At 63.7% G+C, this 55,573-nt stretch carries 55 protein-coding genes and 2 pseudogenes (2 of these 57 only partly in view); 34 read left to right on the top strand and 23 right to left on the bottom strand.

The window, feature by feature from the left end:
• The 5 genes and pseudogenes from cofH to GGR44_RS08170 all read right to left on the bottom strand — a co-directional run.
• A protein-coding gene (cofH, locus tag GGR44_RS08150; protein ID WP_183955072.1) for a 5-amino-6-(D-ribitylamino)uracil--L-tyrosine 4-hydroxyphenyl transferase CofH crosses the window boundary here: on the bottom strand, positions 1-495 show its 5' portion. It extends 1,845 nt beyond the left edge of the window; the window shows 495 of its 2,340 coding nt (coding positions 1-495); its start codon is at positions 493-495; the stop codon falls past the left edge of the window.
• Positions 492-1,493 carry an LLM class flavin-dependent oxidoreductase gene (locus GGR44_RS08155; protein ID WP_183955073.1) on the bottom strand — a complete coding sequence of 334 codons (1,002 nt, stop codon included), beginning with the start codon at positions 1,491-1,493 and terminating at the stop codon, positions 492-494. Before GGR44_RS08155 ends, cofH begins: the two co-directional genes overlap by 4 nt.
• Positions 1,494-1,598: 105 nt before the next feature.
• The gene (locus GGR44_RS08160) at positions 1,599-3,980 is read right to left on the bottom strand and encodes a TonB-dependent receptor (RefSeq protein ID WP_183955074.1); all 2,382 of its coding nucleotides are present in this window, start codon (positions 3,978-3,980) and stop codon (positions 1,599-1,601) included.
• Between the two features lie 271 nt (positions 3,981-4,251).
• A pseudogene (locus GGR44_RS08165) lies at positions 4,252-4,563 on the bottom strand (3-keto-5-aminohexanoate cleavage protein); the annotation flags it as partial.
• Between the two features lie 112 nt (positions 4,564-4,675).
• Positions 4,676-7,258 carry a winged helix-turn-helix domain-containing protein gene (locus GGR44_RS08170; protein ID WP_246344403.1) on the bottom strand — a complete coding sequence of 861 codons (2,583 nt, stop codon included), beginning with the start codon at positions 7,256-7,258 and terminating at the stop codon, positions 4,676-4,678.
• 319 nt (positions 7,259-7,577) lie between these two features.
• Between GGR44_RS08170 and GGR44_RS08175 the strand changes: the two genes are divergently transcribed.
• The 3 genes from GGR44_RS08175 to GGR44_RS08185 are packed head-to-tail and all read left to right on the top strand — an operon-like array spanning position 7,578 to position 9,903.
• Positions 7,578-8,579 carry a quinone oxidoreductase family protein gene (locus GGR44_RS08175; protein WP_183955075.1) on the top strand — a complete coding sequence of 334 codons (1,002 nt, stop codon included), beginning with the start codon at positions 7,578-7,580 and terminating at the stop codon, positions 8,577-8,579.
• Positions 8,576-9,352, top strand: a complete 777-nt coding sequence (locus tag GGR44_RS08180) for an SDR family oxidoreductase (protein WP_183955076.1) — start codon at positions 8,576-8,578, stop codon at positions 9,350-9,352. Before GGR44_RS08175 ends, GGR44_RS08180 begins: the two co-directional genes overlap by 4 nt.
• A gap of 44 nt (positions 9,353-9,396) precedes the next feature.
• Positions 9,397-9,903, top strand: coding sequence for a nuclear transport factor 2 family protein (locus tag GGR44_RS08185; RefSeq protein WP_183955077.1), 507 nt, complete (start codon positions 9,397-9,399; stop codon positions 9,901-9,903).
• 35 nt (positions 9,904-9,938) lie between these two features.
• Here the strand turns inward: GGR44_RS08185 and GGR44_RS08190 are convergent, their stop codons facing one another.
• Genes GGR44_RS08190 through GGR44_RS08210 form a run of 5 tightly spaced genes read right to left on the bottom strand, consistent with a single transcriptional unit; the run spans position 9,939 to position 16,222 of the window.
• Positions 9,939-10,766, bottom strand: coding sequence for an SDR family oxidoreductase (locus GGR44_RS08190; RefSeq protein WP_183955078.1), 828 nt, complete (start codon positions 10,764-10,766; stop codon positions 9,939-9,941).
• Positions 10,763-11,641, bottom strand: coding sequence for a MaoC family dehydratase (locus tag GGR44_RS08195; protein WP_183955079.1), 879 nt, complete (start codon positions 11,639-11,641; stop codon positions 10,763-10,765). The genes GGR44_RS08190 and GGR44_RS08195 overlap by 4 nt, the downstream gene beginning before the upstream one ends.
• A 23-nt stretch (positions 11,642-11,664) precedes the next feature.
• Entirely contained in the window at positions 11,665-12,822 is a 1,158-nt protein-coding gene (locus tag GGR44_RS08200; protein WP_183955080.1) for an acyl-CoA dehydrogenase family protein, read from the bottom strand.
• Positions 12,819-14,987, bottom strand: coding sequence for a 3-hydroxyacyl-CoA dehydrogenase NAD-binding domain-containing protein (locus tag GGR44_RS08205; RefSeq protein WP_183955081.1), 2,169 nt, complete (start codon positions 14,985-14,987; stop codon positions 12,819-12,821). The genes GGR44_RS08200 and GGR44_RS08205 overlap by 4 nt, the downstream gene beginning before the upstream one ends.
• A 32-nt stretch (positions 14,988-15,019) precedes the next feature.
• Positions 15,020-16,222, bottom strand: a complete 1,203-nt coding sequence (locus GGR44_RS08210) for an acetyl-CoA C-acetyltransferase (protein WP_183955082.1) — start codon at positions 16,220-16,222, stop codon at positions 15,020-15,022.
• 204 nt (positions 16,223-16,426) lie between these two features.
• Here GGR44_RS08210 and GGR44_RS08215 point away from each other — a divergent pair, with 204 nt between their 5' ends.
• Positions 16,427-18,046: a class I adenylate-forming enzyme family protein gene (locus GGR44_RS08215; protein ID WP_221214314.1), complete on the top strand. Its 1,620-nt coding sequence runs from the start codon at positions 16,427-16,429 to the stop codon at positions 18,044-18,046.
• Positions 18,047-18,076: 30 nt separating this feature from the next.
• Entirely contained in the window at positions 18,077-18,859 is a 783-nt protein-coding gene (locus GGR44_RS08220) for an SDR family NAD(P)-dependent oxidoreductase (protein ID WP_183955084.1), read from the top strand.
• A gap of 7 nt (positions 18,860-18,866) precedes the next feature.
• Here GGR44_RS08220 and GGR44_RS08225 read toward each other — a convergent pair whose 3' ends face one another.
• Complete coding sequence (locus GGR44_RS08225; protein WP_246344404.1) at positions 18,867-19,577, bottom strand: GntR family transcriptional regulator; 711 nt, start codon at positions 19,575-19,577, stop codon at positions 18,867-18,869.
• A 128-nt stretch (positions 19,578-19,705) separates the two neighbouring features.
• Here GGR44_RS08225 and GGR44_RS08230 point away from each other — a divergent pair, with 128 nt between their 5' ends.
• From GGR44_RS08230 to GGR44_RS08275, 10 genes are all read left to right on the top strand, one after another.
• Positions 19,706-20,557, top strand: a complete 852-nt coding sequence (locus tag GGR44_RS08230; protein WP_183955085.1) for a fumarylacetoacetate hydrolase family protein — start codon at positions 19,706-19,708, stop codon at positions 20,555-20,557.
• A 52-nt stretch (positions 20,558-20,609) separates the two neighbouring features.
• Positions 20,610-21,566, top strand: a complete 957-nt coding sequence (locus GGR44_RS08235) for a VOC family protein (RefSeq protein WP_183955086.1) — start codon at positions 20,610-20,612, stop codon at positions 21,564-21,566.
• Positions 21,567-21,571: 5 nt separating this feature from the next.
• Positions 21,572-22,312, top strand: a complete 741-nt coding sequence (locus GGR44_RS08240) for an alpha/beta fold hydrolase (protein WP_183955087.1) — start codon at positions 21,572-21,574, stop codon at positions 22,310-22,312.
• On the top strand, positions 22,309-23,085 hold the full coding sequence (locus tag GGR44_RS08245) for an SDR family oxidoreductase (RefSeq protein ID WP_183955088.1): 777 nt from the start codon (positions 22,309-22,311) through the stop codon (positions 23,083-23,085). The genes GGR44_RS08240 and GGR44_RS08245 overlap by 4 nt, the downstream gene beginning before the upstream one ends.
• A 236-nt stretch (positions 23,086-23,321) precedes the next feature.
• Entirely contained in the window at positions 23,322-24,485 is a 1,164-nt protein-coding gene (locus tag GGR44_RS08250; protein ID WP_183955089.1) for an acyl-CoA dehydrogenase family protein, read from the top strand.
• A gap of 9 nt (positions 24,486-24,494) precedes the next feature.
• Positions 24,495-24,953, top strand: a complete 459-nt coding sequence (locus GGR44_RS08255; protein ID WP_183955090.1) for a hypothetical protein — start codon at positions 24,495-24,497, stop codon at positions 24,951-24,953.
• Complete coding sequence (locus GGR44_RS08260) at positions 24,950-25,339, top strand: MaoC family dehydratase (protein ID WP_183955091.1); 390 nt, start codon at positions 24,950-24,952, stop codon at positions 25,337-25,339. Before GGR44_RS08255 ends, GGR44_RS08260 begins: the two co-directional genes overlap by 4 nt.
• 20 nt (positions 25,340-25,359) lie before the next feature.
• Complete coding sequence (locus GGR44_RS08265; RefSeq protein WP_246344405.1) at positions 25,360-25,914, top strand: VOC family protein; 555 nt, start codon at positions 25,360-25,362, stop codon at positions 25,912-25,914.
• A 15-nt stretch (positions 25,915-25,929) separates the two neighbouring features.
• Positions 25,930-26,769 (top strand): alpha/beta fold hydrolase, encoded by an 840-nt coding sequence (locus GGR44_RS08270; protein ID WP_246344406.1) that lies wholly within the window; start codon positions 25,930-25,932, stop codon positions 26,767-26,769.
• Positions 26,766-27,521: an SDR family NAD(P)-dependent oxidoreductase gene (locus GGR44_RS08275; protein ID WP_183955093.1), complete on the top strand. Its 756-nt coding sequence runs from the start codon at positions 26,766-26,768 to the stop codon at positions 27,519-27,521. The genes GGR44_RS08270 and GGR44_RS08275 overlap by 4 nt, the downstream gene beginning before the upstream one ends.
• 66 nt (positions 27,522-27,587) lie before the next feature.
• Here the strand turns inward: GGR44_RS08275 and GGR44_RS08280 are convergent, their stop codons facing one another.
• Together GGR44_RS08280 and GGR44_RS08285 are read right to left on the bottom strand one after the other, a co-directional pair.
• Positions 27,588-27,863: an alpha/beta fold hydrolase gene (locus tag GGR44_RS08280; RefSeq protein WP_246344407.1), complete on the bottom strand. Its 276-nt coding sequence runs from the start codon at positions 27,861-27,863 to the stop codon at positions 27,588-27,590.
• 145 nt (positions 27,864-28,008) lie between these two features.
• The gene (locus GGR44_RS08285; RefSeq protein WP_183955094.1) at positions 28,009-28,533 is read right to left on the bottom strand and encodes an ester cyclase; all 525 of its coding nucleotides are present in this window, start codon (positions 28,531-28,533) and stop codon (positions 28,009-28,011) included.
• Between the two features lie 165 nt (positions 28,534-28,698).
• Between GGR44_RS08285 and GGR44_RS08290 the strand changes: the two genes are divergently transcribed.
• From GGR44_RS08290 to GGR44_RS08310, 5 genes are read left to right on the top strand one after another with little or no spacing between them, the layout of a single operon-like run.
• Positions 28,699-29,154 carry a nuclear transport factor 2 family protein gene (locus GGR44_RS08290; protein WP_183955095.1) on the top strand — a complete coding sequence of 152 codons (456 nt, stop codon included), beginning with the start codon at positions 28,699-28,701 and terminating at the stop codon, positions 29,152-29,154.
• A 40-nt stretch (positions 29,155-29,194) separates the two neighbouring features.
• Positions 29,195-31,531, top strand: a complete 2,337-nt coding sequence (locus tag GGR44_RS08295) for a membrane-bound PQQ-dependent dehydrogenase, glucose/quinate/shikimate family (RefSeq protein ID WP_183955096.1) — start codon at positions 29,195-29,197, stop codon at positions 31,529-31,531.
• A gap of 1 nt (position 31,532) precedes the next feature.
• Positions 31,533-32,117 carry a nuclear transport factor 2 family protein gene (locus tag GGR44_RS08300; RefSeq protein ID WP_343052312.1) on the top strand — a complete coding sequence of 195 codons (585 nt, stop codon included), beginning with the start codon at positions 31,533-31,535 and terminating at the stop codon, positions 32,115-32,117.
• Positions 32,110-33,111: an NADP-dependent oxidoreductase gene (locus GGR44_RS08305; RefSeq protein ID WP_183955097.1), complete on the top strand. Its 1,002-nt coding sequence runs from the start codon at positions 32,110-32,112 to the stop codon at positions 33,109-33,111. The genes GGR44_RS08300 and GGR44_RS08305 overlap by 8 nt, the downstream gene beginning before the upstream one ends.
• Positions 33,112-33,132: 21 nt before the next feature.
• Positions 33,133-33,858: an SDR family NAD(P)-dependent oxidoreductase gene (locus tag GGR44_RS08310; RefSeq protein WP_183955098.1), complete on the top strand. Its 726-nt coding sequence runs from the start codon at positions 33,133-33,135 to the stop codon at positions 33,856-33,858.
• Positions 33,859-33,889: 31 nt separating this feature from the next.
• On the opposite strand, the gene GGR44_RS08315 is transcribed toward GGR44_RS08310, so the two are convergent.
• Positions 33,890-35,038 carry an NADH:flavin oxidoreductase gene (locus tag GGR44_RS08315; RefSeq protein WP_183955099.1) on the bottom strand — a complete coding sequence of 383 codons (1,149 nt, stop codon included), beginning with the start codon at positions 35,036-35,038 and terminating at the stop codon, positions 33,890-33,892.
• Positions 35,039-35,146: 108 nt separating this feature from the next.
• Positions 35,147-35,353 (bottom strand): ferredoxin, encoded by a 207-nt coding sequence (locus GGR44_RS08320; protein ID WP_183955100.1) that lies wholly within the window; start codon positions 35,351-35,353, stop codon positions 35,147-35,149.
• Between the two features lie 99 nt (positions 35,354-35,452).
• On the opposite strand from GGR44_RS08320, the gene GGR44_RS16890 reads away from it, so the two are divergent.
• The 5 genes from GGR44_RS16890 (at position 35,453) to GGR44_RS08340 (ending at position 38,769) form a co-directional block, all read left to right on the top strand.
• Entirely contained in the window at positions 35,453-35,623 is a 171-nt protein-coding gene (locus GGR44_RS16890; protein ID WP_246344408.1) for a hypothetical protein, read from the top strand.
• 33 nt (positions 35,624-35,656) lie between these two features.
• Positions 35,657-35,890: a Rieske 2Fe-2S domain-containing protein gene (locus tag GGR44_RS16895; RefSeq protein WP_246344412.1), complete on the top strand. Its 234-nt coding sequence runs from the start codon at positions 35,657-35,659 to the stop codon at positions 35,888-35,890.
• Complete coding sequence (locus GGR44_RS08330; RefSeq protein WP_246344413.1) at positions 35,806-37,158, top strand: acyl-CoA dehydrogenase family protein; 1,353 nt, start codon at positions 35,806-35,808, stop codon at positions 37,156-37,158. The genes GGR44_RS16895 and GGR44_RS08330 overlap by 85 nt, the downstream gene beginning before the upstream one ends.
• 98 nt (positions 37,159-37,256) lie before the next feature.
• Positions 37,257-38,177: a quinone oxidoreductase family protein gene (locus GGR44_RS08335; RefSeq protein ID WP_183955101.1), complete on the top strand. Its 921-nt coding sequence runs from the start codon at positions 37,257-37,259 to the stop codon at positions 38,175-38,177.
• Positions 38,178-38,217: 40 nt separating this feature from the next.
• A complete protein-coding gene (locus GGR44_RS08340; RefSeq protein WP_246344415.1) occupies positions 38,218-38,769 on the top strand; it encodes a gamma carbonic anhydrase family protein in 552 nt (183 codons plus the stop codon).
• A gap of 152 nt (positions 38,770-38,921) precedes the next feature.
• Here the strand turns inward: GGR44_RS08340 and GGR44_RS16900 are convergent.
• The 6 genes and pseudogenes from GGR44_RS16900 to mutM all read right to left on the bottom strand — a co-directional run.
• Positions 38,922-39,339: pseudogene (locus tag GGR44_RS16900) on the bottom strand (transposase); the annotation flags it as partial.
• 79 nt (positions 39,340-39,418) lie between these two features.
• On the bottom strand, positions 39,419-40,489 hold the full coding sequence (recA, locus tag GGR44_RS08345) for a recombinase RecA (protein WP_183955103.1): 1,071 nt from the start codon (positions 40,487-40,489) through the stop codon (positions 39,419-39,421).
• Between the two features lie 131 nt (positions 40,490-40,620).
• Complete coding sequence (locus GGR44_RS08350) at positions 40,621-41,217, bottom strand: peptidylprolyl isomerase (RefSeq protein ID WP_183955104.1); 597 nt, start codon at positions 41,215-41,217, stop codon at positions 40,621-40,623.
• A 50-nt stretch (positions 41,218-41,267) separates the two neighbouring features.
• Positions 41,268-42,662 carry a chromosomal replication initiator protein DnaA gene (gene dnaA / locus GGR44_RS08355; protein WP_425511311.1) on the bottom strand — a complete coding sequence of 465 codons (1,395 nt, stop codon included), beginning with the start codon at positions 42,660-42,662 and terminating at the stop codon, positions 41,268-41,270.
• A gap of 439 nt (positions 42,663-43,101) precedes the next feature.
• Positions 43,102-43,365, bottom strand: a complete 264-nt coding sequence (gene rpsT, locus GGR44_RS08360) for a 30S ribosomal protein S20 (RefSeq protein ID WP_183955105.1) — start codon at positions 43,363-43,365, stop codon at positions 43,102-43,104.
• A gap of 121 nt (positions 43,366-43,486) precedes the next feature.
• Positions 43,487-44,299, bottom strand: coding sequence for a bifunctional DNA-formamidopyrimidine glycosylase/DNA-(apurinic or apyrimidinic site) lyase (mutM, locus tag GGR44_RS08365; protein WP_183955106.1), 813 nt, complete (start codon positions 44,297-44,299; stop codon positions 43,487-43,489).
• A gap of 82 nt (positions 44,300-44,381) precedes the next feature.
• Here mutM and GGR44_RS08370 point away from each other — a divergent pair, with 82 nt between their 5' ends.
• From GGR44_RS08370 to GGR44_RS08410, 9 genes are all read left to right on the top strand, one after another.
• The gene (locus GGR44_RS08370; RefSeq protein ID WP_183955107.1) at positions 44,382-45,113 is read left to right on the top strand and encodes a class I SAM-dependent methyltransferase; all 732 of its coding nucleotides are present in this window, start codon (positions 44,382-44,384) and stop codon (positions 45,111-45,113) included.
• 7 nt (positions 45,114-45,120) lie between these two features.
• Positions 45,121-46,659, top strand: a complete 1,539-nt coding sequence (ubiB, locus tag GGR44_RS08375; RefSeq protein ID WP_183955108.1) for a 2-polyprenylphenol 6-hydroxylase — start codon at positions 45,121-45,123, stop codon at positions 46,657-46,659.
• A 5-nt stretch (positions 46,660-46,664) separates the two neighbouring features.
• The gene (locus GGR44_RS08380; protein ID WP_183955109.1) at positions 46,665-47,165 is read left to right on the top strand and encodes a hypothetical protein; all 501 of its coding nucleotides are present in this window, start codon (positions 46,665-46,667) and stop codon (positions 47,163-47,165) included.
• The gene (gene coaBC, locus GGR44_RS08385) at positions 47,162-48,406 is read left to right on the top strand and encodes a bifunctional phosphopantothenoylcysteine decarboxylase/phosphopantothenate--cysteine ligase CoaBC (protein WP_183955110.1); all 1,245 of its coding nucleotides are present in this window, start codon (positions 47,162-47,164) and stop codon (positions 48,404-48,406) included. Before GGR44_RS08380 ends, coaBC begins: the two co-directional genes overlap by 4 nt.
• Entirely contained in the window at positions 48,381-48,845 is a 465-nt protein-coding gene (dut, locus tag GGR44_RS08390) for a dUTP diphosphatase (RefSeq protein ID WP_183955111.1), read from the top strand. The genes coaBC and dut overlap by 26 nt, the downstream gene beginning before the upstream one ends.
• On the top strand, positions 48,842-49,609 hold the full coding sequence (locus GGR44_RS08395) for a HesA/MoeB/ThiF family protein (protein ID WP_183955112.1): 768 nt from the start codon (positions 48,842-48,844) through the stop codon (positions 49,607-49,609). The genes dut and GGR44_RS08395 overlap by 4 nt, the downstream gene beginning before the upstream one ends.
• Positions 49,597-49,962, top strand: coding sequence for a DsrE family protein (locus GGR44_RS08400; RefSeq protein ID WP_183955113.1), 366 nt, complete (start codon positions 49,597-49,599; stop codon positions 49,960-49,962). The genes GGR44_RS08395 and GGR44_RS08400 overlap by 13 nt, the downstream gene beginning before the upstream one ends.
• Positions 49,963-50,084: 122 nt before the next feature.
• The gene (locus GGR44_RS08405; RefSeq protein WP_183955114.1) at positions 50,085-52,355 is read left to right on the top strand and encodes a TonB-dependent receptor; all 2,271 of its coding nucleotides are present in this window, start codon (positions 50,085-50,087) and stop codon (positions 52,353-52,355) included.
• Positions 52,356-52,357: 2 nt separating this feature from the next.
• Positions 52,358-53,704, top strand: coding sequence for an alkaline phosphatase family protein (locus GGR44_RS08410; protein WP_183955115.1), 1,347 nt, complete (start codon positions 52,358-52,360; stop codon positions 53,702-53,704).
• On the opposite strand, the gene GGR44_RS08415 is transcribed toward GGR44_RS08410, so the two are convergent.
• Together GGR44_RS08415 and GGR44_RS08420 are read right to left on the bottom strand one after the other, a co-directional pair.
• Positions 53,701-54,552 (bottom strand): D-amino-acid transaminase, encoded by an 852-nt coding sequence (locus GGR44_RS08415; protein ID WP_183955116.1) that lies wholly within the window; start codon positions 54,550-54,552, stop codon positions 53,701-53,703. The two genes, GGR44_RS08410 and GGR44_RS08415, sit on opposite strands and share 4 nt — an antisense overlap.
• Positions 54,553-54,601: 49 nt before the next feature.
• Positions 54,602-55,573: the 3' portion of a helix-turn-helix domain-containing protein gene (locus GGR44_RS08420; protein WP_183955117.1), read on the bottom strand. 438 nt of this gene lie beyond the right edge of the window; 972 of the gene's 1,410 nt are visible here — the last part of the coding sequence; its start codon lies off the right edge, out of view; it ends in the stop codon at positions 54,602-54,604.

Below are 55,573 nucleotides of genomic sequence, written 5' to 3' on the forward strand. Positions count from 1 at the left end.
GGCGGCGTGCGGCCGCAACTGCGCATAATCATCGCCATTCATCAGACCGGGATTGAGGTGCGGCAACAAGCCCGTCTCGCGGAACACCAGTTCGGCCATTTCGGCCAGATAGGACAGGGTCGAATCATGTCCGAGCGCCGCGAGCGCTTCGCGTGCGGCGGCATAGCGGGCTTCGGGCCGGTCGCCGAGCGTGAACAGCGCTTCCCGGCAACCGGCCGCCGCGCCGGCGCGGGCGATGGCCAGAACCTCGTCCCTGCTCAGATAGGCGTCGCCCGCGCGGGCAGGCGTGGTGGCGAAGGTGCAATAGTGGCACACATCGCGGCACAATTTGGTGAGGGGGATGAACACCTTGCGGGAATAGGTCACGCGATGGCCATGCCCGGCCACCGTCATCGCTTCCGCCGCCGCCATCATGTCGCCAAGGGACCGGGATTTCAGCACCGTCGCGATGCCCGCTGCTTCGTCTTCACTCAGGTGCAGTAGATCCAGTATCACATCAAACTCCGCGCTCGGGCAAGCCCGCGAATGGTGTCTAGCGGCGCGGCGTGCCCCGGCAAGGCCGCGATGAATGTGGAGACGCCCATCGCCACCAGGCGCCTTAGCATGTCTACGGCAGCGGCCTCGGGACCCGCCAGCGTATCGAAGTCCGACAGAAATTCGGTCAGCCCCAATTCCTCCATCAGGGCCACATTCCTGCCGCCCACGACCACATGCTCGGTCGGATCATAGCGAGCGTGCAATGCGTCGATCTTGCCGCGAAACTGCGTCGGAACGCGCGCCAGGGTTTCGGGCGTGCGGAAAGCCATGCCGTTGACTACGATGAACGCCTTGAGATCGTCAATAGCCTCGGCCCGTGTGGGACGGATCGAGGCGAAGGAGACGACCCAGATATCGATCGACAGGGGATCGCGGCCCGCCGCCTGCGCCGCGGCCCGGACGGTATCGATCCGGCTCTTGAGCGCGTCCAGATGGCGTTCCCCCGCGAACAATATGACACCGTCGGCCTGCTCGCCCGCCAGCGCCAGCGCCTTGGGGCCGAAGGCGGAATAATAGATCGGTATCGGGCGGGCGAAACGGAGCGGCTTGATCTGCGCCCCGTCCATCTGCGTAGGCCGTCCGGCGAACAGGTCGCGCAGCGCCGCCAGTTCCGCGCGAATTTCTCGTTGCCTGGCGGGCGGACGGCCGATGGCCATGACCGAGCTGCCGCCCGTCGCCAGGCCCAGCGTCACGCGGCCGCCGGAGAGATCGTCAATGGTGCAGAGGGCGGAGGCCGTCACCAGCGGATGCCGCATGAAGGGCGAGGTGACCAGCGGCGCCAGGGTCGCGTTGGGAGCTTCAAGAGCGGCGAGGGTCAACGACACATAGAGTTCGTGCCAACCCGCAGGCGAATCGCCCACGCTGATCAGATCGAAACCGAGATCGGCGGCGAGACGGACTTCTTCCCGAAATCCGTCCAGCCTGTCTCCCCACATGCTGCATATGCCGAGCTTCATGGTCTCTTCCTCTGGGAACCCTCCTACGCTCTGGCAGTTCGCCGCCAACCTGTCCTTGTAGAGGGGAATAAGCGCCGATCACTCGACTTCCCCTCCATCAGGGGTTTAGAATATATATTTGGCGATGACGCCCCAGGTCCGCGGTTCACCGGCATAGACCGAACTGGTCGGGAAGGACGGCAGAAGAACGCTTGAAGCCGAGAAATAGTTCTCTTTGAACAGGTTCTTCACATAAACGCCAAGGTCAAGGCCCGTGCCGCCAATGCCGCGCCAGTCCAGACGCGCGTTGGCCAACTGGTAGCCCGGCAGCTTTTCGCCGTTCTGACCGCCAAAATCGTCAGTCATGAACAGGTCGGCATTGACCACCAAATCGCCGTCAGCCGGGCGGATCGGCAGGGTCCAGCTCAAGCTGGCCGTGCCGGAGAAGATGGGCGAATATTTGTTGATCTGGCCTTCGCCCAGCACGATTGTCGACGGCAATCCACCGGGGATGGTCAGGCTTTCCACCTTCACATTGGTATAAGCCGCATTGAAACCGACGGTAAGGCTGCGCACGGGGCTGATGGACGCCTCCAGCTCGACGCCCCAGATTCGCAGATCGGCGACATTCGCGGCGAGCGACCCGTTCGTCGGCGAATCAGGCGTGCCGTTGGGAACCGTCGTCTGCGTGTTCAGGAACTGAAGCGCGTTCTTATATTTGCTGTAATAGGCGGCCAGATTCAGACGCCCACGCGCGGCCCCGACACGATAGTCATATTTGGAGCCGATCTCGACGTCGGTGATGGTTTCCTCTCCCGTCTTCTGGAAGGGACGAAGGTCCGCGCAGACACCTCCGGTCGCGACGCAGGCCGGATCCGCGCCACCCGTGGTAAAGGGCGTTTCGAACAGGGGCGTGTTCACATTGACGCCGCGATAGCCGCGCCGCGAGACGATATAGAGCAACCAGTCCGGGTTGGCCTTATAGTCGAGACCGATGGTCCAGCTCGGCTCCTCGCCCTTGTTGGACACGGTGCCGACGCCGTCGGCCAGGCCGAGGGCCGCCGTGCCGAGGCATGTGGCTTCGTCAACATAGGTCGCGCCGATCGTGCCGCCGCAAGCCGACACCTTGTCCCAGCTATAGCGCGCGCCGAGATTGAGCTTCAGCTTGTCGGTGAATTCATAACCGATCTGGCCATAGACCGCCCAGTTCTTGTTGCGGACATGCGCCGTCACCGCAGGCGCGGGAACACCGCCCACGGAAAATGCCGTGAATTGCGATCCGCTGGCGCCGTCGGGCTTGTCGTTATTATAGAAGGCGCCGACGATGAAGTTGAACGAGCCGAAATCGCCCAACAACTGGGTTTCATTCGTCAGATATTGCCGATCCAGCACGGACGACGCCGTGAACAGGGTGAACGGCACGGCGGAAGGCGCGGGAGACGGCAGACCCGTGGGGATTTGCAGTTGCGGCAACCCGCCCGTATTAATCAACTGGTAGCTGTAATTCTTCCTGTAGCCGAAAATATTCCGCAGCGTCAGATCGCCGAAGCTGAAGGACGTATCATTCGTGATGGACGTGGTCTTGCGATAGGCCGCGCCGCCATTGATGCCGCCGTCGAACGACCCGCGACGATTGGCTTTCTGCGCTTGCAAAGCGGCCTGCACCTGCGGCTCGACGACGCCCAGACCGAGCGCGGCAAAGGGGAAATTCTCGCGCAGCAAATAGAGACCGCCAGCGAGTTCGTCGCCCTTGAAATATTCATAGATGGTGGTGCTCTTGAGGCCCTCGAACGGCTCGACCAACAGGGAAAGGCGGTAGGCGTCCTGATGGATATTGTCGAATCCAGGACCGCCGTCGAAGGCGATGGTGCGGGGATCCTGACGGCGGACCTGGCCCGCAGCGCGGAAAGCGACCTTATCCTCGATGATGGGGATGTTCACCGCGCCTTCCAGCTCGCGATAATCGAACCGTCCATATGTGCCCTCGACATAGCCTTCAAAGGCATAGCTCGGCTTCTGGCTGCCGATAACGACCGCGCCGCCCAGCGTGTTGCGGCCGAACAGCGTGCCCTGCGGCCCCTTGAGCACCTGAATGCTGCCAATGTCATAAGTTGGGACGTTGGAGCCGACCGACGGCAAGGGCGTGTCGTTGAGATAGATGACGACCCCGGGCGTCACCTCGCCCAGGGGCAACTGGCCGATGCCGCGCAGGGTCAGCGCGACATTATCCTTGCCCCCTTCGGAGGAGAAGGTGAAGCCGGGCGCGACCGTCTTGACGTCGCTGATCGTCTGGACGGTGCTGCGCTCCAGCGCTTCTGACGAGAAAGCGGAGATAGAAACCGAGACGTCCTGCAGCCGCTCTTCCCGGCGACGAGCCGTGACGACTATATCGCCGCCAACCGCATCGTCCGCTTGCGGCGCAGCAGAATCAGCGGGCTGTGCCCATGAGGGTGATACAACCAGCGCAACGCTCGCGACCAATGTCAGTTTAAGGGCGGCCAGTCGCATAAAAATCCTCTCATTCAAGCAGTTTATCGGCATGATCAGCGCAACGCGCAGACGTGATCGCTGGCGACAAATCGCGATGCGTCGTATTTTACCACCTATCGTTCGATAGGATTTGGCCCGATCCAGCATTATTGGTGACGATGTTGCATTTGCGCCGCAGCATGTCAGACGGGCTCTGCGCGCAGGCCGTTCCGGCCTGCTACGGCCAGCGCCCTGAAGTCGATCCAACGCATGTTTTTAAGGCGGCTGAATCCGGCCGGGCTGACCGTTATCAGATATTCGTCCAGTCCGCGCCCTTGAGGTCCGGCATGGCGCGCGCCTCGTCGGGGGTGGCGATTTCGAGACCCATGCCCTCGACGATCTGCCGCGCGGTCGTCACCTGCTCCGCATTGGTCTACGCAAGCCGGCCCGGACCGCCCCACAGCGAATCCTCCAGACCGATGCGGACATTGCCGCCCATCAATGCCGCCATGGCGCCAATGCTCATCTGACGCGCACCAGCCCCCAGCACCGACCATTCATATTGATCGCCAAACAGCCGGTCGGCCGTCCGCTTCATATGCATGATGTCGTCGGGATGGCTGATGATGACCTTGCGTTTTACCACGATGTTTCCCTTTGCTCGCAGAGATTGCGCCGGTCGCAGGTTGCGCGGACGGCGCAATCTATAATTCGATAGGAACCAGCGCGCGCTTTTAGGGCAGGATGCCGAGTTGCCGCGCGCGCAGCACCGCCTGCGGCCGGCGCCGCACGCCCAGCTTGTCGTAGATTTGCTGCATATACCATTTGACCGTGCCTTCGGTCAGGCCCAGACGGTCGCCGATTTCCCGGTTGCGCAGACCTCCGCTCACCATCGTCAGAATGTCGACTTCCCGATTGGCGAGGCGCCCGGTCAGACCGAAATCATCTTCATCCTCGCCTTCGTCCGCCTCGATCTGCGGGGCCCGCCTTAGCATCGACACGAGGCGGACGGCGAAACGATCGGCAGGCGTTTCCAGTTCAGGGCCCTGCGAATAGGCTTCGATGATCAAGGACGCGATGACTTCGCCCTCATCAACGAAGACCCGCACCCAGCCCGCCGGTTCGGCCATCTCCACGGCGGCGCGAACAGCCCTGCGCGCTTCGGACCGGTTGCCCTGAAGCACCGCGATCTCGGCCAGCAGCAATTCGAAGATAACGGCGGAACGGATCGCTCCGACGCGCTTGACGAATTCCAGCCACCGATAGGCGACCTTGCGCGCCCGGCCAAGCCGATGGCGCTGCATCTCGATCCTGAGCCAGGCGATCGCGATATTCTCATTGCGCCGCGTCGGATGCAGGGTGGGAATGGGTTCGCCGTCCAGTTGCGGGTCGCCCGCCAGGAAATGCCGCTCCGCCTCGTCGATCTGCCCGGCCTTGATCAACAGCCGCACCTCTTCGGCCACGATGAAGGAGCGCAGGCGATCAAGCCCACATTCGATCGCTACGACATGAGCATCGTTCAGCGTTGAAAGCGCGCTGGGCAGGTCGCCCCTCGCCGACCGCAGGCGCGCGCTGACCAGATAGCCCGACGCCATCTGATCGGAAAATCCCCATTGCCGCACGACTGGCAGATATTGGTCCGCCAGCTCCGCCGCCTGTTCCAGGTCGCCTGCATCATAGAGCAGTTCGGCCAGCGGCAGCGCGGGCAGTGCGGCCAGACCGGACCCTGCGCCATGGATTTCAACAGCTAACGCGAAGGCCTCTTCCAGAAAACGTCGCGCCAGGGGAATCTTGCCCTGCGCCATCATGGTCGGCGCGACCGACGCCTTCAGGGCGATCGATGCGAAGGCCGAGCCGGGACGCGACAGCGCGCGGCTGGTTTCCGCCTCCAGCTTGAGCATGTCCTGAAAATGATAAAGCTCGCGCCGCGCCGCCATGAGCTGCGCCAGCAAGGTGCAGCTGAGATAGGCGTGGCTGTCGGCCAGTTCGGCGAGCAGCGGCTCGGAATCTGCTTCGACCCTGACCATGTCGTCGCGCGCCGCCGCCAGCATGACCAGGCGATGACGGATCGACAGGTCCAGTTGCTCGATTTCGTGCGCGGGCAAGGACTGCGCCTCGCGTCTGGCTTCACAGATTTGGCGCGCTGCTGAAATCAGCCTTTCAGCCGATGAAAAGGCCAGTTGGCGGATGCGTCTCCAGGCCAGAGCCAGGAGCAGATTCGGGCGTTCGGCCAGGATCGGCCAGGGCAGTTCAGCGCCGAATTCGTCGATGCGGTAGAGATAGCCCGAATAGGTCAGCTCCTCGGCCAGGTGATCCAACTGGTCGGCGAGAAACGCCTTGTCCCCGCTCAGTCGCGCATGTTCGATGGCCAGGGCAAGCTGACCGGCTTCGGCAAAATATTCGCTCGCCCGTTGATGCATGAGGGCGGCGCGATCGGGCGCCCGATCCATCAGTCGGCCCAGCACCATTTCGCGGAACAGCCGGTGATAGGCGTAGCGGCCATGTTCCTGATCAATCGCGTTCAGAAACAGGCCTTCACGAAAGACATGGTCCAGCATCGCGCGCGCATTTTGGTCGCCGGTTACCGCAGCGCAGGCGGATGGCGTCAATTCATCGAGGATCGAGGTATCTATCAGAAAGCGGCGGACGTCGTCCGGCTGCAAATTGACCACTTCATCATGAAAATACTCGGCAAATTCCGGACGCAGGCCAGTCAGCCGGAGCTTGGCCGCGCTGTCGCTGGTGCGGCGATAGAGATCGCAGGCGATAACGATACCGGAAACCCAGCCTTGGGTATCGCCCACAATGTCCTGAAGGTCGCGCGAATCCACCGGCGTGCCGATCGACCGCGTGACCAGTTCCGTCGCTTCCGCCAGGGTGAAGGACAGATCGGCCACGCCTACTTCGACCAGGAATCCGAGCGCACGCATACGCGCCAGCGACAGCCCGACGGTGCCGCGCGCGGCGATGATGATGGTCAATGCGTCGCGCGCGCTCGACGACAACTGCCCCAGAAATTCCATGATCGGCTTCGCCAGGAATTGCGCGTCGTCGACGATGATGACCGGCCGCACGCTGCCCATCGACGCGAGAACCGATAGCCAGCTCGCGTCGGAAGCGTCGCTGTCCAGCGCATCCCAAGGCATACCGGCCGCGACACCCGCCGCCTTTAGCGCCTGTAAAAAGGACCGCTTGCTTTCTATGCCCGCCCTGGCCGCCAGCCAGAGAACAGGGCGCCCCTGCGCCTTAAGCTGATCCGCCCAGAACAGCATCGCCGTTGTTTTCCCGCTTCCCGCAGGCGCGGACACCACAGTCATTCGCGACAACGCCACTTTTTCTGTCAACGCCACCAACGCTGCACGCCGGATCGGCTTATGCGTGGAACGCGGCGGCAAGATGGCTGTGGGCACAACGGTCATGCTCTTCTCTCCCAACGCACTAGGCGCGATTCGCTTTTTATGGGAAATATATTCTGCGTGATGAATCTATAACGCAACCCCCTTTTCCTATCGACAGATAGGTTCCCGATGAGGCGGAAAACTGTCCAGCTTCCTATCCAATCACGCCAATATCGTCGTGCAGCCAGCGTTGTTATACAGGTTGCAGCGCCTAACAGGATTATAGGAAAGGTTGACCATGAAGGCCCTTTATCTCGAACGGACCGACGGCCCTGAATCCGTCGTGGTGGCGGAAGTCGACACGCCAGTGCCCGGTCCGGGAGAGGTCCGCGTCGCGCTGCGGGCGGCTTCCATCAACCATCGCGAACTGTTCATCACCCATGGGCAATATCCCGGCATGACGGTGCCGGTCACGCTGGGCTGCGATGGCGCTGGCGTCGTCGACATGATCGGCGAGGGCGTTGCCGGCGTCGATGAGGGCGATGAAGTCGTGTTGTATCCGGCGCGCAATTGGGGCCCGAACCGCCACGCGCCGGCGGCCGATTTCGGGCTGCTCGGCATGCCCTTTGCCGGCACGATCGCCGAATATATCTGCGTGCCGGTCGACAATCTGGCGCCCAAGCCGGCCTTCATGAGCTTCGAGGAAGCCGGCGCGATGCCGCTGACCGCGCTGACCTCTTGGCGCGCGCTGATGTTCAAGGGGCGGCTGGAAGCGGGGGAGACGCTGCTCATCAGCGGCGTGGGCGGCGGCGTCGCCACGTTCGGCCTGGCCTTTGCCGTGGCCAAGGGCGCCAATGTCTATGTCACCGGCGAAAATCAGGACGTGATTGATCGCGCCGTGGCGATGGGCGCGAAGGGCGGCCTGCTCTATACCGATCCCGACTGGCGCAAGCAGGTCGGCAAGCTGACCGGCGGCATTGATGTGGTTCTGGACGGCGCGCCATCGCCCAGCTTCGCCAATTATGTCCGCGCGATCAATCCGGGCGCGCGCATCGTGATCTACGGGTCGACCGCCGGCAACGAGATCAAGTTCAACGCCACTGACATCTTTTTGAAGAGCGCCAGCATCGTCGGCAGCCAGGTCGGCGATCCGCAGGACTTCAAGGAAATGCTGGCCTTTGCCGGGCAACATGAAATCAAGCCGGTGATCGAGGCCACCTATCCGCTGGCGCTGGCGAAGGAAGCGCTGCTGCATCTGCGCGACCAGCATAAGTTCGGCAAAGTCGTGGTGACGATGTGAGCGACCTGTTCAGCCTGACCGGCAAGAAGGCGCTGGTTACCGGCGGCGCGCAAGGTCTGGGCCGCATGATCGCCGAGGGCCTGCTGCGGGCCGGGGCGACGGTGGCCATCACATCGCGCAAGGCCGACATCTGCGAAGAGGCGGCACGGGAGATGGCGGCGCTGGGATCGTGCATTCCCCTGCCTGCCGACCTGTCGACGCCCGAGGCGGCGGTCGACCTCGTCGCCCGTTATCGCGAAGCGGTCGGCGAATGCCATATATTGATCAACAATGCGGGCAAGACCTGGGGCGGGCCGATCGACAGCTTCCCGGACAAGGCCTGGCCCAGCGTGATGGCGGTGAATGTCCAGACGCCCTTTACCATGGTGCGCGAACTGCTGCCCGAACTCAGCGCATCGGGAACCCCCGGCGATCCGGCCCGGGTTATCAACATCGGCTCGGTCGCGGGGATGAAGACAGAGCGGCTCAGCGCCTACAGCTATGCCGCGAGCAAGGCTGCGGTCCATATGATGACGCGCGATCTGGCCGGCGATTTGGCGGCGCGTAACATCACCGTCAATGCGGTCATTCCCGGATTCTTCCCGACCAAGATGACGGCGCATATGCGGGATGAGGATCAGGTCGATCCTGCCCTGCTGGCGCATATTCCGCTCCAACGTCTGGGTTCGCCGGACGATATTGCAGGCATCGTCATTTTCCTGTGTTCGCGCGCGGGCGCATATGTCACCGGCGCACAGATTCCGGTCGACGGCGGGGTTGTTGGCTGCAGCTGAAATAAGCCCCGCACCCTCGCGGCCGGTAAAGAGAGGTATTCGCCATGATGATCGACCTCGCCATGCTGGCGGACCGCCTCGCGATCGAGGAGTGCCTCTATCGTTACGCTCATCTGGTAGATGGGATGCAGCTTCACCGCATTGCGGAGGAAGTGTTCACGGAGGATGGATCGATCGACTTTGGCAGCGCCCGTTCCGTGGGGCGGGAGGCCATCCATGCCCAGTGCATGGGTTATCAGGGCGCTTTGATGGGCTGTTCGCACAACATTACCAATGTTGTGATCGAGGTGAACGGCGACGACGCGCGCGCCGCCAGCCGCGTCATGGCCTGGCAATGGTTCGATATCCCCGATGCCGATCCGCTGCGCCCCGCAGACCTCCTGGCCGTGGGCGGCTATGAGGACAGGCTGCGACGCACGGCCGAGGGATGGCGCATATATGAGCGGCGGGGGATCAATTTCGGCACCGGTATCGGCGCCGGGTCCGTGCCTGATCCCATGCGTCCCATCTTTCAGGCCATGCAGGGTCGCACGCCTGGCTGGCCAGCCTGACCGGCGGCGGGTTTCCGGGCCCGCCTATCCTGTCGTCAGAGTCTCCAGCCCCCGCCCGCGACAACCACCTCGCCGGTGATATAATCGGCTTCGGGCAGGCAAAACAGATAGACGGCGCCAGCCGCCTCGTCCGGCGTGCCGGCGCGGCCCAAAGGAATGCCCTTTTCCATCGCTTCCAATATTTCGTCGCTGACGCCCGCCTTGATGTCGCGGCCCTTGACGCTGATGGTCGAGCTGCCCGCCTCGCCCGCGGTCATGCGGGTCATGATCGCGCCGAAAGCCACCGCATTGACGGTAACATTATAGCGGCCCCATTCCTTCATCACCGTCTTGGTGAGGCCGACAATGCCCGCCTTGCCAGCCGCATAACCCGACTGACCGGCATTGCCGCCCAGGCCCGCTACCGACGATATGTTGATCACCGTCCGGCGTGTGGCCCGACCATGTTCCGCGATTTCCTTCTTCGCGGCGGCGGCGATCACCGGTTGCGCGGCGCGCAAAATGCGGAATGGCGCCGTAAGATGCACATCGAGCATGGCCATCCATTGTTCGTCGCTCGTCTTTTGAAGCACGGAATCCCAGGCATAGCCCGCATTGTTCACGATGATGTCGATCGTGCCGAAATGCGCGACCGCCGTTGCCACGAACTTCTCGCCGAAATCGGCATCCGTCACATCACCCACGCACACCACGGCGCGGACGCCCAGATTTTCGATTTCCCCTGCGGTCGCCTTCGCCACATCCTCGTCCAGGTCGTTCACCACGACATGGGCGCCGGCGCTGGCCAGCTTCAGCGCAATCGCCTTTCCGATGCCACGTCCGGAGCCGGACACCAGCGCAACCTTGCCATCCAATATCTTCACGTCAACGCGTCCCGTTCTTCCTTGAAACCACCGACGCGGGCCTTGCCGCCATCGATGACGATGCTGTTCCTGTCGGGCACACCAGCCCGAAACCATATGACGTCGCCCCGGCGCCAGATTTCCGTCCGAACCGTTTCGCCCGGCCAGACCGGTGCCGTAAATCGCACGCGCATGTCGGTCAATAAAGTCGGATCGCCACCACAGCACAGATGGGTGAGCGCGCGACCGACCAGCCCCATGGTGGCGAGGCCATGCAGTATCGGCCGATCAAAGCCCGCCGCCTGCGCTGTGCCCTGATCGACATGCAAAGGGTTGCGGTCGCCCGTCAGGCGATAAAGCATTGCCTGATTAATGGCCGTGGGAAGGTCTAGATAAGCATCCGCCGACCCTTCCGGCATGACGACCGGCGCAGGGCCGTCAAGATCCCTTGCGCCCCCGAAACCGCCCGCGCCGCGCAAGACCCACACTTCCTCCATCTCGGCGATGGGCCGGTCCGTCGGCGTCGTGATTACGCGTTTTGCCCGTACGAGGGCAGGCTTGCCTGCACCCTTGTCCGCGAGACCGACAATCTCGATCCGGCCGTTGACCAATTGGCCCAGTTCAAGCGGCCGGAACAGTTTCAGCGTCTGTTCGCCATGCAGAATGCGCGGCCAGTCCCAGCCAAGTTCCGGCGCCATGGGCCAAAAACCGGGCGTTCCCAGGACCAGAGCCATGGTCGGCAGAACGGCCTGATCGCGCTCGAAAATCAAATTCTGCTCGTCTATCGCGCCCAAACCGGCGCCAACCCCCAGCGCATAGAGGATGGCCCCGCGCGGGTCGCAGACATCCTGCGCTTCCGGCACGCGGAAGCCGCGCAATTTTTCGACGTCCAGCATCAAACTGTTCCCCGGTGCAGAAGTCAGGACAGCTTACGCTCGTCCAGGCCCAGTCCGCGACCGATGATTTCGCGCATGATTTCCGAGGTTCCAGCGAAGATGCGGCTGATGCGGGCGTCGGTATACATGCGGCTGATGCGATATTCTTCCATATAGCCCGCACCGCCATGAAGCTGGACGCATTCATCCATCACCCGGCCTTCCAGCTCGCTGGTCAGAAGCTTGGCGGCCGATGCGTCCTCGGCGGTCAGCTCGCCCGCGTTCAGCAGCATCACGCATTGGTCGACATAGGTCTGGAGCGCGTCCAGTTCGGCCCGCATCGACGCCATCTTGAACCGCGTATTCTGGAACGCGCCGATCGGCTTTCCGAACGCCCGGCGTTCCTTCACATAATCGAGCGTGATGTCGAAGGCGGTCTGCGCCGTCGCCAAGAAGCCGATGGCCGCAACCAGCCGCTCCTGCGCCAGGAAGCGCGCCAGATATTTGAAGCCCTGGGTCGGATCGCCCAGCACATTGGCCTTGGGCACCTTGACGTCGTTGAAGAAGAGTTCGGCCGTGTCCTGCGCCTTCAGCCCCATCTTCGCCAGCTTGCGCCCGCGCTCGAAGCCTTCCATGCCGCGTTCCACGACCAGCAGGCCCAGACCGTGGCGGCTATTGGGGTCGGTCCGCGCCGCGACGACGATCAGGTCGCCCAATATGCCGTTGGAGATATAGGTCTTTGCCCCGTTCAACAGCCAGTGGTCGCCCTTGTCCACCGCGCTGGTGCGCATACCCGCCAGATCGCTGCCGGTGGACGGTTCCGTCATCGCGACGGCCAGGATCTTCTCGCCGCTGACGATGCCGGGCATCCAGCGGTCCTTCTGCTCGTCGGTTCCGAGCTTGGCGAAATAGGGGGCGACCAGATCATTATGCAGATTGATGTAGAAGCCTATGTCGCCGTGGCGCATATTCTCTTCGATAATGATCTGTTCGAAGCGGAAGTCGTCGATTCCCGCCCCGCCATATTTTTCGTCAGCCCAGGTGCAAAGCAGGCCCTGTTCGCCAGCTTTGAGATACAGTTCCCGGTCGACCATACCCTGTTCGCGAAACCGTTCGGCGTGGGCGCCCACCTCCGTCGTCATGAACTTGACGACGGAGTCGCGGAACTGCTCATGCTCCTGCTCGAATATCAGGCGCTTCATGCCGGCATTGGCTCCTTGACCGAGGTCTCACTCGCAGCCGCGTAGAAATCTTCTCCCCTGGCGGCCTTGTCGCGCAGCCAGGCCGAAGGCAGGAAGCGGGGACCGTAGCGCTGGGCAAGCCGGTCGGATTCTTCAACGAACGTCTTGATGCCGATCGTATCGATATAGCTGATGGTCCCGCCGGTCCACGTCGGGAATCCCCAGCCATAGATTGCGCCCAGATCGGCGTCCTGGGGAGTTTCGAGCACATTTTCCTCCAGGCAACGGGCGGTTTCCATCGCCTGCGCGTAGAGATAGCGCTTCTTCAACTCCTCGATGTCCCAGCCCTGCTTGACCGGGAAATGATCGGCAAGGCCCTTCCACAGATGCTTCTTGCCGCCTTCGGGATATTCGTAGAAGGCCCCGCCCGCCTTGCGGCTGGAACGGCCAATTTCATCCTTCATGCGACGCATGACGGCAGTGCCGGCCGGCGGCGTATATTTGTCGCCTTCCTCGGCGATCGCCTGATCGACGATCTTGAGCGGCAGGTCGAGGGTCAGTTCGTCCAGCAGCGCCAGCGGCCCGACCGGCATACCCACGGCCTTGGCGGCGTTTTCGATCACCGCGGGGGGCACGCCCTCCGCCAACATCGCCGCGCCTTCGTGGATCAGCATCTGGAATACGCGGCTGGTGTAGAAGCCGCGGCTGTCGTTGACGACGATGGGCGTCTTGCGCAGCTGCGCGATGAAATCGAGGCCCTTGGCCAGCGTTTCCTTGCTGGTCTGCTTGCCCATGATGACTTCGACCAGGCCCATGCGGTCGACCGGCGAAAAGAAGTGCAGGCCGATGAACTGGTCCGGGCTCCGCGACGCCTGGGCAAGCTGCGAGATCGGCAGGGTCGAAGTGTTGGAGGCAAAGATCGCCTCGGCGGGCAGCACGGCTTCAGCCTTCTTCGTGGTTTCGGCCTTGATCGCCGTATCCTCGAACACGGCCTCGACCACCATGTCGCAGCCAGCGAGCAGCGCGAAGTCGTCAGTCGGGGTGATGCGAGCAAGGACGGCGTCAGCCTTTTCCTGCGTCATCTTGCCCTTTTCAACGAGCTTCCCCAGCACCTTTGCCGAATAATCCTTGCCCTTCTGCGCCGTCGGGACGTCGCGGTCGATGAGAACGACTTCGATGCCCGCATTGGCCGATACGAACGCGATGCCCGCGCCCATCATGCCGGCGCCCAGCACGCCAACCTTCCTGGCTTCGAATTTGGGGAAGCCTTCTGGACGACGCGCGCCCTTTTCGGCCGCCTGCTTCGAGATGAAGGTGGTGCGGATGATGTTGCGCGCGACCGGATTGGTCAGCAGCTTGGCGAAATATTTGCCTTCGACCGCCAGCGCCTTGTCGAAAGGCAGTTGCAGCCCATGGAAGACCGAGTTCAGGATGGCGGCGGGTGCGGGCTGATTATAGCCGAGCTTCGCAAGGCCGCCAGTATACATCATGTAGGCGGCCGAGTCCTCGGGGACGGTCATGCCCTTCTTCTGGGGCGGCGTCCAACCCTTGACGTCCCAGGGCTTGACCGGGTCCGGCCCGGTGGCGAGCCAGGCCCGGGCCGCGTCGATCAGCTTGTCCGCCGGAACGACTTCGTCCACGATCTTGAGCTTGAGCGCTTCCTGCGGCCCGACCGACCGGCCCGAGAGCAGCAGGTCGAGCGCGGTCTTCATACCCGCGATGATACCCAGCCGCACCGTGCCGCCCGATCCGGGCAGCAGGCCGACATTGACTTCCGGCAGGCCAACCTGCGCCTTGGCGTCGTCCACCAGAATGCGGCGGTGACAGGCCAGCGCCAGTTCGAACCCGCCGCCCAGCGCCAGGCCGTTGATCGCCGCCACCCACGGCTTGCCCGATTGTTCGATCGCGCGATGCATGTCCGTCGCGCGCTTCGAAAAGGCATAGGCCTGCTGCGGCGTCAGCGTCCCAAAGCCGTTGACCAGCTGCTTGAGGTCAGCGCCGGCCATGAACGTCGCCTTGCCGGATGTCAGGATGACGCCCTTGATGCCGTCGTCTTGGGCAATGTCCCTGGTCGCCGTTTCCATGTCGGCGATGAACGCATCGTTGACGACGTTCATCGAGCCTTCGGCGTCGAGGGTCAGGATCGCAAAGCCGTCCTCGGCCTTTTCCAGTCGCATAGTCTTCATGGGATGTCCCGCTCTAAAGTTCGTGTGCGCGCTCAGACGCGCTCGATGATGGCAGCCGTGCCCAGGCCGTTGGCCGCGCACAGGGTGATGAGGCCGGTTTCCGCGTCGCGCCGCTCCAGCTCGTCCAGCACGGTGCCCACAAGCATTGCGCCGGTCGCACCCAGCGGGTGGCCCATGGCGATCGCGCCGCCATTGACGTTGATCTTGTCGTCGGGGATGTCCAGTTCCTGCTGGAAGCGCATGACGACGCTGGCGAAGGCTTCGTTCAGCTCCCAGAGATCGATGTCCTTCTCGGTCATGCCGCCCGCCTTGATCGCCTTGCGGGACACCGCCGCCGGCGCCGTCAGCATGATCATCGGTTCAGAACCGATATTGGCGTAGGAACGAATGCGACCGCGCGGCTTCAGACCAGCCTTTTCGCCAAATTCCTTCGACCCGACCAGGACAAGGCCGGCGCCGTCGACGATGCCGGAACTGTTGCCGCCGTGGTGAACATAGTTCAATTCTTCGATTTCGGGATATTTGGCCTTGGCCACCGCCTCGAACCCGGCCTTGCCGAACCCTTCGAAGGCGGGCTTCAGCTTGGCGAGGCTCTCAACAGTAGTGCCGGGCCGCATATGCTCGTCATGGTCGAGGAGCACGTCGCCCAGCACATCCCTGATCGGCACGATGGCATTTTTGAAGTAACCATTTTCCCAGGCATGGGCGGCCTTGCGCTGGCTCTCGACGGCGAAACGGTCAACATCCTCGCGCGTAAAGCCGTCGAGCGTCGCGATCAGGTCGGCGCCAATGCCCTGCGGGGCGTAGTGATTGCTGTAGGCGACCGACGGATCGGACGTCCAGGCGCCCGAGTCATATCCCATGACCGTGCGGCTCATCGACTCGACGCCGCCGCCAATGCCGGCCTGGATCATGCCGGCATGAACCTGCGCGGCGATAAGGCTGACAGCGTCCAGCCCGGTCGCGCAGAAGCGATGGATCTGCTGGCCCGCGACCGTCTGGGCATAGCCGGCCTGCAGAACCGCCGCGCGCGCCAGCACGCCGCCCTGTTCGCCGACAGGCTGGGCCATGCCGATGATCACATCGTCGAGCAGCGCCGTGTCGAGATTGTTGCGGCTCTGCAGAGCCTTCAGCAGCTGCGTCGCCATTTCGACAGAGGTGATCTCGTGCAGCGCGCCGTCAGGGCGGCCCTTGCCGCGCGGCGTCCGAACATGATCGTAGACATAGGCTTCCATCGTGAATTCCCGACCGGTGTTACAAAAATCGTCGTTCTCGCTCTTGGTGCTGCCAGGGCAAGCCGCACCTATCCAACGAAAGGCGCAGACCACGGCGCCGGCTGCAATTTGTTCGGCCTCGATAGCTGACCGGCATTTTAGGAGCGGACATCCGTGGTCATACAAGGCGAAGATTGCGCCCCATTCCGTATTTCTGCAACCACTTTGGGCGATCTGCTCCTCAAAGGGTGGGATAAGTCGCCTACAAAGGAAGCGCTGGTATTCCCGGGAGAACGCAAGACCTATAACGATGTCGTACGAAGCGTCATGGAGCGCGCGCGCGGCTTGAAGGCGCTGGGGATAAGGCGCGGCGACCATGTCGGCATCCTGCTGCCATCCAGCATCGAATTTGTCGAAACCCTGTTCGCCAATGCGATGTGCGGCGCCGTGTCAGTGCTGATGAACGCGCGGTACAAGGCGCCTGAAATGGCCTATGTGGCGCAGAATGCCGATCTTGCGGCGATCATCACCAATGATATGGTAAGCGAACATGTCGATTTCGGTCGACGGCTGGTGGAGGCCTTCCCCGACCTGCCCGATGCCGCCGATCCCTCCTCGCTCACGCTGGCGGGCGCGCCCCTCCTCAAGCGGATCGTGATGCTGGGCGGCCGCTCGGTCCCCGGTTTCGTCGATCAGGCTGCCTTCGACGCGGCGGCGCAGAGCGTGGATGACGCGGCGATTCACGCTTCCCGTCTGACCGTCAGGGTTCGCGACACCGCGATGATCCTGTATACGTCAGGGACGTCGGCCAATCCCAAGGGGTGCCTGCTCAGTCACGAGGCGGTCACCCGGGAGGCGTCGAATCTGGCCAACTATCGTTGGTCCTTCCAGCCTGACGAGCGCGCCTGGTCGCCGCTGCCCTTGTTCCATATCGCCGCGATGCTGTGCATGCTGGGCGCGGTGGATGTGGGCGGCACGTTCATCGGTCAGCCGCATTTCGACGCCGGAGAAAGCCTGCGGCAGATCGAGGAGGAACGAGTAACGATGATGTTCCTGCCCTTTGTCACATTCCATCAGGCCATGATCACCCATCCTGACTGGGCCAAGACCGACATGTCGTCGGTGCGCCTGCAAAATAGCTGCTTCGCGTTCATGCCGGAGCGCGTGGGCCAGGCCTATCGGGAAAAAGCCCCGCACATGCTCCAGGTCGGCACCATGGGCATGACCGAGGCGACCGGCATCGTCACCACCGGCGGCTATGCGATGGACCCGGAAATGGGGTTCAAGAAGCTCGGTTTCCCGCTTGCGGGCATAGAGATGAAGATCGTCGATCCTGAAACCGGCGAGGAAAAGGGCGTGAACGAACGCGGCGAGATCCTCATTCGCGGCTACAATCTGTTCGACGGTTATTACAAGGATCCGGAAAAGACGGCGGAAGCGCTGGACTCCGATGGCTGGTATCATAGCGCCGACATCGGCTCTATCGACGAACATGGCCATGTCATGTTCCACGGCCGGTTCAAGGATATGCTGAAAGTGGGCGGGGAAAATGTCGCCGCGGCCGAGGTCGAGGCGGTGCTGGCCACCCATCCGGCGGTTCGCCTGGCGCAGGTCGTCGGGCTGCCGGACGAGCGACTGGCGGAAATTCCGGCCGCCTATATCGAACGCGAAGGCGAAGTCGAGGTCGATGCCGAGGAACTCATCGCCTTCACGCGCCAACGCCTCGCTTCCTTCAAGGTTCCGCGCCATATCCGTTTCATCGACGAATGGCCGATGTCGGCATCAAAGATCCAGAAGTTCAAGCTGCGTGGCGCGCTGATGGACGAACTGGGCCTGAACGACTGAAAACACGGATTAAAGTCTAGGGAGAGTGACATGCGGGTGATCATCACGGGCGCTGCAAGCGGCATCGGCCGGGCCTGCGCCGAACTACTGGCGGCCGGGTCGGTGATTCCAGGTGAACATCGGATGCTGCTCGCGGATCGCGATGCCGCCAATCTGCAGGCGGTGGCCGAAGCGATCGGCCCCGCCGCCGCGATCTGCCTGGTCGATCTGGCCGAACCGGATTGCGGCGACCGGATCGTGGCGTCGGCGCTCGCCCATATGGGCGGGATCGACGCCGTCGTCAGCAATGCCGGCATCATCATGGGCGGCGCGCTGGTCGACCTGCCGATCAGCGATTTTGACCGCATTTTCGCCATCAACACCCGCTCGTCCTGGCTACTGGGCAAGGCGGCCCATCCGCACCTGAAGGAGAGCAAGGGGGCCTTCATCGCGACCGCGTCCATGTCGGCCACCCAGCCCACGCCCGGTCTTGGCTTTTATTCTCCCAGCAAGGCGGCCTTGCTGATGATGATCCGCCAACTCAGCATCGAATGGGGCCCTGACGGCATCCGGTGCAACACAGTGTCGCCCGGCCCCACCTACACGCCAATGACCGCCGCGGGATATGACGACCAGTCGCGGCGCGACCAGCGGGAAGCCAATATTCCGCTACGCAAGCTGGGCGTGGCGGAAGATGTCGCCCAGGCGATCCTGTTCCTGATCGGCCCGCATGCCGGCCATATCAGCGGCGTCGACCTGTTGGTCGATGGCGGAATGAGCAACATGCTGATGCCAGCCAGTGGCGGTGGGACCGGGCAGAAGCGGCAGAATTAAGATGGGATCAAACGGCGCGATCCGAAAGGATGACCAGTTCGGCATAAGGCCCGCCCAGCTCGGTGCGGGTTTCTATCAGCAGCAGCGCCGTCGCCATCAAATGATCGGTCAGCAACGCCACGGCACGGTCGGCGTCCCGCGCCAGCACCGCGTCCACGATCTGCGCATGTTCATCCGTCAGATCCCGGTCGCCATGGGCCAGCGGCACCGTAAGATAGCGGTAGCGTTCCGACTGGGCGTAGAGCCAGTCGCGCATCCTGAGCAGCCAGGGACTGTCGCACGCCGCAACCAGGGCCTGGTGGAACGCCGCGTGGGCGTCGGCATAATCCTCGTTCAGGCGCGCCGCCTCCCGCGGGTCACGGGTCGGCGTCTTGCTCAACCTATGGGCTGCGCTGACGATCGCAGCCTCCCAGTCCAGGCCTCCTCTCTCAATGGCGCGCCGAAGGCATTGGCCTTCAATGTCGCTGCGGACCCGAACCAGATCGGTCAGGTCGCTGATCGATATCGGCGTCACCCGAAAGCCCCGCGCATCGTCCTGCGTCACAAAGCCCTCCGACGTCAGCCGGGACAGGGCCTCGCGGACAGCCCCGAGGCTGAAACCCTGTGTTGCGGTGATGTCCTTGATGTTGATTTTGGCGCCGGGCACCAGCCGACATGTCAGAAGGTCGTCCCGCAATTGCCGATAGGCGCGCTCAGTCAGGCTCAACTTCTTGGTCATCGAGAAAATTATATCAGTTTTGCCGCCCGAGGCAATTGAGCAAGATGTATTTTATATCTTGAAATATATTTCAATAACATCCATTCCATCGACAGCGTGGTTTCGACAGATTCTCAGGAGATTTTCATATGCGGTTGGCCAAGGTAACGAAGGATGGCGCGGTCGGTCTGGCGGTTGACACGGGCGCGGGCGTCAAGGCGCTGTTCGGCGATGCAGCCCTTTATGACCTCGACGCGCTGGTCGCCAGCGGCGGCACCGCCCTGACGGATGCGGGCGCCAAGGTCAGCGCGGAGGGCGAGCCGGTACAGGTTGAGGAACTGACCTTCCTGTCGCCGCTCGTAAAGGCGCCCAAAATCATCTGCCTTGGCCTCAACTACAAGGATCATGCGGCCGAAGGCGGGTTTACAGTGCCCGAATTTCCCACGGTTTTCGGTCGTTTCAACTCGAGCCTCATCGGCCATGGCGCGCCGATCATCAAACCGACCTGTTCCGACCAGCTCGATTATGAAGGAGAGATGGTCGCGGTGGTCGGCAAGGGCGGCAAGGATATCAGCAAGGACGACGCCCTTTCGCATATCGTCGCCTATTCGGTGTTCAACGACGGATCGATCCGCGACTATCAGCTCAAGACCCCGCAGTGGACGGTGGGCAAGAATTTCGACGACACCGGCGCTTTTGGCCCCTGGCTGGTCACGGCTGACGAACTGCCTGCTGGCGGCGCCGGACTCAAGATCGAAACCCGTCTCAACGGGCAGGTGGTGCAAAGCGCGAACACTTCCGACATGGTGTTCGACGTGGCCGACACCGTCGCCCTGCTCTCCACCTGCTTCACGCTTGAGCCGGGCGACGTCCTGGTCATGGGAACGCCGTCCGGTATCGGTCTTGCCCGCAAACCTCCGCTGTTCATGAAGGATGGCGATTTGTGCGAAGTGGAGATCGAGAAGATCGGCCTGTTGGTGAACCCCATCAAGGCAGCGTGATCGAAAGGCCGGGCGCCGCCTTGTCGGCGTCCGGCCAGCGAAGGAGGGAAGGATGAACCAGAGCAGCCCGTCGGGACGCCGCGCCAAATGTTTGGGCGTCCATTCCATCGATCATTTCGCGCTCGAAGTGCCCGATCTGGAAGCCGCGCGCACATTTTACACACTCTTCGGACTTGATGTTCGGGAGAAGGATGGCGCGCTGGAACTCTATACGGTCGGCAACCCGCATCGCTGGGCGGTGCTGAGCAAGGGGGGGGACGCCAAGCGGCTGCGCTATCTGAGCTTCGGCATCTATCCGGACGAAGCGGATGCCTTTGCCGCCCATCTCGACGGCTGCGGCGTCACGCGGATTGCGGCGCCAGAAGGCGCGGAAACCGATGGTATCTGGTTCGCGGGCTTCGATGGCCTGCCGATCAACGTCCGTGTCGCCGACAAGGCCACCCCGTCGGAAAAGAGCCAGTTCACCTTTGTCAGCGCCCCTCCGGGCCAGTCCGGCGCCATTCCCAACAGCAAGGCGCCGAAGGTTCATCCCCGCCGCCTGTCGCATTTCGCGATCTTCACGACCGACGTGAATGCAGCGATCGACTTCTATGAAAAGACGCTTGGGCTGCGCCTGTCGGACAAGAGCGAGCCGGCGGTCGCCTTCCTGCACGGCGTGCATGGCAGCGACCATCACCTGCTTGCCCTGGTCCTTTCCGATCGGCGCGGCATGCACCACAACAGCTGGGATGTCGGATCGGTGATGGAATTGGGTCTGGGCGGCGCGACCATGGCCCGGGCAGGCTATGGCCCCAACTGGGGCGTGGGCCAGCATGTGCTGGGCGCCAACTATTTCTACTATGTGCGCGATCCCTGGGGCAGTTTCAGCGAATATTCGGCCGATATCGACTTCATTCCGCATGATGTCGACTGGCCGGCCGCCAACCACGCCCCGGAAGACAGCATGTTCCTTTGGGGCCCCGATCCGTTCCCCGAATTCATCCAGAACACAGAACCGGCGGAGGCCTGATCGGCATGACCACATTCGTACTTCTTCATGGCGGCGGCATGGGCGGCTGGACATGGAAATATGTCCGCGAGATTCTGGAGGCCAAGGGTCATAAGGTCTACACGCCGACCTTCACCGGCTTTGGCGAGCGCGAACATCTGATCGGCCGGGATGTCGGCAATGCGACCCATGTGCGGGACATCGTCAATGTCTTCAAATACGAGGATCTGCGCGACGTCGTGCTGGTGGCGCACAGCTATGCCGGCACCGTCGCGCCCGGCGTGATCGCGGAGGTTGGCGACAGGATCGCCTCCATCATCTATCTCGACGCCATCGTGCCCCGTTCCGGGGAACGGATCGCGTCCCTCATGGGCTATGTTCCCGAAGACCAGTTGGCAGCGCTGGATGCGATGCTCGAAGCGGGCGAAGGCCCGATCGGGTCTGGCGTGCATGAAATGCAGCGCGCGGCGGCCAAGGAACACCCGCATCTCATGGACCCGGCGCGCGAAAAATGGCTGCTCGACAATCTGTCGGACCAGCCGATGAAGGCGACCGCCTGCGTCATACCCGTGGGGGCCGAGACGATAACCAGGCCTGTCGACTATATCGCGGCGGCCGTCACGGTGATGACGGCGATGCACGACCGCGCGCGCGAGCTGGGCTGGACCATGCATGACCATCCGGGCGATCACGCCCTGCTGGTGGGCGATCCGGAGGGAACGACCGACCTCATTCTGAAGATCGCCGCCGGGGGAGCAAAGGCATGAACGCGGCTGATCTGTTCTGTGTAAAGGACCGCGTCGCCGTCGTCACCGGGGGTTCGACCGGCATCGGTCGCCACATCGCAACCGGCTTTGCCGCTGCGGGCGCAAAAGTCTATATCTGCGCCAGGACCAGCGCCAAGGTGATGGCGGCCGCAGCGGACATTGAGGCCAAGACCGGGGGGCGCTGCACCGGCCTGGTCGCGGACCTGTCGACCCTGGCCGGCATAGAGGCTCTGGTCGCGACGGTGTCCGCGCAGGAGCAGGCCGTACATGTGCTGGTCAACAATGCCGGAACCATGGCGGACGCGCCCATCGACGAGTATGGCGAGGGCGCATGGGATCCGGTCATCGACCTTAATCTGAAGGCGCCTTTCTTCACCCTTCAGAAATTTCTGCCCTTGCTTCGCGCAGGCGGCACGGCGGAGCGCCCGGCATCCATCATCAACATCGGGTCGGTCGGCGCGCTCAAGGTCGGGCCCAAGGAAAATTACGCTTATCAGGCCTCGAAAAGCGCCATTCACTGGATGGCCAAGGGTCTGGCCAAGCGGCTTGGACGCGATAATATCACCGCCAATGTGATCGCACCGGGATTCTTCGAATCCGAGATGACCGTCATCACCTCGGACGACATGCGCAAAATGGTCGAATCGATGGTGCCCCGCGGCCGCGTCGGTACGCCGGAGGATCTGGCGGGGACAGCCATCTATCTCGCCTCGCGCGCGGGCGCCTATGTCACCGGATCGGTCATTCCGGTCGAGGGAGGATTGTCGATCTGATATGATCCGGCATTTCGTCGTTGGCGGATCGCGCAGACGCGCGGTCGGCGCATGACGCTGCTGAACGGGGAAGATGGTGTCGATGGGAGCCGCGGCAAACGCGCCTGTCGCCATCGGCATGAAGCCGGGCTGGCAGGCGGATTGTTTAGCCAAGGCCAACCACTTGCCCTATAGTTGGATAGGTTCGTAAAGCATCGGCGGCGCGCTTAGTCGCAACGCCAACAACGGGAACGACGATGGATTTTTCACTCACCGAGGAACAGCAGGCGTTCAGGGACATTGTCCGCCGCTGGGTTGATGCGGAAGCGCCCAAGGACTGGATGCGCGCGCTCGAGGCCGACGAAGAAAATTATCCCTATGCGCTTTGGGACAAGATTGCCGAGCAGGGCTTTTTCGGGATCGGCATTCCGGAGGAATATGACGGCCTGGGCGGCGACGTCATGATGCAGATGATCTTTGCCCGCGAATTCGCCCGCACGGCCGGCGGCCTGCTGTGGGTCTGGGGCCTCACCTCCTTCGGCGGCGCGAAGACGATCAGCGCGGTCGGCACGGAAGAGCAGAAGAATCGCTGGCTGCGTCCCATGGCGCAGGGCAAGCTGCGCGTCTCGCTGTCGATGACGGAGCCCGATGGCGGCACTGACGTCCTGGGCGCGATGAAGACCCATGCCGAAAAGGTCGACGGCGGCTGGAAGCTGAACGGCGCCAAGATGTGGACGACCGGCGCCAAGGCCGCCGACAGGCTGCTCGTCCTCGCCCGCACCGACAAAAATGTCGAAAAGAAGCATCATGGTCTCACCATGTTCTTCGTCGACGCCAAATCGCCCGGCATCACCGCCTCGCTCCTGCCCAAGCTCGGCATGCGCGCAATGGGATCGTGCGAGGTTCATTATGAGGATGTCTTCGTTCCCGACGAAGATGTGCTGGGGGAACCCGGACAGGCCTGGTACGCGATGCTGCCCACGCTCAACAATGAGCGGATCATGGTCGGCGCGCAGTGCCTGGGCGCGATCGACGGCGTGCTGGAAGACGCGCTGGAATATATGAAGCAACGCAAGGCGTTCGGCGGCATTATCGGCCGCTTCCAGATCCTGCAGCACTATGTCGCAGATATTGCGACCTGGCAGAAGACGACCGAATTGCTGCTCTATAATGTCGCATGGATGCAGGCCAACGCCATGCCGTGCGGGACCGAAGCAAACATGCTCAAGATGGTCGCAACGGAAAATGCCGTTAAGGCAGCGGACCTTGGCATCCAGATATTGGGCGGCATGGGTTATTCGGCGGAAACCGACATGCAGCGTTACTGGCGCGATCATCGCATCCTGCGGATGACCCCGATCAGCAACGAAATGGTGCGCAACACGATTGCCGAGAGCCTCGGCCTGCCGCGTTCTTTCTGAGGACCGACGATGAGCGATCTTGACGATCTTCCCCCTGCCCCCGACGCCGCCGGCACATCGCTTGACGGCGACAAGGTCTTCACCATCACCGCGGAAGAGAATGCCGCGCTGTGCCGGTCGACCGGGGTCGAGCCGGCCGCCGATGGCAGCGCCCATCCCATCTATTATTACATCGCGACCCAGGTCGCGATGGGCAAGACCGTGGCGGGCGTTTGCGAAGCATGCGAGTTCGACGTCGAGGATGGCCCGATGATGGGTAGCAGCGGTGTGCGGTTCGACGCGCCTTTGAAGGTCGGCGAAAGCTACAAGGTGACGGGAGAGATACTCAGCCTGGTCCGTAAGCGCAGCCGCAAGCTGGGCGTCATGGATGTGCTGACCTACCGCCTGCGCCTGCACCTGCTCGACGGAACGCAGGTGCTGGAAACCGATAATGTGTGGGTACTGCCCCGCAAGGAGTTCGCCGCATGAGCCATGCCGTCGGAGACGCGCTGCCGCCTTTCACGATCGAGAGCGTCAGCCCGGAAGCCATGAAGCAGTGGGCGGTTTTCCTGGCCGATCCCAATCCCATCCATCTCGATGTCGAGGTGGTGAAGGCCAAGGGGCTGGGCGACCGGGTCATCAACCAGGGTCCGATCAACGTCGCCTATATGATGAACATGCTGATGCGTGCCTTTCCGGGCGGGCGGATCAAGACGATGGATTCGCGCTTTCTGGATAATGTCTATGGCGGGGACCGGGCGGTGGTGACGGGCAGGATCGCGGCGATCGAAGGCAATGCCGTGACCTGCGAATTCTCGCTGGACGTCGATGGCCGCGGCACGGTCAATTCCGGCACGGCGACTATTGAAATCTAAGAGATCAGAGGAGAACATCAATGCCTAGCGGACCCTTTGCCCATGTGTGCATGGTCGTGCGCGATCTGGACAAGGCCATCGAGGATTGGACCAGGATTCTGCGCGTGCTCGATCCCGCATCGCTGGAAGAGCGCATCGTCAAATATGACGAATTTTCGAGCGGCGACGACGCCGGCATGAAATGGGCGACCTTCGTCAACAATGGCGGCACGGAAATCCAGTTCATTCAACCGGCGCCAGGCACTCCTATGGGTGATCGTCTCGAAAAGGTGGGCGAGCATGTCCATCACCTCTGCTATGCGACCGACGACGTGCCGGGCGCGATGGAAAAGCTCAAGGCCGAGGGGCTGCACCTGCCCGGCGGCGGTCAGACCTTCAACGACCCGGACATGACCTGGCAGAAGTGGAGCTGGGTCGGCCACAAGAGCACGCACGGCGCGCTGATCGAAGTCGCCTCGCCCTACGAGAGCCGCAACGATGGCAAATGGCACCATGCACCGGGTAAATTCGCCTATAAGGGTCCTGGCGAACACCCCTCTTTCGCCGAGATGGTCCCGCCGATCGCGGCTGAGTGAATGCCGGCTCCCGGCATGACAATCCCTTCGCGGATAAGCGTGCCGGGCGACGGGCTGGAGATGGTCGCGGACGCTTATGGCGACCCTGCCGCCCCGCCCGTCTGCTTCTTCCACGGTGGTGGTCAAAGCCGCCGTTCCTGGGCAAAGTCCGCATTGCTGGTGGCGCAGGCCGGCTATTACGGCCTGACGTTCGACCTGCGCGGCCATGGCGACAGCGGATGGGCGGCTGACGGCGATTATCTGCTGGAGGCCTATGGCCGCGATGTCGAATCCATCATCCAGGCCTTCGACCGGCCGATCGCTCTGGTAGGGGCCTCGCGCGGTGGCCAGTCGGCGCTGGTGGGTGGGTCTCGCCATGCCGATCTGGTGCGCCTCATTATGCTCGCCGACGTGGCGCCCTATATGGTCGATGACGGCGTTGATGACATCCGCGACTTTTTCCGCGCCAGCGACTGCGGCTTCGCCTCGCTGGAGGATGCGGCCGACGCCCTTCATACCTATCTTGGCCAGCCCCGACTGCCTGACGTGTCCGGTCTCGCCAAATCCATGCGCGACGTCGATGGACGCCTGTTCTGGCACTGGGATCCGCGCACGACGGCGCCGGAATTTCTGCATCCCCCGTCGGAGGGGGAAGCGCTGATCGCCGCCGCTCGCCGGGCGAAATCGCCGTTAGTGCTGGTGAAGGCGGAACTCAGCGAAATTGTATCGGATGAAAGCGTCCGGCAATTTCGGGCGCTCGCCCCGCACCTGGAGGTCGAGATCGCCCACGGCGTCGGCCACATGTTCACGGGCGATCGGAACGACGCTTTTGCCGATCGCCTGCTTCATCACCTCGCCATTCATCTGCCGCTATGACAAGGGGCGCGGCTTTTGTTGTTGGGGCGACAGGCGGCCTTGGCGGCGCGATCTGCCGACGTCTTTCGACCGAATGGGATCAGCTCGCGATCGGCTATCGGTCGAGCCTGGAAAAGGCTTCAGCGGTCGCAGCATCCCTGCCGAACGGCGCTTGCGAGAGCCTGCCCGTTATCTGCGACCTTTCCGATCGGGCCTCGATAGAGACCGGCATCCGCGAGACGGTCGAGCAGTTCGGCGCCATCGGCACGATGATCTTCGCCAGCGGAGTCGACATAGCACAGCCCTTCGTCAGTCAGATCAGCGAAGAGCAATGGCGCGAGGTCATTGAAATCGAGCTGGTCGGCTTGACCCGCATCGTGTCCGCCACTCTGCCCTATTTCCGCGCTCAGGGTTTCGGCAATTTCGTCACAGTCGTTTCAGTTGCAAATTACTGTTTCCCTCCCGGCGACGCCCTGTCCTCCGTGCCAAAGGCGGGGATGGAAGCGCTCGGCCGCGCCATAGCCAAGGAGGAGGGCCGCTATGGCATCAGGGCCAATATGGTCGCACCGGGAATCATTGACGCGGGCTTGGGCGCCGAATTTCTGACGTCGCTCTATTCACCCCAAATCTGGGAAACGCAGCGCAAGCGCATCGCCCTGCAACGGTTCGGTAGCGGCGAGGACATTGCCGAAGCCGTGGCCTTCCTTGCATCAGAGAGAGCGCGATACATCACCGGCCAGACGTTGATCGTCGACGGCGGCTTCAGCCTCTGAAACCGGCGGCCGCCTTCAACCCGGCCGCCGCTGCGCAGCCACGCCGCCGCCCCAATTATGGATGCGCTAGCAGAAACGGGCGCGGGACGGCGCGAAATTATGCATATGCGCCCTGCCGGGGCATATGAAGAGCTGGATGTCTTCGGCACTTTCATAGGCACGGGGTGCGCCAATGGAATCGGGAACGACGTCGCGTTCGCCCATGGCGATCAGCACCGGGACGCGCACTGCCACCGCTTCCAGCGCGACCGCGCCCGGCGCGACCATATATACGCTGCAGGGCGGCGTTGTCGCCGAACGCCATTCGGGCAGCGGATCGATCAGCCCTGCCGACGCCATCATGTCGCGCGTGACGATGTCGGCGGGCTCATCATCATGGTGGAAGGACCATTGGAAAGGACGCTTGCCTGCCCTTGCCGTTCCCTTCGGCGACGGGTCCTCTTGAACCGAACCGGCGGGCCATCGCCCCGCCGGTTCGGCGCTTCGATCACTTATAGGGATCGACGGGCTGGGGAACGTTGATGACTTCCAGATCCTTCAGCATCGTCAGCACGTCGGAGATCGAATAGATGTGATCGATCTTGTCGCCACGGAAACGCAGCCAGGAAAACCAAAGCACGTTGAGGTCGTTGCCGGTCGGCTGGACGCCCATATAGGGACCGCCGGTATGCTTGCCATGGTGATGGCACAGCACGCAGATCTCGTCCTCGCCGCGGCCCCAGGCCTTGAGCGTGCGATAGATGCTGGGCGGGAAGGTCTTGTAGAGGCCCTGCGGCGAGGTCTTCCACACATGATAGGTGCCAAGGTCGGGGCGGTTGGGATTGTCGTAGGTCATGGTGTCGGTATTGAAAAATACGTCCATTCCATCCCAATCGCCGCGATTGATGACTTCATGCAGATCCATCCAGTGGTTGACCATGAACGCCTGCCGCTCGGTCAGCCCTTCTGTAATTTCCGCCCGCTTCTCCTTGGACAGGACGAAATCGGCTTCCGTGAACGGGGCGAGGCCCATAATAGTCTCCTTGAAAAAATCGGTCCGCGGGGATGGTCCCTCAGCCTGTGATTTCTTCGCCATCGTCGCCGCGCCCGGCACCTACCTAATGGAAGGCGGCGCGCCTGCCGCACTATGTCAGCAGGGATTCTATAGAATGATGTGAGATGGCGGAGAGGAGAGGGCGTGACGCTGACCCTGCAGGAAATGTCGGACCGGTTCGAAATCCAGGATCTGATCGTTGGCTATTGCTATGCGGTGGACACGCGCGATTGGGATGGGCTGGACCGCTATTTCACCGAAGACGCGGTGATCGACTATTCCGAAATGGTGGGCGTGGTCGGCGGCCTCGCCGAAATCAAGGCGTTCCTCTCTGCCAGCCTGACGCCGATTCTCGCCTTCCAACATGCCGTGTCCACCACCCAATATAAGATCGCCGGCGACCGGGCGCAGACCAAGACCGCGTGCTATAATCCCATGACGGTCAGCAATGGCGAAACGACCGATACGCTCGTCTTTGGCCTTTGGTATCATCATGACTTTGTCCGGACAGCGCAGGGGTGGAAGATCAGCCGCCTCTACGAACAGAAATGCTATCGCATGAATGTGCCGGACTGGCTCGCGGCGCAATTGCCCGCCTGAAATCCCACAACGCCTTTTTCAAGTTGCGAATGGAAGCCTGATGCGCCGCTCTCTGAACATGCTTTTCGTCCTGGTGTTGTTTCTCGCGGGCCTGTCGCTGCTCTGGCTGGGCGGACAACTCGCGCTGCTCGGCGGATCGCCCTGGTATGGCGTTTCAGGCCTCGTGATGACCGCCACAGCCATTCTGGGCTGGCGCCGTTCGCCACTCTCGATCACCCTCTATTGGGCCTTTCTCGCCGCCAATCTGGTCTGGTCGCTTTGGGAAGTCGGACTGGACGGCTGGGCGCTGGCGCCCCGGTTGGCCATGCCCGTCGCCATGGGCCTCTACATGCTCACGCCCTTTTATCGGCAGCATGTCGGGCTTGGCCGTCCCTTGCCTGGCGGCCGCGTCCTTTGGCCCGCACTTCTTCTGCTCGTCACAGGCTCGGTCGGCGGCGCTTTCTGGGCAGATCTTTCGCCCTCGGCTGCCAGCGCGCTCAGGGGAGCGGGGCCTGCAAGCCCGGCCGATGGCGAATGGCTCGCCTATGGCAACGACCGGGGCGGGTCGCGCTATTCGCCATTGGCCCAGATCACGCCCGCCAACGTCGGCAATCTGGAAAGGGCATGGACCTACCACACCGGCAAACTGACCGACGGCAAACAGGGGACCGCCTTTCAGGCCAATCCCCTCAAAGTCGGCGATCGCCTGTTCCTGTGCGCGGGCAATAATGATGTGATCGCGCTCGACCCGGAAACGGGCCGGCAATTATGGCGGCACCAGCCCAAGACGGATCTGGCCGGAGTCTATGGCCTCGTCTGTCGCGGCGTCACCTATTATCGCGTCCCGCAAGCCGATGGCCTCTGCGCCGAACGCATTTACACCGCGACGCTGGACGCCCGGCTGATCGCGCTCGACGCCGCCACCGGCCGGCCATGCCCCGGCTTTGGACGGGACGGTCAGGTGGATTTGAAGGCCGGGCTGGGCACGGTCGAGAAAGGCTATTATTTCGTCACATCGCCCCCCGCCCTGGTGCGCGGCCGCCTCGTCCTCGGCGGCTGGGTGATGGATGGTCAGAAGATCAAGGAGCCTTCCGGCGTGATCCGGGCGTTCGATGCCGTCTCGGGCGCATTTTCCTGGGCCTTCGACATCGGCCGGCCCGACGACCACGGCCCGCCGCCGCCCGGCGGCGTCTTCACGCCGGGCACCCCCAACAGCTGGGCGCCGATGAGTTCGGACGAAGGGCTGGGCCTCGTCTATGTGCCCACAGGAAATGCGACGCCGGACTATTTCGGCGGACATCGCACCGCCAATGACGATCGCTATTCCAGCGCCGTGCTGGCGCTTGACGCGGAAAGCGGGGCGGTGCGCTGGTCCTTCCAAACGACTCACCATGACCTTTGGGACTATGACGTGCCCGCCCAGCCCACGCTGGTCGACCTGCCCGGCGGCGTGCGCGGCCTGCTCCAGCCGACCAAGCGCGGGGAGATTTTCTTCCTCGACCGGGCGACCGGCAAGCCCATTCTGCCGGTGGAGGAACGCCCCGTTCCGCAAGGCGCCGTTCCCGGCGAACGCCTTTCGAAAACCCAGCCCTATTCGGTTGGCATGCCCAGTTTCGGCGGTCCGCGCCCGACGGAAATGGGCATGTGGGGCCTGACGCCGATCGACCAGGCCATGTGCCGCATTCGCTTCCGGCAGGCCCGCTTCGACGGGGACATGACCCCCTTGTCGACCGAGCATCCCACCCTGACCTGGCCCGGCTATCTGGGCGGCATCGACTGGGGCGGCGTATCGGTGGACCCCAAACGCGGCCTGATGATCGTCAACAACAACCAGGTCAGCAACTATAATCGGCTTATCCCCCGCGCCGTTGCGGACCGCCAGGGCATCAGGCCGATGACCGCCGCCCATATGAGCGATGTCGGCGGCCCCGTCGCCCAGCAGGGCGTGCCCTATGCCGCGCATATCGCGCCTTTCCTTTCCCCTCTGGCCATTCCCTGCCAGCAGCCCCCCTATGGCCGCATCAACGCGGTCGACCTGAAAACCGGGAAACTGGTGTGGAGCCGCCTGTTCGGCACATCGCGCGACAGCGGTCCACTGGCCCTGCCGACCTTCGTGCCGATCCCCATGGGCGTGCCCAATATCGGTGGATCGGTCGCGACCGCGAGCGGCCTCACCTTCATCGGCGCGACGCAGGAGCATATGTTCCGCGCTTATGAAACCACCACCGGGCGGCTGCTTTGGAAGGCGCGCTTGCCGGCGGGCGGCAACGCCTCCCCCACGACCTACTGGTCCAACGCCAGCGGGCGCCAGTTCGTGGTCATCGCGGCGGGCGGACATGGCGCCATGCTTTCGGGTTCGAGCGATGCGTTGATCGCCTATGCCCTGCCCAAACAATAGCGTGCACCGCGAAGCCGACGCATCGCGCCGGCCGGGCAAAGTCGATAAAAAACCGGATGTTGCCTGCCCGATCCTACCCTTTGGCGGGCAAGATCGGGCGACGCGACCTTATGTTTCTCCTGACAACAAGGGGAGGAAGAACATGCCAGCACATGGCAGTCTGCTGAGACGCTTGCCAGTCTGCGCCGAGGATGAACGAGCAATCAAACATGTGCTGCTGCGTTACGCCACCGGTATAGACACAAGGGACTGGCCTTTGTTTCGGACCTGCTTCGCCCAGGATTGCGAGACAGATTATGGCAGCTTCGGGCATTGGCGCGGGCCGCGCGAAATCGCCGAATATATGGCCGATGCGCACCGTCACATGGGGCCGACGCTGCACCGCATCACCAACATCGTGATCGAGAAGCGTGACGACCAGGTGCACGCGCGCAGTTATGTCGACGCGATCCTGCCTGAAGCGGCTCAGGGCGGCATGACCCACAGAGCGACCGGCTATTATGACGATTGCCTGGTTCGCACATCGGAGGGATGGAAAATTTCCAGGCGGAAATTCACCCTGGTCAAGGCCGGGCTGGATGGCTGACTCCAACCGTCAGGTGCTGTTGACGTCGCGTCCGGCGGGAATCGCGCAGGCGGAAAATTTCGCGATCAGACAGGCGCCGATCCAACAGCCCGCACCGGGTCAGATCCTGGTCCGCAATCATTATCTCTCTATCGAACCCGCCATGCGCGGCTGGATCGCCGATGCCGGCAATTATGCCGCGCCCGTGCCCATTGGTTCGGTGATGCGCAGCCTTGCCTCCGGCGAGGTGGTCGCCTCTGCGCATCCCGACTATGCGGTCGGCGAGCATGTGACCGGCTGGTTCGGCTGGCAGGATTATGCCTGTGTCGACGCCGATCAGGTCGTGCAACGCACCACCGCGGACGAGATGCGGGCGTCGCTCGGCATTTTGGGCATCAACGGCATGACGGCCTATCTGGCCCTCACACTGGTCGGCCAGCCCCGTGCAGGCGAGACCGTCCTGGTATCCACGGCGGCTGGCGCGGTCGGTTCGGCCGTTGGCCAGATCGCCCATATCCTTGGCTGCCGCACGATCGGGATAGCCGGCGGCCCGGCCAAGGTGCGGCGTTGCGTGGAGGAATATGGCTATGACCGCGCGCTGGATTATCGCGCCGGAAATCTGGCGGCCGCGATCAAAGGCCATGCGCCCGAGGGGATCGACATTTATTTCGACAATGTCGCTGGCGCGATAAGCGATTCGGTTCTGCCGCATCTGGCCCCGCGCGGGCGCGTGATCGTGTGCGGGACGGCGTCGATCGACCGCTGGGATCCCTGGCCGATGGGACCGCGCGTCGAACGCCATCTGCTCGTCAAACGCGCCCGCATGGAGGGTTTCGTCATCTTCGACCATGCCGATCGCTATGCCGAAGCGACAGCGCAATTGCGGACATGGATCGCGCAGGGCCGTCTGACATGGCGCGAGGACATATTGGACGGGATCGAATCCTGCCCCGACGCGCTGGCCGGTCTTTATCGCGGCGAAAATGACGGCAAGCGGCTCATCCGTCTCGTCTGATCTGGGAAGAGGATAACAGTCATGGAGAATCTGGAAGGACGGATCGCCATCGTTACCGGCGCGTCGTCGGGCATCGGCGCGGCCAGCGCCGGCGCCCTTGCCGAAGCGGGCGCGACCCTGGTGCTCGTCGCTCGCCGCGCCGACCGCCTCACGGCGCTGGCCGATGAACTGGGCCGCGACAGCACCGTCTTCGCGGCCGATATGGCGGACCCGGACGCGCCGCAAAGGCTGCATGATTTCGTCCTGGGTCGCTTCGGCCGCGCCGACATATTGGTCAACAACGCCGGTATGCTGCATGCCGCGCCGATCGATGCGTTCGACCTTGATCAGTTGCGCCCGATGATTGCGATCAACTATGAGGCGGTGGTGCGCGCCAGCACCCTTTTTGCGCGGACGATGAAGGCGGCTGGAAGAGGGCAGATCATCAACATATCCAGCATCGGCGCGAACATCACCGCCCCTGGCGTGGGCGTCTATGGCGGGCTCAAGCGCGCGCTGGAAGCCTTCTCCGATTGCCTGCGGGTCGAACTCGCCGGATCCGGCGTCAAGGTGGGCATCGTCGCGCCGGGCACGACCAGCACCGAGATTTTCGAGGATATGAAGGCCAGGGGACAGCCGTCGTGGGACAGCTTCATCCCGCCGATGCAACCGCAGGATGTCGCCGAAGCCGTCGCCATCATCGCGCGGCAGTCCGCCCGCACCAATATCGCGCGTATCCAGGTCTATGCCGACGCCGACAGCCATTGACGCCCCTGCTCGCGCCGGCGCCGTCGCGCGATCAGTCGAGCGTGGCGTAGGCCTCCAGCCGGAACGGATTGACCGCGCCGCCATCGCGCATCTTCCTGACCCATTGCGCGTCCATCAGCAGGGCGCGGCCGACGGCGATCAGGTCGAATTCACCCCGCGCCATCCTGTCGGCCACCAGCGCCAGATTGTCGGTCATCACGGTTGGCTGCGCAAAGGAGGATTGCAGATCCTTGCTGAGGCCCACCCCGCCGACCGCGATGGTCGGTTTCCCGGTCAGCTTCCTGGCCCAACCCGCCAGCCCCATGTCGGAACCATCGAAGGCCGGCGCCGTGAAAATGCGGGTGCTGGCGTCGAAAATGTCCACCCCCGCATCGACGAGCGGGGCCAGCATCGCTTCCAGTTCGGCCGGGGTTTCCGCGTTGCGCGCGTCATAATCCTGCAGCTTCCACTGGGAAAAGCGGAAGATGACCGGAAAGTCGGGAGCGGTCGCCGCCCGGATTGCGCGCACCAGTTCGACCGCGAAGCGCGCGCGCTCGGCGATCCCGCCGCCCCAGCGGTCGTCCCGCACATTGGTATAGCGCCACAGGAAACTGTCGATCAGATAGCCATGCGCGCCATGCAGGGCCACGCCGTCGAACCCCACAGCCTTCGCATTGGCCGCGCTGCGGGCGAAGGCGGCGATCAGGTCGCCGATCTCGCTGTCGGTCAGCGGCGCGGTGGGCGCGCGCACCTGTTCCAGATAGTCGGGAGAGACCATCGCCTTGTCGGTCGGGCCCCAAATGCCCGAGGGGCGCGCCGAGGGCGCATCGGGATGATAGCCCGTGCCCGGCACGCGTATGACGCCCTGATGCCACAATTGGGGGATGATGAGGCCGCCCGCCGCATGCACGCCATCCACGATGGAGCGCCAGCGCGCCAGGGCTTCGTCGCCATGCAGGACGGGCGAAGCGCCGCCCCCCATGGTTTCACGCCCCACGGCGGCGGGATGGTCCACGCCCACGCCTTCGGTGATGATCAGTCCCACCTCGGCTTCGGCCCGTCGTCGATAATAGCCCGCCACGCCGTCCGAGGGGAGGCCGCCCGGCGAGAAATTGCGGGTCATCGGCGCCATCACGAACCGGTTGGGCAGATGCAGAGCGCCTGCCGCAAACGGCGTATACAATATCTCGACCTGCCCCATCAAAGCGGTCCTCTCCAATGCATGTCGCAGGACCGTGCAGCAGGGGATGGGCCCCAAGAACCTATCGTGTGACAGGACATCCACGCCCCGGCGCATAAGGGAAACGGCTCAGTCGGGCTCGATGGCAAGGGCGAATTGCGGGCAGGCGTCGGCGCCTTCCCGGGCCTGCTCCTCCAGTCCTTCAGGAACGATTTCATCGTCCACATAGACGATGCCGTTGGCGTCAAGCTTGTATACTTCGGGGCAAATTTCTGCGCAAACGCCATAGCCGCAGCACGCCGCCTTATCGACAACCACTTTCAGTTTCTGGCTCATCCATCCTCTCCTTTCGAATGGCGCGCGCATTACAGTTTGAACAGATTAAGTTCAGTATGTATAAATCGATTCAACCGGGGAAATCTCCCGGAGAGCAAGATGCTGCACAAGGCCGGGCTGCCGCTGAACGACGGAATGACGCCTGACGATCTCATCAACCGCGACATGAACGAGGCAGCGCTGCGGGTGATGAATGACAAGAAATTATATGACCGGGAGATGGAGCAGGTGTTCGCCCGCACCTGGCTGCTCCTTTATCACGAGTCGTAAATTCCCAAGGCCGGCGACTATGTCATGCGCAACATGGCCGAAGACAATGTGATTGTCTCGCGCGACCGCAGCGGCAAAATCCACGTCATGCTGAACGTCTGCCCCCATCGCGGCATGAAGGTGTGCGCGGTCGAATCGGGCAACGCCGATGCGCATCGCTGCATCTACCGCAGACCTTCAAGATGTTTGCCGACGCCAGCTTCGAACGAACGTCGACCGAAGAGCGGTTCCATCTGCCGCCGGCGCCGCGCATCATCAAGGAGTTGATCCCTCAGCTTCTCAAGAAGCTGTCGGAGGGCCAGGCCAAGCAATTGGCCAACATCCTGATCGCCTTCATCTTCGCCCCCCGCACGGCTGGCGGCGCCTCGGGCGCCCTCGCGCTGCGCACCTATGTGCCCAAGGGACCGGACAAGGTGGAGTTCGTGAATTTCATCTTTGCCGAAAACGCCGTCGCTGGTGCGATGGTTGAGAAGGCGCACAGCTTCCGCGCTTTCCTGCAGGGCGAAGCGCCCGAGGGCGAAAAGCGGCGCAGCCTCACGCCCGCCGTCGACAAAATGCCGAAGGAAGAGGGCTTTCTGCGCATGCTTCTGCCGCAACGGCTGGGCGGCATGGGCCTTTCCCACACGGATTTCTGCCGGGTGCGGATGGCGATCGCCAAAGGCGATCCGGCAATCAGCTGGGTGATCCAGATCATCAGCGGCACGAGCTGGATCACCAGCATGGCGCCCGGCGGCGTGCAGGACGCCGTGTTGGGCGACGGTCCCCGGCCGGTCTGCGGCGCCTACAACCCGCCCCGCAAGGCCCGCAAGGCTGACGGCGGCTGGATCATTAGCGGCACATGGCCCGATATGTCCGGGTCGCGGCAGCCGAACTGGGCGCAGCAGAGCGTGGTGCTGGAGGGGTATGACGGCCCCGTGGTTCCCGGCATCAGCATGTGCTATCTGCCCATGGACAACATGACCATCCAGGATACCTGGTTCGTTTCCGGCATGCAGGGCACCGGTTCCGATACGGCTATTGCCAAGGATGTGTATATTCCTGAGTCCCAGCCGGTTGTCCGCACCACCGGTATCGCCCAACTGATCGGCGCGGTCGAGGCCATGCTGGAGATCGTGACCGCGGAATCGCCCAAAAAGCCGGTGCTGACGACGATCATTGGCCCCCGCACCAAGTCGGGCGCCGAAATGCGCGATCTGGGCGAAGCGGCCGCGATGATCGACACCGCCAAGCTGATCCTGTTCGACCTGACCGAGAAGGCGGACCGTGTCGGCCTGGGCGAGGCGTTCACCCTTGCGGAAAAGGCCAAGCAGCGGGCGGGCGGCCCGCAGATGATCGCATTGGTCCACACCGCCAGCGAACCGCCGATGTTCCAGGCCGGCTCCTCCGGCTTTGCTTTGGACAAGCCGATCAACCGCTACTGGCGTGACATTTCGATGGCGCTGCGGCATATCGAGAATATCCAGACCATCGGCTATGAAATCTATGGCCGCAATTTTGCGGGAGCCGATCCCATTTCGCCTCCGGGCGGATATTGAGATCGACACGGCATAATGGAAACAGGGCTGCCCGTTGAAAAGCGAGCGGCCCTGTCCCGCCTGCAGCTTGGCTGCATCTGTTTTTTGAGAGGTATGGCATGCGCGCTGCGCTTATCGACACGACCGGCCGCTTGGCCCTGACGGAGCATCCGGAACCCACCGCCCAGCCCGGTCACCAGGTGATAGAGGTTTCCTCGGCCGGAATCGGCCCCACCGACCTGATGCGCGCCAAGGGCTTTTTTGGGCCCATCGGCGCGCCCTATGTGCCGGGCAGCGAAGGCGTCGGTCGGCTTGATAATGGCCAGCGCGTCTATTTCGGCCACAGCAAGGCTCCTTTCGGCGCCATCGCTGAAAGGACGCTGGTTGCAGAGGAGGAAATCTGGCCAGTTCCCGACGATTTGCCCGACGATCAGTTGATCGCGCTGGCCATTTCCGGCACCGGCGCTCTTATCCCGCTGGAAGAAGCAAAGATCGCCAGGGGCGAGTCTGTCCTCATCCTCGGCGCAACCGGCCCGGTCGGTCAGATCGGCGCGCAGATTGCCCGGCTGCTTGGTGCGGGCCGCGTTGTCGCGGCGGCGCGCAACCGGGAACGGCTGGAGGCGATGCAGGCCGCCGGTCACGCCGATGCCATCGCCATATTGGGCGAAGGGGATGACGACGCGGCGCTGAAAGCGGTTGCGGATGGCGGCTTCGACGTCGTGCTCGACATCATCTACGGCCCGCCCGCCGAGGCCGCGATGCGCGCCACCCGCCCTGGCGCCCGGATGATGAGCATCGGCGTTCAGGCCGGGCCCACGGTCGCGCTGACACTGCGCGATCTCGTTTTCCGCAGCCATGTCGGCGTCGGCACCGGGCAGCGGCCCGCCGGCGAGCGCCGCGCCGCCTATGGCCGACTGATCGACATGGCCGTGACACAGGGCCTGACGGTCGATACCCGCCGCCATGACTTTGCCGATGCGACGCAAGCATGGGCCGCGCAGGCGGGCAGCCCGCACGGCAAGATCATCATAAGCCGCTGAACATATGGGTAGCCCGTCCTATGTCGACCCGACAGTCCGAATGTTCGGCGACGTCCGGCTGAACGACGATTGCAGCCTTTGGCCCTATGCCGTTGTGCGCAGCGAACGGGCCTATGTGTCTGTCGGGCGGTGCGCCAGCGTTCAGGATCACGCCATGGTCCATATTGGCTGGGACGATCCGACCATCATTGGTGATTATTGCACCATCGGTCACCGCGCCGTCGTCCATGGCTGCACGATGGAGCCCGCCTGCCTCATCGGCGTAGGTGCGACCATCATGGAACGCTGCGTCATCGGTCGGGGTTCTATCGTCGCCGGGCACAGCTTCCTGCCGCCGGGCGCCGTGATCCCGCCCCACTCGCTCGTCATCGGAACGCCGGGACGCGTCGTGCGCCGGATAGACAAGCTGCGAGCGAATGTCGTCGACGCCCTTCTGTATCGCGACAATGCCCGCGCCTATGCCAAGGGTGAGCACCGCGCCTGGGAAGGGTCTGACCTTGCCGAGTTGGGGGAGGAGGCCGACACCATCCTTGCGCGCGAGGCGGCAGGCTGGAATGCCGCTGGCATAGCCGACACCTCCAATGGCGAGTGAAGCAATCATGCCCAATACCCCTGCCGGCCCGCACGCATAGTGGCTGGAGCGATCGGTCCGTGTCGGACGAGAGGATAAGGGCTGTCTATGATCTCGCGAAATGGGGGCCGACCGCCGCGAACAGTCATCCGGGCCGTTCCACCCGACAATCACAGGCTGACAGGACGTTCGTCAGCATCGACGAGAGCGTCGAGCCCGATGATATGGCCACTCCCGGAACGTCCGATGCCATGATCAGTAGATCCCCCTTTTACCCGTCGCACCATGTTGGCGGACGCGGATGCAGGGGAAATCGATCATGACCAGTTCGCCTTCGAAGCCGGCGGAAATTGCCGTCAGCAGCCGGTCCCCCATGCCAGCCTTTCGCCAGCGGACGAACGGATTGGAGCAGGTCGTCCATGGTCCATAGCGTTCTTCAATATCTCCGCCCAGGGCGGGCCCTACCGGAAACGCCACAAGATAGCGCTGAGCACCCGTCGGTCATCGACCCGGTGCACAACCGCCGCTTTTTGGGCTGCAAGGACTCGATGATGAGCCATTCCTTGCCAGTTCATACCGCCGCCGCGACATGCGCCCGCCGTTCTTGAAAGACGTCTGAAGCACCGCCTCAGCGAAGGCTCAACTCAATTTATGAGTTCACGCCCTCAGCCTATTCCTCGTCTTCCGCATCCGGGCCGGTCATCATGCTTTCGGCCACTTCGTCGGTCTTGCCGCGGATCGCCCGTTCCAGCTTGTCGGCCAGTTCGGGATGTTCGCGCAAATAGGTCTTGGCGTTCTCGCGCCCCTGCCCGATCCGGACAGAATCATAGGAAAACCAGGCGCCCGACTTTTCGACCAGACCAGCCTTCACCCCCAGATCGAGCATTTCGCCGATCTTGGAAATGCCTTCCCCGAACATGATGTCGAATTCGACCTGCTTGAAGGGCGGGGCCACCTTGTTCTTCACCACCTTCACCCGGGTCGCGTTGCCGACGACATCGTCGCGATCCTTGATCTGGCTGATGCGGCGAATGTCGAGGCGGACCGAGGCGTAGAATTTGAGCGCATTGCCGCCGGTCGTGGTTTCGGGATTGCCATACATGACGCCGATCTTCATGCGAACCTGGTTGATGAAGATCACCATGCAGCGCGAGCGCGAGATGGAACCGGTCAGCTTGCGCAGCGCCTGGCTCATCAACCGGGCCTGAAGGCCGACATGGCTGTCGCCCATTTCCCCTTCGATTTCGGCGCGCGGCACCAGCGCGGCGACCGAATCGACCACCAGCACATCGATGGCGTTGGACCGCACCAGCGTGTCGACGATTTCCAGCGCCTGTTCGCCAGTGTCGGGCTGCGACACGATCAGTTCGTCGATGTCGACGCCCAGCTTGCGGGCATAGACCGGGTCGAGCGCATGTTCCGCGTCGATGAAGGCGGCGACGCCGCCGGCCTTCTGCGCCTCGGCAATGGCATGGAGGGCGAGCGTGGTCTTGCCCGAGCTTTCCGGGCCATAGATTTCCACGATGCGGCCACGCGGCAAGCCGCCAATGCCCAGCGCGATGTCGAGTCCCAGCGATCCGGTCGAAATGGATTCGATCTCAAGCTTCTCGCGTGAACCCAGCTTCATCGCCGACCCTTTGCCAAAGGCGCGGTCAATCTGTGAAAGGGCGGCTTCAAGTGCCTTTTGTCTGTCCATGGTCCCCGTCTTCTTGGAATCTATGAGAGAGAGCATTGCGTTCATCTGCCTATCCCCTGTCAAGCGGATCGCGCCGGCCTATCCCGGAGCCATGACGCCTTGTATCTGATTTGTTCCAGTCGAACAAGAAGAGAACAAAAGAGGCGGAGAGAGCAATAACCATATGATTTTTCGCGCTATGGCAGGACATGCGCGGAGCGGATGACAACCGGATCTTCCAACATCTGCCCCTTCATCGCGCCCTCTCCGCGAGTCGCGGAACGCGGCGCCGCGACAATGGCGCGCACGACGTCCATCCCCTCCGTCACATGGGCGAACACAGCAAAGCCCGCATTGTCGCCCGGCGCTTCGGGCTGGGCATCCATGGCCATCATCCGGCCCATGACGATGAAAAAATCGCCGGTCGCCGTGCCCGGCGCCCACCGCGCCATCGACAAGGCGCCGTCATCATGGACAAGGCCGGTCTGCGTCGTCGGTTCATGCGCGATCGGCGGCAGGATGCGGGTTGGTTCATTGCTGGGGCCGCCCTGGATGAAACCATAGTCGGCCGCGCCATAAGCGCGGTAGATGGTCGCGCCGTCAAACCGCTTCTCTTTGGCATAGCGCAGGAAATTGGCGGCGGTGATCGGGGCCTTGGTCAGATGGACCGTAATGGTAACCGGCCCGGCGCTGGTGTCGAGCCGCACGCGCGGATCGGGCGCGGCGGGCGTCTGCGCCAGCGCCGGCGTGATGGCGAGAAGAGCCAGAAGAAGGGTCAGGAGTCGAGCGATCATGGCGTGGATTCTAGCCATGGCGACACGCCCCTGTCACCCCCTGGATAAGATCAGCCCTCGAGCTGACGACGCAGCGCGCGAATGTCGGCGTCGATTTCCGGGTGGCTCTGACGCAGCGCCTCGATGGTGCGGACGGCATGGATGACGGTGCTGTGATCGCGCCCGCCGAAGATGCGGCCGATTTCGGGCAGCGAACGCGGCGTCAGCTGCTTCGCCAGATACATGGCGACCTGGCGTGGGCGGGCAACCGCACGGGCGCGGCGCTTGGACCGCATTTCGGCCGCGTCGATGCGGTAATGGGCGGCGCAGACCTTCTGAATCTCGTCCACCGTGATGCGCCGGGCATTGGCGCGCACCGCGTCGGCCAGCATCGACTGGGCGAAATCGAGATCGATGGCGCGGCCGGTCAACTGGCCATAGGCGATCAGCTTGTTGAACGCCCCCTCCAGTTCGCGAACATTGGAGCGGATGGCGCTCGCCAGAAAATCGATCACCGGCTGCGGAACCGGCGGATCACCAGCGACCGCGCGCTTCGCCTCCAATATGGCGAGGCGCAGCGGCAGCGCGGCGGGCTGAATATCCGCAACGAGCCCACCGGCCAGACGCGAGAGGATGCGCTGGTCGATCGCGTCAAGCATTTGCGGCGCGCGATCAGCGGTCACGACGATGCGCGCGCCGCTGTCGATCAGCTCGTTGACGGTGTGGAGAAATTCCTCCTGCGTCGACCCCTTGCCCGCAATGAACTGGATGTCGTCGATAAGCAGCAGTCGGGCCGCCCGCAACCGCGCCTTGAACGCCATGGTGTCGTTGGCGCGCATGGCGTTCACGAATTCCATCATGAACCGTTCGGCCGACATGTAGAGCACCGGATCCTGGGGCGAATGGGCGGAAAATTCCGCCGCAATGGCATGAAGCAGATGGGTCTTGCCCTGGCCGGTGCCGCCATGGATGAACAACGGGCAGTAACGCGGCTTGTCACGCCCCGCGACGCCCTGGGCCGCTGAAAAGGCCAGGCGATTGGTGTCGCCGACCACAAAGTCCGCGAAGCGGTGACGGGGATCGAAGTTGCAATGGGTGGCCGCGGGTTCGGAGGCACTTCCCGTGGCGGGCGCGGCGGCGTCGACCGCCACAGGCAATAATCGCGGCCCGACGGCCTGACGCGCGCGGACCATGCGGACTTCGCGGACTTCGACATTGGCCGAGCGCCAAGCGAGCCGCAGCCGGTCGCCAAACTGGGCGGACACGAAATTGGCGGCGAAATCGGAAGGCAAGGCGATGTCGAGCGTCTGCGATTCGGGGCAATAGTCGCCCAGTTCGGCGGGCTTGAGCCATTGATCGAACAGGCGGGCGCCCAGGTCGCGACGCAGGCCGACGCGGATCGCGGCCCAGACGGATTCCAGCCGGGCCATATCCGTCGCCAGACTATCCTCGCCATTCCACATCATGCCCGAACCGTTCGTCATCTGTCGCGTCGACCCCAAAAACCACCCCCCGGGGAAATCCCGGCACAACGAACCCATTGCGAAAAGGCCCCCTCGCCATTCGCGCAACGTGCATTGCCAAAGCTGTCAAGACGGCCGCCTTAGGACTTGTGATTCGATCAGCGGCCGGAGGAACAAAATAGACAGGCGCTCCGGGCCGGATCAAGGGCAGGCGGGTTCAAAAAAGTGAAATAAAAGGATTGACTCGATAAGGCGCGGAAAATCCGGGGAAATGATATTTAATAGTAAAATCAAGGGTATATTTTGCTCGATATCGCAACAAAATGCGCGAATCGTGGATAAAGCTGGATTCAGCTTTCAAGACAGCATGATGACCAAATGAGGAAAGGCCCGCCGGGCTGACGCCCGGCAGGCCTATCGCAATTCACGGTTCGGCGAAGATTTAGGCGAGCGCGCCCACACGCTTCGTCAGGCGGCCGAACTTGCGGGCCGCAGTATTCTTGTGCAGCACACCGCGGGCGACGCCACGGGCCAGTTCGGGCTGAACGCTCTGGAGGGCGACGGAAGCCGCTTCCTTGTCGCCGGCGGCAAGAGCGGTTTCGACCTTCTTCACCAGGGTGCGGATCCGGCTGATGCGGGCGCCATTGATTTCGGCGCGACGTTCATTGCGGCGGATGCGCTTCTTGGCTTGCGGCGTGTTGGCCATTTATGTTCCTCGGTTTCGTCTCGTAAATGTCGGGCAGGGCAACCGGGGCTGACCCAGCCGCGCCGTGAAGCCGCGCCCTTTACAGAGTTATGGGTGAAGCGTCAACCGCTGCAAAGCCGCTTCAATGCTGGCATTTCCGGCAAAAAAAGGTCGACCGGCCCGAATCCACGCGGCGCAGCACCGGTGCGCCGCAATCGCAGGATTCGCCTTCCCGTCCATAGACGCGCCATTGTTTGGAAAAATAGCCCAGTTCGCCATCGGGCCGGGCATAATCGCGCAGGGTGGAGCCGCCCGCGGCGATGGCGGCGGCCAGCACCTCGCGAATCGAGTCGACCAGCCGATTGATCCGCGCCCGGCCGATCCGCCCGGCCTCGCGCGTGGGGGCGATGCCGCACATATGCAGCGCCTCGCACACATAGATATTGCCCAGCCCCGCGACGATGCGCTGATCCAGCAGCGCCGCCTTGATCGGCGCCGCCTTCCCCGCCAGCGCATCGGCCAGATAGGCGACGGTGAAAGCCGGCCCCAAAGGCTCCGGCCCCATTCGGGTGAAGGGCGGATAGGCGGGCAGCGCCGCGCTGGCGGCAAGATCGATAGACCCGAAGCGGCGCGGATCGTTGAGCGCCAGCACCCGCCCCGCCCCAGTCTTCAGCAACAGATGATCGTGGCGACCGATTTCCACCGGGTCGATGCGCCAGCGGCCCGACATGCCCAGGTGAAAGATCAGCGTGTCGCCCCTGTCCGTGTCGATCAGCCCATATTTGGCGCGGCGCGACAGGCCGGTGACGGTGGCGCCGGTCAGACGCTGGCGCAGATCGGCGGGAATGGGAAAGCGCAGGTCCGCCCGGCGCGGCTCGACAGAGGCCAGGCTCTGTCCTTCCAACACCGCGCGCAGGCCCGCGACCGTGGTTTCGACTTCGGGTAATTCAGGCATGGCGATTATCTAGGGATGTTTGCGCCCCCTGCCCAGCATCTTGGCTGGAGTTGCGCGAAAACAGAGACTAGAGGATCAGGCCATGAGCGAAACAGCATCCTTCGGCTATCGCGACGTCGATGCCAGCGAAAAGGCGGGCATGGTCCGCGAAGTCTTTTCCAACGTCGCGGCCAAATATGACCTGATGAACGACGCCATGTCGGGCGGCGCGCACCGGTTGTGGAAGGATCAGTTCGTCCGCCGGGTGAAACCGCGCGCGGGCGAGCGCATCCTCGACATGGCGGGCGGCACCGGCGACATCGCCTTCCGCATGCACCGCCATGGCGCGCAAGTGACGGTGTCGGACATCAATCCGCAGATGCTGGCCGTGGGCATGGAGCGGGCGGAAAAAAAGAATCTGGAAGGGCTGATCTGGTCGGAACAGAATGCCGAGGAGCTGACCTTCGATGATCGGGCGTTCGACGTCTATACGATCGCCTTCGGCATCCGCAACGTCACCCATATCGACCGGGCGCTGCGCGAGGCGCACCGGGTGCTGAAATTTGGCGGGCGGTTTTTCTGCCTGGAGTTCTCCACCACCACATGGGCCGGGTTTTCCGATGTCTATGACGTCTATTCGCACAAGCTGGTGCCGCAGCTTGGCAAGCTCTTCGCCAATGACGCGGACAGCTATCGCTACCTCATCGAATCGATCCGCCGCTTTCCGCCCATGCCCAAATTCGAGGGGATGATCCGCGAGGCCGGCTTCGTGCATACGAAGGTCGAGCCGATATTGGGCGGGCTGGTCGCCATTCATTCTGGCTGGAAGATCTGACCGCATCGTGGCTTCGCATCTGACGCATATCGCCCGGCTGTTGAAATGGGGCCGGACCCTGGCGCGCCACGGCGCGTTGCGCGGTATCGAGCGCGACCCGCTGACCCCCGCGCCCGTGCGGCGGCTGGTGCGGCTGGCCCGCTTCGGCGCGCGCGTGCCCGCGCAGCCGCACTATGCCGACGCCTTCCAGTCGATCGGCCCGGCGGCGATCAAGCTGGGCCAGACGCTCGCCACCCGTCCCGATCTGGTGGGAGAGGATGCGGCCAACGACCTGCTACGGTTGCAGGACGCATTGCCCCCCGTGCCGTTCGAAACGATCCGCGCACAGATCGAACAGAGTTTCGGGCGGCCGCTGGAACAGGTCTATAGCCGCTTTGACGAAGCGCCGGTGGGTGCCGCCTCCATCGCGCAGGTGCATCGCGCGGTGACGACCGATGGGCGCGACGTGGCGGTGAAGATCATCCGCCCCGGCGTGATCGACCAGTTCAACCGCGACATTCAGACCTATGAATGGGCCGCCGCCCATATGGAGCAACTGGGCGGCGAAGTGGCGCGGCTGCGCCCCCGCCTGGTCATCGCCAACCTCAAACGCTGGACCGCGCGCGAGCTGGACCTGCGGCGCGAGGCGGCGTCCGCCTCCGAACTCGCCGAAGCGATGCAGGCCATGCCGGGATACCGCATTCCCGCCATCGACTGGGACCGCACGAGCGGCCGGGTTATGACGATGGAATGGATCGACGGGATCAAGATTTCCGACCGCGACGCGCTGATCGCGGCGGGCCATGATGTGAAGGCGATCGCCGCGCGGCTGGTCAACACCTTCCTGCGCCAGGCGATCGCTGAGGGTTTCTTCCACGCCGACATGCATCAGGGCAATTTGTTCGTGACGGCGGATGGCGACATCGCCGCCATCGACTTCGGCATCATGGGGCGGATCGACCGGCGCGCGCGCATGTGGCTGGCCGAGATTCTCTACGGCCTCATCACCGGCAATTATCGCCGCGTCGCGGAGATTCATTTCGAGGCGCAATATGTGCCCGCCCATCACAATGTCGCCGAATTCGCCACCGCCCTGCGCGCCGTGGGCGAACCGATGCGCGGCAAGCCGGTCAGCGAATTGTCGGTCGGCGGGATGCTGGACGGGCTGTTCGCCATTACCCGCGATTTCGACATGCAGACCCAGCCCCATCTGCTGCTGCTGCAAAAGACGATGGTGATGGTGGAGGGCGTGGCGACCGCGCTCCACCCAGACATCAACATGTGGGAGACGAGCGGCCCCTATGTGAAAAGCTGGCTGCGCGACGAACTGGGGCCGGAGGCGAAGGCGGCCGACGCGCTCATTGAAAACTGGCGCATCCTGCAAAGGCTGCCCGGCCTGGTGAAGCGGATCGAGGACGCCTTCCCCGAAAAGGGCGGCGCCCCGCCCCCGCCGCCGCTGGTCGAGGTGAAACTGATGCGGATCGGCGGCGGCTGGCGCTATGCGCTGGTCGCGGCTCTGGCGGCAGCGGCGGGGGCTGGCGCTGTGGCTGCACTTCTCCTATTCTGAGCGGCATGACGCGCCATTTTTTCCAGACTTGGATGATATGCGCGCTAGTCAGTGGCTTTTGTTCAGCGATGTCGCTGCCCATTTTTATGTTGGCGCACGAGGTCGCAGTGAGTCCTTATCCATTCGAACTACAATGGTTCGAATGGCTGATAATGCCCGTATTTATCGTTGTAGGATTAGCGTTCTTCGGTCTGGTCGCTGCCATTGCCGGGATAATCTTCACGTTTCCCTTCGCATTGCTGGGTGTTGGCATCATGGTGGCCGCAGAAAATTGCGCAGGTCGTTTGGGGCACTGGGCATTTTGGTGCCTGACCGCCATCGCTCTCGGCCTGATCGCCGAATGGATGATCCCGCTGCCCGAGATTTTATCCTTTGCCATCGACCGCTTCGAAATCATTGGTGCTGCTTTAACCGGCGCTCTGGTGGGATATGCAAGTTGGCGCCGCATCGCGCTCTTCACGACAGTTCACGAGCACCATCCAACATCTGCACTGAGCGCACCATGACCCAGCGCATTCTCCTCATCATTTCGGGCGGCATCGCGGCCTACAAATCGCTGGAGCTGGTGCGGCTGCTGAGGAAGCGGGGCATGGCGGTGCGCGCGGTGTTGACGGAGAGCGCGGCGCAGTTCGTGACACCGCTCAGCCTGGGCGTGCTGACCGAGGACAATGTCTTCACCCAATTGTTCGACCTGAAGGACGAGCGCGAGATCGGGCATATCCAGTTGTCGCGCCAGGCCGATCTGGTCGTGGTCGCGCCCGCGACCGCGAACATCCTCGCCAAGATGGCGAACGGCATCGCCGACGACCTCGCCACCACATTGCTGCTCGCCACCGACAAGCCGGTGCTGGCCGCGCCCGCCATGAATGTGCGCATGTGGCGTCATCCCGCGACCCGGCGCAACATCGCGCAGTTGCAGGCCGATGGCGTCCACGTCATGGCCCCCGACAGCGGCGAGATGGCGTGCGGCGAATATGGCCCCGGCCGCCTGCCCGAACCCGAAGCCATTCTGGCGGAGATCGAACGATTGCTGGCGACCCGGCGCGGGAGCGACATGCTGGCGGATCAGCCCGATTTTGCGCCCGCCGACCTGCCGCTGGCGGGCAGGCACATCCTCATCACCGCCGGGCCGACGCATGAGCCGATAGACCCCGTGCGCTTCATCGCCAACCGGTCGTCGGGGAAACAGGGTTTCGCCATCGCCGCCGCCGCCGCGCGCGCGGGCGCGCGGGTGTCGCTGGTCGCCGGGCCGGTGCATCTGCCGACGCCCGCGGGGGTCGACCGCATCGACGTGGAGACCGCGCGCGAAATGCTGGCGGCGGTCGAGGCCGCCCTGCCCGCCGACGCGGCGATCATGGTCGCCGCCGTCGCCGACTGGCGCACCGCCGACGCCGCCGGACAGAAGCTGAAGAAGGACGGTTCCGGCCAGCCCGCGCCGCTGGTGCTGACCGAGAACCCCGACATATTGGCGACCCTGGGCCATCATGTTCAGCGCCCCGCCCTGCTGGTCGGCTTTGCAGCCGAGACGGAGAAGGTCGCCGACCATGCCCGCGCCAAGCTGGCCCGCAAGGGCGCGGACTGGATCGTCGCCAATGATGTTTCCGGCGATGTGATGGGCGGCGACGCCAACGCCGTCCACATCGTCACCGCCGACGGCATCGACACATGGCCGTCCATGGCCAAGGCCGATGTGGCCGACAGACTGATCGAAAAGGTTGCCCATGCCCTCGCCTCTCGCTCCCATTGAAATTCGCCTGAAGCGGCTGCCCCATGGCGAGGGATTGCCCACGCCCGCCTATGCCACCGCCCATGCGGCAGGTATGGACGTCGTGTCGGCCGAGGATGTGACGCTGAACCCCGGCGACCGTCACCCGGTCGCCACCGGATTCGCCATGGCCATTCCCGAAGGCTATGAAGTCCAGGTGCGGCCGCGATCCGGCCTGGCGTTGAAGCATGGCGTCACCGTGCCCAACACGCCCGGCACGATCGACGCCGATTATCGGGGGGAGCTGAAGGTGCTGCTCATCAACCATGGGGCCGACCCTTTCCCCATCCGGCGCGGCGACCGCGTCGCCCAACTGGTGGTGGCGCCGGTGCAACCCGCCCGTTTCGCCGAAGTCGCCGAACTGGATGCAACCGACCGGGGCGAGGGGGGCTTCGGGTCCACCGGGATCGGCTCGGCATGAGTCTGACCGACGAACAGCTTGAGCGCTACGCGCGCCACATCGTCCTGAAGGAAATTGGCGGCGCGGGGCAGGCGCGGCTGTTGTCGGCGGACGTGGCGGTGATCGGCGCGGGCGGCATCGGCAGCCCGGCGATCCTCTATCTGGCGGCGGCGGGCGTGGGCAGCATCCGGGTGATTGACGACGATGCCGTCGCCCTGTCCAACCTGCAAAGGCAGGTGCTGTTCGGCACCGACGATGTCGGTCAGCCCAAGCCCGAAGCGGCGATGGCGGCGGTCGCGCGGCTGAACCCCGACGTCAAGCTGATCCCCATCAACCAGCGGATCACGACCGATAATGCTGCGCTCATGCTGCGCGAAGCCGATGTCGTTGTGGACGGCAGCGACAGCTTCGCGACGCGGCTGACCGTGGCCGACGCCGCCCATTGGCTGCGCATTCCTCTGGTGTCGGCGGCGGTCGGTCCGCTGGAGGGGCAGATCGCCACCTATCGCGGATGGGAAGGCGACAAACCCTGTTACCGCTGCCTCGTCGGCGATCCGCAGGACGCGCCCGACCGCAATTGCGCCGAGGCCGGGGTGATCGGCGCGTTGACCGGCATGATTGGCAGCATGGCCGCGCTGGAAGCGATTCGCGCGCTGGTCCCCTTCGGCGCGGACATGGCGGGCCGTTTGCTGCTGTGCGACATCATGGCCATGCGTTTTCGCACCATCGCCCTGCCCAAGGATCCGGCCTGTTCCCATTGTGCGGCGCAGTTGTGCGCGGGCTGAATATCGTGCTGACCGTTCCCGATGCGGAGCGGCTGCGCGGCGCATTGGTGCTGGCGTCGGCGCAGGCGGCGCTGGGCGGGGCCGCTTCCCTGTTCCTGCAACTCGACGCCGTCGCCCTGTTGCGAGCGCCCTTGTCCGCGCCGCGCGACGACGCGCACCAGGCGGCGGGGCTGCCGCGACTCGCCGCGCTGGTGGACGATGCGATGGCGCTGGGCGTCGCCATCATCGCCTGCCAAAGCGGGCTGGCATTGGCTGGCATGACCGCCGCCGACCTGCCCAAGGGGGTCGAATGCGGCGGACCGGTCGGCTTTTTGAGCAATTGCGGCGAAGAGGCCCGACTGCTGATCGGCTGACCCGTTTTTTATGACACATCCGTCACGAATGTGACGCGCTTTCGTCAATCAACCCACATTGCAGCGCAACATAGCGGGTCTATCGGCAGCCCCACTTCAATTTCGAAGGGGGACTTTTCACCATGCGTTTCTTCACCCATTTGCTGCTGGCGTCGACGGCGCTGGCCGCCGCGCCCGCTTTTGCGCAGGACACCGCACCTGTCGCCGATGCCGCCGCTGAAGGCGCCGACATCATCGTCCTTGGCCGCGGCGAAACGCGCCAGGTCCAGGAAATCACCGCGCGGGATATCGTCGCGCTGACGCCCGGCTCCAGCCCGATCAAGGCCATCGAAAAGCTGCCCAGCGTCAATGTCCAGGCGTCGGACCCATTCGGCAACTATGAATGGTCGACCCGCGTCACCATCCGCAGCTTCAGCCAGGCCCAGCTCGGCTTCAATTTCGACGGCATCCCGCTCGGCGACATGAGCTATGGCAACCATAACGGCCTGCACATCAGCCGCGCCATCAGTTCGGAGAATATCGGCACGGTCCGCGTCAGCCAGGGCGCCGGCGCGATCGACACCCAGTCGACCAACAATCTGGGCGGCACGGTCGAATATTTCTCGATGGACCCGCTCGATCATTTCGCCGTTCAGGCGAACGGCACCTATGGCAGCGATGAGACGTGGCGCGGTTTCGTCCGTGTCAATGTCGGCAGCCCGGACGGCTTCAAGGGCTATATCTCCTACGGCTATGGCGCGACCGACAAGTGGAAGGGCGAAGGCACGCAGGATCAGCACATCGTCAACGCCAAGGGCGTGATACCGGTGGGCGAAGGCCAGATCGACGCCTGGTTCAGCTATTCCGACCGGCGCGAGCAGGATTATCAGGACATGTCGCTCGATATGCTTGATCGGCTCGGCTACCGCTTCGACAATACGTTTGGCGACTATGCGCTGGCGATCCTGCTGGCCGATATCGGCAATAATCGCGGGGAAACCGGCGCTCCTGTGTCCAACGCCGCAGCCGGCACCGTCTATCCGGGCAATATCCAGACCGTCGACGACGCTTATTATGACGCGTCGGGCCTGCGCAAGGACACGCTGGCGTCCATCGGCTACAAGACGCCGATCGGCGAGAATGCCCATGCCGCGATCAAGGGATATTATCACCATAATGAAGGCATGGGCCTGTGGGGCACGCCCTATACGCCCAGCCCGAACGGCGTGCCGATGTCGGTGCGCACGACCGAATATGACATCAACCGCTATGGCGTCTTTGGATCGGCCGACTTCACCGTCGCCTTCAACAAGATCACCGTGACCGGCTGGTATGAGCATAACAAGTTCAACCAGGCCCGCCGCTTCTATGCCTATGCCAGCCGCACGGAGCCGGGCCTGAGCTTCCGCGACTATCCCAAGAACCCCTTCTTCACCCAGTGGGAGTTCGACTATTTCACCGACACGGTGGAATATTCGGTGCAGGACGACATCGACCTGGGTCAGGTGAAGCTGAACATCGGCTGGAAGGGCTATCAGGTCAAGAACCGGGCCGAGGCGATTATCAAGGCCAACTTCCCCGACGGCAAGTTCAAGACCGAGGACTGGTTCCAGCCCGCCGTCGGCGCGGTCTTCACTGTCAGCGACCAGGTGGAACTGTTCGCCAGCTTCAGCCAGGCGACCCGCGCCTTCCCGACCGTCAACGGCAGCATCTGGGGCACGACTCAGGCCGGGTTCGACGCGATCAAGGACACGATCAAGCCGGAAACGTCGGATACCTATGAACTGGGCGCCCGTTACAACTCTTCCAGCTTCAGCGGCGTCGTTGGCGTCTATCTCGTCAACTTCCGCGACCGCCTGCTCGGCATCGCGTCCGGCCCGGACATCATCGGCAGCCCGTCGGTGCTGGCGAATGTCGGCGGAGTCCGCTCGATCGGCTTTGAATCCCTAGGCAGCTGGCGGATCACCAATGCGCTCAGCCTGACCGCATCCTACACCTATACCGACGCGACCTATCGCGACGATGTGGTCGATGGCGCGGGCAATGTGACGGCGCTCGATGGCAAGACCGTGGTCGACGCGCCCAAGCACATGGCCAAGGGCGAGTTGAACTATGACGACGGCAGCTTCTTTGGCCGGGTCGGGGCCAATTATATGTCGAAGCGCTATTTCAACTATCTCAACGACCGGTCGGTGCCCGGCCGTGTGATCGTCGACGCGGCGATCGGCTATCGCTTCGGGCTGAGCGACGCGCAGGACAAGCAGTTCGAGATTCAGCTCAACGCATCCAACCTGTTCGACAAGGACTATATCGGCACGATCAATTCGGCGGGCACCGGCAACAGCGGCGATCGCCAGACGCTGCTGGTCGGCGCGCCGCAGCAATTTTTCGTAACCCTCAAGGCGGGGTTCTGACCATGACGAAGGCCGCGCTGCTCGCCTCGCTCGCCCTTGCCGCTGTTCTGCCCGCGCCTGCGCTGGCCGAACCGGTGCTGCTCATCTCGATCGACGGGCTGCGCCCCGGCGACGTGATCGAGGCGGAAAAGCGCGGCCTTCGCCTGCCCCATCTCAGCCGTTTCGTGACGCAGGGGGCCTATGCCTCCGGCGTCACGGGCGTGCTGCCGACGCTGACCTATCCCAGCCACACGACGCTGATCACCGGCGTGGCCCCGGCCCGCCACGGCATATTGGGCAACAACAGTTTCGATCCGATGCAGATCAACCAGGGCGGCTGGTATTGGTATGCCTCGGACATCAAGGTTCCGACCCTTTGGCAGGCCGCCGCGAAGGCCGGCCTGTCCACCGGCAACGTCCACTGGCCGGTCAGCGTCGCGGCGAAGGACGTGACCTGGAACCTGCCGCAAATCTGGCGCACAGGCCATGGCGACGACGCCAAGCTGATAGACGCGCTGGCGACGCCGGGTCTGAGGGCGCAGCTCGAAAAGGCGACCGGCGCACCCTATGCCAAGGGCATCGATGAAGACCTGCCCGCCGACCAGAACCGCGCCCGCTTCGCCACCGCGATGATCGCCGCGCACAAACCGCAATTCCTGACCGTCTATTTCGCCGCGCTCGACCATGAAGAACATGCCAGCGGCCCCGACAGCGCCGAGTCCAGGGCGACGCTGGAAAAGATCGACGCGCTGGTCGGCGATCTGGTCGCGGCCGAAATGGCGGCGCACCCCGACGCGGTGATCGCGCTGGCCAGCGACCATGGCTTCGAAGCGACCGACCGCTTCGTCAATCTCTATCGCGCCTTCATCGACGCCGGGCTGATCGGCGTCGGGCCGGACGGCAAGATCGCGAAGTGGGAGGCCACGCCCTGGCTATCGGGCGGGTCGGCCGCCATCATGCTGGCGCGGCCCGACGACGCGGCGCTGGTCGCGAAGGTCAGGGGCGTGCTCGACGGCCTGGCCGCCGATCCGGCGAACGGCATCGACCATGTCGCCGACCGCGCCGAAATCGCGCGCCTGGGCGGCAATCCCGACGCCAGCTTCTATGTCAACCTGAAGGCTGGGACGGTGACCGACATTTATCGCGGCGCGGGCGCGGCGCTCAACGGTCCCGCGCCGGTCAAGGGGATGCACGGCTATTTCCCCGGCCCCGCCAATCTGCGCGCCACCTTCATGCTGATGGGCAAGGGCGTTCCGGCCGGCAAGGATCTGGGCGTCATCGACATGCGCGCCATCGCGCCGACGCTGGCCAAGATCATGGGCGCCGCCCTGCCCGACGCGGAAGTCGCGCCGCTCTCGCTGAAGCCCTAAACCGCGGTGCGGCGCGCGAAGTCGATATAGAGTTCGCGCAGCCGCATCGCGACCGGGCCGGGGCGGCCGTCGCCGATCTTCTGGCCGTCTATCCGCACCACCGACTGGCACAGGGTCGACGCGCTGGCGATGAAGGCTTCGTGCGCGGCCAGCGCCTCCGCCACGGTGAAAGGACGACGAACGATGGCGATGCCGCTTTCCTGCGCCAGCGCGGTCAAGGCGAGGCCGGTGCACCCGGCCAGCACCTGTCGGCTATAGGGGCGCGTCACGACCCCTTCGTCGGTCAGGATGAAGGCGGTGGAGGAGGCCCCCTCGGTCACGAAACCGTCCTCGACCATCCAGGCTTCCTGCGCCCCCGCTGCGCTGGCGGCGCGCTTCGCCATCACCTGCGCCAGAAGGCCGGTCGACTTGATGTCGCGCCGCGCCCAGCGCTGGTCGGCCATGGTGGCGACCGCAATCCCGTCGCGCGCGCCCGGCGCGTTCAGGAAATCCTTGTCCTGCACGAACATGAACAAGGTCGGCTCCAGCCCTTCGGGCGGCAGGAAATCGCGGGTGATGTCCGCGCCGCGCGTCACCTGAAGATAGACGAGGCCCTGGGTCACGCCATTGCGGCGCACCAGTTCCTTCTGCGCCGCCTCGATCTGTGCCGGGGGCAGCGGCAGGGGCAGATCGATGGCGGCGACCGAGCGTTCCAGCCGCGCCAGATGCGACGCGCTGTCGATCAGCCGCCCGTCGATCACCGCCGCGACCTCATAGATCGCCTCGGCGAACAGGAAACCGCGATCCAGAACGGAAATGCGGGCGTCGGCGAGCGGCAGGAAAGCGCCGTTCAGATAGGCAATGTTCATAGACCCGCGACTTTGCCCGGCCGACGGGCGCGGTCAAGCGGAATGCTGCCTAAACCCGCCGGAATGGCCAGGGCGTGGCTGATCGTTCATAGCTGTGCAGGTCGATCGAGCGGGTGACGGGCGGCAAGGCGCGGTCGGGGCAGGCGCGCCGTTCGCACAGGGCGCAGGTGGGGCCGACCGTCACTGCGTCGCCGCGTTCCGGGTCCAGCCCGTCGGCATGGACGAGGCGCGAGGCATGTTTGGCTTCGCAGCCCAGCGCGATGACGGCGCGGCCGCGCGCCTGCGATGCGGCGTCGGGCGGCAGGGCGATGGCCAGCGTCACGAAACGGCGGTCGTCGGGCGTCTCGATCAGGTGCGCCTGCACCGCGCCGGGCGTGGCGAAAGCGGCATGGGCGTCCCAGCGGGGGCAGGTGCCGCCGAAACGGGCGAAGGGATAGGCCTCCCCGTCGAACCGCTTGGCGATGATCCCCGCCCGGTCGATCCGCACCATGAAGAAGGGCACGCCGCGCGCACCGGTGCGGTTGAGGCTGGTCAGGCGATGGGCCAGTTGCTCGGCCGACACGCCAAAGCGCGCCATGAGCAGCGGCAGATCGTAACGCGTCTGTTCGGCCGCCTGCCTGATCCGGTCATAGGGCATGATGAGCGCGGCGGCGGCGTGGTTGGTCAGCGCGATGGCGGCGAGGCGCCGGCTGTCCTCGTCCGGCGGCGCGGCGCGGGCGACGGCGCCCGCAATGCTGTCCGCCAGTTCCTGCGCGCACAAGTGATAGGCGATGGCGAACAGGCGGCCCGATGACGGCAGCCGTTCGTGCAGCAACAGCCGTCGGCGGTGCATGTCATAATGGCGCAGGCTGTCCGCCAGCAGCTTTTCGGGCGCGACCTGCACGCTCATGCCATGGCGGTCCTTGAGCCGCTGGCGCAGGGCGGCGGCCAGCAGGGCGGGGTCTTCGGGCAATTCCTGCGCTATGGCTTCGGCGGCGGCGTCGATTTCGGCGAAATGATTGCCGCGCTCGGCGATCATCGC

Source organism: Sphingobium fontiphilum (assembly GCF_014196635.1).
Classification (GTDB): Bacteria; Pseudomonadota; Alphaproteobacteria; order Sphingomonadales; family Sphingomonadaceae; genus Sphingobium; species Sphingobium fontiphilum.

What these genes read in the sequence shown, in the direction of transcription:
- GGR44_RS08155 (WP_183955073.1), bottom strand. Translation starts at nt 1,493, where the DNA reads ATGAAGCTCGGCATATGCAGCATGTGGGGAGACAGGCTGGACGGATTT.
- GGR44_RS08160 (WP_183955074.1), bottom strand. Translation starts at nt 3,980, where the DNA reads ATGCGACTGGCCGCCCTTAAACTGACATTGGTCGCGAGCGTTGCGCTG.
- GGR44_RS08170 (WP_246344403.1), bottom strand. Translation starts at nt 7,258, where the DNA reads ATGACTGTGGTGTCCGCGCCTGCGGGAAGCGGGAAAACAACGGCGATG.
- GGR44_RS08175 (WP_183955075.1), top strand. Translation starts at nt 7,578, where the DNA reads ATGAAGGCCCTTTATCTCGAACGGACCGACGGCCCTGAATCCGTCGTG.
- GGR44_RS08185 (WP_183955077.1), top strand. Translation starts at nt 9,397, where the DNA reads ATGATGATCGACCTCGCCATGCTGGCGGACCGCCTCGCGATCGAGGAG.
- GGR44_RS08195 (WP_183955079.1), bottom strand. Translation starts at nt 11,641, where the DNA reads ATGCTGGACGTCGAAAAATTGCGCGGCTTCCGCGTGCCGGAAGCGCAG.
- GGR44_RS08200 (WP_183955080.1), bottom strand. Translation starts at nt 12,822, where the DNA reads ATGAAGCGCCTGATATTCGAGCAGGAGCATGAGCAGTTCCGCGACTCC.
- GGR44_RS08205 (WP_183955081.1), bottom strand. Translation starts at nt 14,987, where the DNA reads ATGAAGACTATGCGACTGGAAAAGGCCGAGGACGGCTTTGCGATCCTG.
- GGR44_RS08210 (WP_183955082.1), bottom strand. Translation starts at nt 16,222, where the DNA reads ATGGAAGCCTATGTCTACGATCATGTTCGGACGCCGCGCGGCAAGGGC.
- GGR44_RS08220 (WP_183955084.1), top strand. Translation starts at nt 18,077, where the DNA reads ATGCGGGTGATCATCACGGGCGCTGCAAGCGGCATCGGCCGGGCCTGC.
- GGR44_RS08225 (WP_246344404.1), bottom strand. Translation starts at nt 19,577, where the DNA reads ATGACCAAGAAGTTGAGCCTGACTGAGCGCGCCTATCGGCAATTGCGG.
- GGR44_RS08230 (WP_183955085.1), top strand. Translation starts at nt 19,706, where the DNA reads ATGCGGTTGGCCAAGGTAACGAAGGATGGCGCGGTCGGTCTGGCGGTT.
- GGR44_RS08235 (WP_183955086.1), top strand. Translation starts at nt 20,610, where the DNA reads ATGAACCAGAGCAGCCCGTCGGGACGCCGCGCCAAATGTTTGGGCGTC.
- GGR44_RS08240 (WP_183955087.1), top strand. Translation starts at nt 21,572, where the DNA reads ATGACCACATTCGTACTTCTTCATGGCGGCGGCATGGGCGGCTGGACA.
- GGR44_RS08245 (WP_183955088.1), top strand. Translation starts at nt 22,309, where the DNA reads ATGAACGCGGCTGATCTGTTCTGTGTAAAGGACCGCGTCGCCGTCGTC.
- GGR44_RS08250 (WP_183955089.1), top strand. Translation starts at nt 23,322, where the DNA reads ATGGATTTTTCACTCACCGAGGAACAGCAGGCGTTCAGGGACATTGTC.
- GGR44_RS08255 (WP_183955090.1), top strand. Translation starts at nt 24,495, where the DNA reads ATGAGCGATCTTGACGATCTTCCCCCTGCCCCCGACGCCGCCGGCACA.
- GGR44_RS08260 (WP_183955091.1), top strand. Translation starts at nt 24,950, where the DNA reads ATGAGCCATGCCGTCGGAGACGCGCTGCCGCCTTTCACGATCGAGAGC.
- GGR44_RS08265 (WP_246344405.1), top strand. Translation starts at nt 25,360, where the DNA reads ATGCCTAGCGGACCCTTTGCCCATGTGTGCATGGTCGTGCGCGATCTG.
- GGR44_RS08270 (WP_246344406.1), top strand. Translation starts at nt 25,930, where the DNA reads ATGACAATCCCTTCGCGGATAAGCGTGCCGGGCGACGGGCTGGAGATG.
- GGR44_RS08275 (WP_183955093.1), top strand. Translation starts at nt 26,766, where the DNA reads ATGACAAGGGGCGCGGCTTTTGTTGTTGGGGCGACAGGCGGCCTTGGC.
- GGR44_RS08280 (WP_246344407.1), bottom strand. Translation starts at nt 27,863, where the DNA reads ATGATGGCGTCGGCAGGGCTGATCGATCCGCTGCCCGAATGGCGTTCG.
- GGR44_RS08285 (WP_183955094.1), bottom strand. Translation starts at nt 28,533, where the DNA reads ATGGGCCTCGCCCCGTTCACGGAAGCCGATTTCGTCCTGTCCAAGGAG.
- GGR44_RS08295 (WP_183955096.1), top strand. Translation starts at nt 29,195, where the DNA reads ATGCGCCGCTCTCTGAACATGCTTTTCGTCCTGGTGTTGTTTCTCGCG.
- GGR44_RS08305 (WP_183955097.1), top strand. Translation starts at nt 32,110, where the DNA reads ATGGCTGACTCCAACCGTCAGGTGCTGTTGACGTCGCGTCCGGCGGGA.
- GGR44_RS08310 (WP_183955098.1), top strand. Translation starts at nt 33,133, where the DNA reads ATGGAGAATCTGGAAGGACGGATCGCCATCGTTACCGGCGCGTCGTCG.
- GGR44_RS08315 (WP_183955099.1), bottom strand. Translation starts at nt 35,038, where the DNA reads ATGGGGCAGGTCGAGATATTGTATACGCCGTTTGCGGCAGGCGCTCTG.
- GGR44_RS08320 (WP_183955100.1), bottom strand. Translation starts at nt 35,353, where the DNA reads ATGAGCCAGAAACTGAAAGTGGTTGTCGATAAGGCGGCGTGCTGCGGC.
- GGR44_RS16890 (WP_246344408.1), top strand. Translation starts at nt 35,453, where the DNA reads ATGCTGCACAAGGCCGGGCTGCCGCTGAACGACGGAATGACGCCTGAC.
- GGR44_RS16895 (WP_246344412.1), top strand. Translation starts at nt 35,657, where the DNA reads ATGGCCGAAGACAATGTGATTGTCTCGCGCGACCGCAGCGGCAAAATC.
- GGR44_RS08330 (WP_246344413.1), top strand. Translation starts at nt 35,806, where the DNA reads ATGTTTGCCGACGCCAGCTTCGAACGAACGTCGACCGAAGAGCGGTTC.
- GGR44_RS08335 (WP_183955101.1), top strand. Translation starts at nt 37,257, where the DNA reads ATGCGCGCTGCGCTTATCGACACGACCGGCCGCTTGGCCCTGACGGAG.
- GGR44_RS08340 (WP_246344415.1), top strand. Translation starts at nt 38,218, where the DNA reads ATGTTCGGCGACGTCCGGCTGAACGACGATTGCAGCCTTTGGCCCTAT.
- recA (WP_183955103.1), bottom strand. Translation starts at nt 40,489, where the DNA reads ATGAACGCAATGCTCTCTCTCATAGATTCCAAGAAGACGGGGACCATG.
- GGR44_RS08350 (WP_183955104.1), bottom strand. Translation starts at nt 41,217, where the DNA reads ATGATCGCTCGACTCCTGACCCTTCTTCTGGCTCTTCTCGCCATCACG.
- dnaA (WP_425511311.1), bottom strand. Translation starts at nt 42,662, where the DNA reads ATGATGTGGAATGGCGAGGATAGTCTGGCGACGGATATGGCCCGGCTG.
- rpsT (WP_183955105.1), bottom strand. Translation starts at nt 43,365, where the DNA reads ATGGCCAACACGCCGCAAGCCAAGAAGCGCATCCGCCGCAATGAACGT.
- mutM (WP_183955106.1), bottom strand. Translation starts at nt 44,299, where the DNA reads ATGCCTGAATTACCCGAAGTCGAAACCACGGTCGCGGGCCTGCGCGCG.
- GGR44_RS08370 (WP_183955107.1), top strand. Translation starts at nt 44,382, where the DNA reads ATGAGCGAAACAGCATCCTTCGGCTATCGCGACGTCGATGCCAGCGAA.
- GGR44_RS08380 (WP_183955109.1), top strand. Translation starts at nt 46,665, where the DNA reads ATGACGCGCCATTTTTTCCAGACTTGGATGATATGCGCGCTAGTCAGT.
- coaBC (WP_183955110.1), top strand. Translation starts at nt 47,162, where the DNA reads ATGACCCAGCGCATTCTCCTCATCATTTCGGGCGGCATCGCGGCCTAC.
- dut (WP_183955111.1), top strand. Translation starts at nt 48,381, where the DNA reads ATGCCCTCGCCTCTCGCTCCCATTGAAATTCGCCTGAAGCGGCTGCCC.
- GGR44_RS08395 (WP_183955112.1), top strand. Translation starts at nt 48,842, where the DNA reads ATGAGTCTGACCGACGAACAGCTTGAGCGCTACGCGCGCCACATCGTC.
- GGR44_RS08405 (WP_183955114.1), top strand. Translation starts at nt 50,085, where the DNA reads ATGCGTTTCTTCACCCATTTGCTGCTGGCGTCGACGGCGCTGGCCGCC.
- GGR44_RS08410 (WP_183955115.1), top strand. Translation starts at nt 52,358, where the DNA reads ATGACGAAGGCCGCGCTGCTCGCCTCGCTCGCCCTTGCCGCTGTTCTG.
- GGR44_RS08415 (WP_183955116.1), bottom strand. Translation starts at nt 54,552, where the DNA reads ATGAACATTGCCTATCTGAACGGCGCTTTCCTGCCGCTCGCCGACGCC.